Annotated in this window: 49 protein-coding genes (2 of these 49 only partly in view); 20 read left to right on the top strand and 29 right to left on the bottom strand. The window is 61.5% G+C overall.

The window, feature by feature from the left end; translation table 11 throughout:
• Positions 1-368: the 3' end of an MlaA family lipoprotein gene (locus tag ACR0AC_RS10175; RefSeq protein WP_170453590.1), read on the top strand. It extends 448 nt beyond the left edge of the window; 368 of the gene's 816 nt are visible here — the last part of the coding sequence; its start codon lies off the left edge, out of view; the stop codon is at positions 366-368.
• A complete protein-coding gene (locus tag ACR0AC_RS10170) occupies positions 358-966 on the top strand; it encodes an ABC transporter substrate-binding protein (protein WP_170453589.1) in 609 nt (202 codons plus the stop codon). The genes ACR0AC_RS10175 and ACR0AC_RS10170 overlap by 11 nt, the downstream gene beginning before the upstream one ends.
• A gap of 105 nt (positions 967-1,071) precedes the next feature.
• Here ACR0AC_RS10170 and fliP read toward each other — a convergent pair whose 3' ends face one another.
• Genes fliP through fliF form a run of 4 tightly spaced genes read right to left on the bottom strand, consistent with a single transcriptional unit; the run spans position 1,072 to position 4,262 of the window.
• Positions 1,072-1,800 carry a flagellar type III secretion system pore protein FliP gene (fliP, locus tag ACR0AC_RS10165; RefSeq protein WP_170453588.1) on the bottom strand — a complete coding sequence of 243 codons (729 nt, stop codon included), beginning with the start codon at positions 1,798-1,800 and terminating at the stop codon, positions 1,072-1,074.
• Positions 1,800-2,087, bottom strand: coding sequence for a FliM/FliN family flagellar motor C-terminal domain-containing protein (locus tag ACR0AC_RS10160; RefSeq protein WP_170453587.1), 288 nt, complete (start codon positions 2,085-2,087; stop codon positions 1,800-1,802). The genes fliP and ACR0AC_RS10160 overlap by 1 nt, the downstream gene beginning before the upstream one ends.
• Positions 2,080-2,676, bottom strand: coding sequence for an ABC transporter ATP-binding protein (locus tag ACR0AC_RS10155; protein WP_170453586.1), 597 nt, complete (start codon positions 2,674-2,676; stop codon positions 2,080-2,082). Before ACR0AC_RS10155 ends, ACR0AC_RS10160 begins: the two co-directional genes overlap by 8 nt.
• On the bottom strand, positions 2,676-4,262 hold the full coding sequence (gene fliF / locus ACR0AC_RS10150; RefSeq protein ID WP_480873142.1) for a flagellar basal-body MS-ring/collar protein FliF: 1,587 nt from the start codon (positions 4,260-4,262) through the stop codon (positions 2,676-2,678). Before fliF ends, ACR0AC_RS10155 begins: the two co-directional genes overlap by 1 nt.
• 86 nt (positions 4,263-4,348) lie before the next feature.
• On the opposite strand from fliF, the gene ACR0AC_RS10145 reads away from it, so the two are divergent.
• Genes ACR0AC_RS10145 through ACR0AC_RS10125 form a run of 5 tightly spaced genes read left to right on the top strand, consistent with a single transcriptional unit; the run spans position 4,349 to position 9,004 of the window.
• A complete protein-coding gene (locus tag ACR0AC_RS10145) occupies positions 4,349-4,879 on the top strand; it encodes a flagellar basal body-associated FliL family protein (RefSeq protein ID WP_480626561.1) in 531 nt (176 codons plus the stop codon).
• A gap of 9 nt (positions 4,880-4,888) precedes the next feature.
• Positions 4,889-5,374 carry a DUF6468 domain-containing protein gene (locus tag ACR0AC_RS10140; protein WP_170623278.1) on the top strand — a complete coding sequence of 162 codons (486 nt, stop codon included), beginning with the start codon at positions 4,889-4,891 and terminating at the stop codon, positions 5,372-5,374.
• Entirely contained in the window at positions 5,374-5,958 is a 585-nt protein-coding gene (locus tag ACR0AC_RS10135) for a MotE family protein (RefSeq protein ID WP_480626560.1), read from the top strand. Before ACR0AC_RS10140 ends, ACR0AC_RS10135 begins: the two co-directional genes overlap by 1 nt.
• 47 nt (positions 5,959-6,005) lie before the next feature.
• A complete protein-coding gene (motA, locus tag ACR0AC_RS10130) occupies positions 6,006-6,875 on the top strand; it encodes a flagellar motor stator protein MotA (RefSeq protein WP_170453583.1) in 870 nt (289 codons plus the stop codon).
• A complete protein-coding gene (locus ACR0AC_RS10125) occupies positions 6,872-9,004 on the top strand; it encodes a hypothetical protein (protein WP_480873140.1) in 2,133 nt (710 codons plus the stop codon). Before motA ends, ACR0AC_RS10125 begins: the two co-directional genes overlap by 4 nt.
• A 144-nt stretch (positions 9,005-9,148) precedes the next feature.
• On the opposite strand, the gene ACR0AC_RS10120 is transcribed toward ACR0AC_RS10125, so the two are convergent.
• The 3 genes from ACR0AC_RS10120 to betB form a co-directional block, all read right to left on the bottom strand.
• Positions 9,149-10,504, bottom strand: a complete 1,356-nt coding sequence (locus ACR0AC_RS10120; RefSeq protein WP_480873138.1) for an MmgE/PrpD family protein — start codon at positions 10,502-10,504, stop codon at positions 9,149-9,151.
• Positions 10,501-12,942 (bottom strand): GcvT family protein, encoded by a 2,442-nt coding sequence (locus tag ACR0AC_RS10115; RefSeq protein WP_480873136.1) that lies wholly within the window; start codon positions 12,940-12,942, stop codon positions 10,501-10,503. Before ACR0AC_RS10115 ends, ACR0AC_RS10120 begins: the two co-directional genes overlap by 4 nt.
• A 147-nt stretch (positions 12,943-13,089) precedes the next feature.
• Positions 13,090-14,544, bottom strand: coding sequence for a betaine-aldehyde dehydrogenase (gene betB, locus ACR0AC_RS10110; RefSeq protein WP_480873134.1), 1,455 nt, complete (start codon positions 14,542-14,544; stop codon positions 13,090-13,092).
• Between the two features lie 188 nt (positions 14,545-14,732).
• Between betB and ACR0AC_RS10105 the strand changes: the two genes are divergently transcribed.
• A complete protein-coding gene (locus ACR0AC_RS10105) occupies positions 14,733-15,062 on the top strand; it encodes a hypothetical protein (RefSeq protein WP_480873132.1) in 330 nt (109 codons plus the stop codon).
• 3 nt (positions 15,063-15,065) lie between these two features.
• On the opposite strand, the gene ACR0AC_RS10100 is transcribed toward ACR0AC_RS10105, so the two are convergent.
• On the bottom strand, positions 15,066-15,578 hold the full coding sequence (locus ACR0AC_RS10100; protein ID WP_170623288.1) for a potassium channel family protein: 513 nt from the start codon (positions 15,576-15,578) through the stop codon (positions 15,066-15,068).
• Positions 15,579-15,643: 65 nt separating this feature from the next.
• On the bottom strand, positions 15,644-16,549 hold the full coding sequence (trhO, locus tag ACR0AC_RS10095) for an oxygen-dependent tRNA uridine(34) hydroxylase TrhO (RefSeq protein WP_480873130.1): 906 nt from the start codon (positions 16,547-16,549) through the stop codon (positions 15,644-15,646).
• A gap of 92 nt (positions 16,550-16,641) precedes the next feature.
• Between trhO and pncA the strand changes: the two genes are divergently transcribed.
• Positions 16,642-17,235: a bifunctional nicotinamidase/pyrazinamidase gene (gene pncA, locus ACR0AC_RS10090; protein WP_480873128.1), complete on the top strand. Its 594-nt coding sequence runs from the start codon at positions 16,642-16,644 to the stop codon at positions 17,233-17,235.
• Here pncA and ACR0AC_RS10085 read toward each other — a convergent pair.
• A complete protein-coding gene (locus ACR0AC_RS10085) occupies positions 17,232-17,762 on the bottom strand; it encodes a hypothetical protein (protein ID WP_480873126.1) in 531 nt (176 codons plus the stop codon). The genes pncA and ACR0AC_RS10085 overlap by 4 nt on opposite strands.
• A 165-nt stretch (positions 17,763-17,927) precedes the next feature.
• On the opposite strand from ACR0AC_RS10085, the gene pncB reads away from it, so the two are divergent.
• On the top strand, positions 17,928-19,220 hold the full coding sequence (gene pncB, locus ACR0AC_RS10080) for a nicotinate phosphoribosyltransferase (protein ID WP_480873124.1): 1,293 nt from the start codon (positions 17,928-17,930) through the stop codon (positions 19,218-19,220).
• On the opposite strand, the gene ACR0AC_RS10075 is transcribed toward pncB, so the two are convergent.
• The 5 genes from ACR0AC_RS10075 to ACR0AC_RS10055 form a co-directional block, all read right to left on the bottom strand.
• Positions 19,217-20,668 (bottom strand): aldehyde dehydrogenase family protein, encoded by a 1,452-nt coding sequence (locus tag ACR0AC_RS10075; protein WP_480873122.1) that lies wholly within the window; start codon positions 20,666-20,668, stop codon positions 19,217-19,219. The two genes, pncB and ACR0AC_RS10075, sit on opposite strands and share 4 nt — an antisense overlap.
• Before the next feature lie 35 nt (positions 20,669-20,703).
• Complete coding sequence (locus ACR0AC_RS10070) at positions 20,704-22,302, bottom strand: dipeptide ABC transporter ATP-binding protein (RefSeq protein WP_170453571.1); 1,599 nt, start codon at positions 22,300-22,302, stop codon at positions 20,704-20,706.
• The gene (locus ACR0AC_RS10065; RefSeq protein WP_480780738.1) at positions 22,299-23,114 is read right to left on the bottom strand and encodes an ABC transporter permease; all 816 of its coding nucleotides are present in this window, start codon (positions 23,112-23,114) and stop codon (positions 22,299-22,301) included. Before ACR0AC_RS10065 ends, ACR0AC_RS10070 begins: the two co-directional genes overlap by 4 nt.
• The gene (locus ACR0AC_RS10060) at positions 23,111-24,058 is read right to left on the bottom strand and encodes an ABC transporter permease (RefSeq protein ID WP_480873120.1); all 948 of its coding nucleotides are present in this window, start codon (positions 24,056-24,058) and stop codon (positions 23,111-23,113) included. The genes ACR0AC_RS10065 and ACR0AC_RS10060 overlap by 4 nt, the downstream gene beginning before the upstream one ends.
• A 69-nt stretch (positions 24,059-24,127) precedes the next feature.
• The gene (locus tag ACR0AC_RS10055; RefSeq protein WP_480873118.1) at positions 24,128-25,615 is read right to left on the bottom strand and encodes an ABC transporter substrate-binding protein; all 1,488 of its coding nucleotides are present in this window, start codon (positions 25,613-25,615) and stop codon (positions 24,128-24,130) included.
• A 171-nt stretch (positions 25,616-25,786) separates the two neighbouring features.
• Here ACR0AC_RS10055 and panB point away from each other — a divergent pair, with 171 nt between their 5' ends.
• The 4 genes from panB to ACR0AC_RS10035 all read left to right on the top strand — a co-directional run bounded on the left by panB (position 25,787) and on the right by ACR0AC_RS10035 (position 29,887).
• On the top strand, positions 25,787-26,626 hold the full coding sequence (panB, locus tag ACR0AC_RS10050; RefSeq protein ID WP_170453567.1) for a 3-methyl-2-oxobutanoate hydroxymethyltransferase: 840 nt from the start codon (positions 25,787-25,789) through the stop codon (positions 26,624-26,626).
• Complete coding sequence (gene panC, locus ACR0AC_RS10045; protein WP_480873115.1) at positions 26,623-27,465, top strand: pantoate--beta-alanine ligase; 843 nt, start codon at positions 26,623-26,625, stop codon at positions 27,463-27,465. The genes panB and panC overlap by 4 nt, the downstream gene beginning before the upstream one ends.
• A gap of 68 nt (positions 27,466-27,533) precedes the next feature.
• Positions 27,534-29,012 (top strand): glycerol kinase GlpK, encoded by a 1,479-nt coding sequence (glpK, locus tag ACR0AC_RS10040; protein ID WP_480873113.1) that lies wholly within the window; start codon positions 27,534-27,536, stop codon positions 29,010-29,012.
• 110 nt (positions 29,013-29,122) lie between these two features.
• Positions 29,123-29,887, top strand: coding sequence for a caspase family protein (locus tag ACR0AC_RS10035; protein ID WP_480626547.1), 765 nt, complete (start codon positions 29,123-29,125; stop codon positions 29,885-29,887).
• 48 nt (positions 29,888-29,935) lie between these two features.
• Here the strand turns inward: ACR0AC_RS10035 and smpB are convergent, their stop codons facing one another.
• From smpB to ACR0AC_RS09985, 10 genes are all read right to left on the bottom strand, one after another.
• On the bottom strand, positions 29,936-30,412 hold the full coding sequence (gene smpB, locus ACR0AC_RS10030; protein WP_170453563.1) for an SsrA-binding protein SmpB: 477 nt from the start codon (positions 30,410-30,412) through the stop codon (positions 29,936-29,938).
• Between the two features lie 58 nt (positions 30,413-30,470).
• Complete coding sequence (gene idi / locus ACR0AC_RS10025) at positions 30,471-31,013, bottom strand: isopentenyl-diphosphate Delta-isomerase (RefSeq protein ID WP_170453562.1); 543 nt, start codon at positions 31,011-31,013, stop codon at positions 30,471-30,473.
• Positions 31,014-31,215: 202 nt separating this feature from the next.
• Entirely contained in the window at positions 31,216-31,629 is a 414-nt protein-coding gene (locus ACR0AC_RS10020; RefSeq protein ID WP_170453561.1) for a cytochrome c family protein, read from the bottom strand.
• Positions 31,630-31,743: 114 nt separating this feature from the next.
• On the bottom strand, positions 31,744-32,757 hold the full coding sequence (locus tag ACR0AC_RS10015; RefSeq protein WP_170453560.1) for a P1 family peptidase: 1,014 nt from the start codon (positions 32,755-32,757) through the stop codon (positions 31,744-31,746).
• A gap of 81 nt (positions 32,758-32,838) precedes the next feature.
• Entirely contained in the window at positions 32,839-33,585 is a 747-nt protein-coding gene (locus ACR0AC_RS10010) for an SDR family oxidoreductase (protein ID WP_170453559.1), read from the bottom strand.
• A 57-nt stretch (positions 33,586-33,642) separates the two neighbouring features.
• Positions 33,643-34,062 carry an alternative ribosome rescue aminoacyl-tRNA hydrolase ArfB gene (gene arfB, locus ACR0AC_RS10005; RefSeq protein ID WP_170453558.1) on the bottom strand — a complete coding sequence of 140 codons (420 nt, stop codon included), beginning with the start codon at positions 34,060-34,062 and terminating at the stop codon, positions 33,643-33,645.
• Positions 34,063-34,324: 262 nt separating this feature from the next.
• Positions 34,325-34,969, bottom strand: coding sequence for a queuosine precursor transporter (locus ACR0AC_RS10000; RefSeq protein ID WP_170453557.1), 645 nt, complete (start codon positions 34,967-34,969; stop codon positions 34,325-34,327).
• 91 nt (positions 34,970-35,060) lie between these two features.
• On the bottom strand, positions 35,061-35,945 hold the full coding sequence (locus ACR0AC_RS09995) for an esterase-like activity of phytase family protein (RefSeq protein ID WP_480873110.1): 885 nt from the start codon (positions 35,943-35,945) through the stop codon (positions 35,061-35,063).
• The gene (gene mepA, locus ACR0AC_RS09990) at positions 35,918-36,781 is read right to left on the bottom strand and encodes a penicillin-insensitive murein endopeptidase (RefSeq protein WP_170453555.1); all 864 of its coding nucleotides are present in this window, start codon (positions 36,779-36,781) and stop codon (positions 35,918-35,920) included. The genes ACR0AC_RS09995 and mepA overlap by 28 nt, the downstream gene beginning before the upstream one ends.
• Positions 36,778-38,145, bottom strand: coding sequence for an MFS transporter (locus ACR0AC_RS09985; RefSeq protein ID WP_480873107.1), 1,368 nt, complete (start codon positions 38,143-38,145; stop codon positions 36,778-36,780). Before ACR0AC_RS09985 ends, mepA begins: the two co-directional genes overlap by 4 nt.
• 130 nt (positions 38,146-38,275) lie before the next feature.
• Here ACR0AC_RS09985 and ACR0AC_RS09980 point away from each other — a divergent pair, with 130 nt between their 5' ends.
• The 3 genes from ACR0AC_RS09980 (at position 38,276) to yaaA (ending at position 41,485) form a co-directional block, all read left to right on the top strand.
• Complete coding sequence (locus ACR0AC_RS09980) at positions 38,276-38,563, top strand: YggT family protein (RefSeq protein WP_170521175.1); 288 nt, start codon at positions 38,276-38,278, stop codon at positions 38,561-38,563.
• Between the two features lie 78 nt (positions 38,564-38,641).
• A complete protein-coding gene (recQ, locus tag ACR0AC_RS09975) occupies positions 38,642-40,681 on the top strand; it encodes a DNA helicase RecQ (protein ID WP_480873105.1) in 2,040 nt (679 codons plus the stop codon).
• A gap of 33 nt (positions 40,682-40,714) precedes the next feature.
• Positions 40,715-41,485: a peroxide stress protein YaaA gene (yaaA, locus tag ACR0AC_RS09970; RefSeq protein WP_170735720.1), complete on the top strand. Its 771-nt coding sequence runs from the start codon at positions 40,715-40,717 to the stop codon at positions 41,483-41,485.
• A 146-nt stretch (positions 41,486-41,631) separates the two neighbouring features.
• On the opposite strand, the gene ACR0AC_RS09965 is transcribed toward yaaA, so the two are convergent.
• On the bottom strand, positions 41,632-43,836 hold the full coding sequence (locus ACR0AC_RS09965) for a response regulator (RefSeq protein ID WP_170623320.1): 2,205 nt from the start codon (positions 43,834-43,836) through the stop codon (positions 41,632-41,634).
• A 116-nt stretch (positions 43,837-43,952) separates the two neighbouring features.
• Between ACR0AC_RS09965 and ACR0AC_RS09960 the strand changes: the two genes are divergently transcribed.
• Genes ACR0AC_RS09960 through ACR0AC_RS09950 form a run of 3 tightly spaced genes read left to right on the top strand, consistent with a single transcriptional unit; the run spans position 43,953 to position 52,307 of the window.
• Complete coding sequence (locus ACR0AC_RS09960) at positions 43,953-49,376, top strand: alpha-2-macroglobulin family protein (protein WP_480873103.1); 5,424 nt, start codon at positions 43,953-43,955, stop codon at positions 49,374-49,376.
• Between the two features lie 36 nt (positions 49,377-49,412).
• Positions 49,413-51,449 carry a penicillin-binding protein 1C gene (gene pbpC / locus ACR0AC_RS09955; protein WP_480873102.1) on the top strand — a complete coding sequence of 679 codons (2,037 nt, stop codon included), beginning with the start codon at positions 49,413-49,415 and terminating at the stop codon, positions 51,447-51,449.
• Positions 51,450-51,461: 12 nt separating this feature from the next.
• Positions 51,462-52,307: a 2-keto-4-pentenoate hydratase gene (locus ACR0AC_RS09950; RefSeq protein ID WP_480873101.1), complete on the top strand. Its 846-nt coding sequence runs from the start codon at positions 51,462-51,464 to the stop codon at positions 52,305-52,307.
• Here the strand turns inward: ACR0AC_RS09950 and ACR0AC_RS09945 are convergent.
• The 3 genes in view from ACR0AC_RS09945 to ACR0AC_RS09935 are tightly spaced (each overlapping or abutting the next) and all read right to left on the bottom strand, a layout consistent with a single transcriptional unit that may run on beyond the window.
• Positions 52,304-54,346, bottom strand: coding sequence for a hypothetical protein (locus tag ACR0AC_RS09945; protein WP_480873099.1), 2,043 nt, complete (start codon positions 54,344-54,346; stop codon positions 52,304-52,306). The two genes, ACR0AC_RS09950 and ACR0AC_RS09945, sit on opposite strands and share 4 nt — an antisense overlap.
• Positions 54,343-57,105, bottom strand: coding sequence for a DUF4159 domain-containing protein (locus tag ACR0AC_RS09940; RefSeq protein ID WP_480873098.1), 2,763 nt, complete (start codon positions 57,103-57,105; stop codon positions 54,343-54,345). The genes ACR0AC_RS09945 and ACR0AC_RS09940 overlap by 4 nt, the downstream gene beginning before the upstream one ends.
• A protein-coding gene (locus ACR0AC_RS09935; RefSeq protein WP_170623331.1) for a DUF58 domain-containing protein crosses the window boundary here: on the bottom strand, positions 57,102-57,671 show its 3' portion. Its footprint extends 306 nt past the window's final position; the window shows 570 of its 876 coding nt (coding positions 307-876); its start codon lies off the right edge, out of view; the stop codon is at positions 57,102-57,104. Before ACR0AC_RS09935 ends, ACR0AC_RS09940 begins: the two co-directional genes overlap by 4 nt.

The following is a 57,671-nucleotide window of genomic DNA, read 5'->3' as shown; positions in this document are numbered from 1 at the left end:
ATGTCGAGCTGCCCTTCTACGGCCCCTCGACAACGCGCGATGCGGTCGGCGTTGTGGTCAACCTGTTCTCGAACCCGATCAATTTCACTCCGACCCGGCCCGCCGACAACCTTGGCGTCTATGCCGAGGTTGTGCGCCGCATGGGCGACCGGGGACGGTTTTCGGACACGGTTGACTCGATCCTCTATGAAAGCGCCGACAGCTATGCCCAAGCCCGCCTGATCTATCTGCAAAATCGCCGGTTCGAACTGGCGCGCGATGATGAGGACGCCTATCTGGACCTGTACTCCGATCCCTACGCCGAAATCGGAACCGACCCTGTCAGGGACCCCTACCTAGACCCTTACGAGGACCCCTATGCCGAGTAATTCTTTGAACCGTCGTCATTTTCTTTCTGCCGGTCTGGCCGGATTGGCACTGACCGCCCTGCCTTTGCCCGCTCTGGCCCAGACCGAAGCCAGCGCCAAAGCGCTTGTCAACAGCGTCGTGGCCGAGATCAACCGCGTGATCGCCTCGGGCAAGTCCGAGAACGCCATGCTGCGCGATTTCGAGAAGATCTTTGTGCAATACGCCGATGTGCCGATCATGGCGCGCTATGCGTTGGGGGCCGATGCCCGCTCGGCCAGCCCGGCACAGTTGAGGCAGTTTACCAAGGCCTTCCAACACTACATCTCGCGCAAATATGGCCGCCGCTTCCGCGAGTTTATCGGCGGTGAGGTCAATGTACGTAACGCCCGCAAAATCCGCGCCGGTTTTGAGGTCCGGACCATGGTCAAACTGCAGGGCTCATCCCCGTTCGAAGTGACGTTTCTGGTGTCTGACAAATCGGGGCGCGACAAGTTCTACAACATGTTCATCGAAGGCGTGAACCTGCTGTTGACCGAACGTACCGAGATCGGAGCGATGCTGGACGCCCGTGGCGGCGACCTGAACCGGTTGATCAAGGATCTGAACCGCACAGCCTGACCGGCTTTTCAGAAACATCTGGGCCGCGTTGTCGAACACAACGCGGCTTTTTTCGTTCAGGTAGGCGCTTTGAAGCCCTGCCTGACTATCTGAAAAGGGGCAGCGCTAAGGCATGTAACTGCGCACCAACGCACTGGCGATCAAGGCCCAGCCATCGGCGATGACGAAAAACGCCAGCTTGAAGGGCAAAGATACAATTGCAGGCGGCACCATCATCATGCCCATCGACATCAGCACCGCCGCGACCACCAGATCGATGATCAGAAACGGCAGGAAGATCAAAAACCCGATCTGAAACGCGCGCGCGATCTCGGACAACATGAAGGACGGCATCAGAACGGACAGCGGGGCATCTGGCGACAGTTCCATCGCCTCACCCCCCGGGCGCAGCGCAGCCATGGCCTGAAACGTATCGCCATCCAGCCGCGCAGCCATAAAGGCGCGAAACGGCTGCAGCGCGCGCTCCAGCGCTGGTTCCACCTCCATCGTTTCGTCGATCATCGGGCGGATTCCGGTCGTCCAGGCCTCTGTAAAGACCGGGTCCATGATGAAATAGGTCAGAAACAGTGCCAAGCTGACGATCAGCATATTCGGCGGCGATTGCTGCAGCCCGATCCCTTGACGCAGGATCGACAGAACCGTGATCAGGAACGGAAAACAGGTGATCATGATCGCCAGCCCCGGCGCGAGGCTGAGGACCGTGATCAGAAGGATCAACTGGATCGTACGCGCCGAGAGTGATCCACCCTCACCCAAAGACAGCGAGACCTCCTGCGCGGCCACAAGCGACGGCATCAGAACCGCCGCCAAGACCAGCCCGATCAGCAGGCGCATCAACCAATCCCGTTTTGCAGATCGGCAATTTCCGTCAGTCGGACCGCCAGTTGACCCGCCCGGTCGCCCTCCATCTCCTCCAGCAGGCCGCGGGCAACCAACTGATCCCCGACATACAGATCCACCGGGTCTTCGATCCTTTTGTCCAACGTCAGCACAGCGTTTTCGCCCATGTTCAGCAAATCCCGGATCAGGGGGCGCGCGCGACCGACGGATACGGTCACTTCGATGGGCACCGCGTCAAAAGGGTTCGGTTTTTCAGAGTTTTGGGTCTGGGGGTCACTCATTTGACAATGCCTCTTTTGCCTCAAAAACATATGCGTCGAAGGCCCGCGTGACCGAGTCCAGCAGCGCGCTGCAATCCACCTCGCTGCGGGCTATGCCGACCTGCAACCGGGCCTGTCCCTGCTCGAGCGCGGGGTCTTCGATCACTTTCGGCCTCGGTGACAGGGTCGCGGGGATCAGGGCGTCCACCTCGGCCATACATCCGACCGGCACGATGACCTGCATCGGCTGCCCGATCTGTTCACGCGCCATCTCGGACAGGTGTTCGACCAGTTGCGCGGCAAAGCCCCGGTCGATCATGTCCGGTAAGACCAGATTGGTCAGGCTCTGAAACATCGGCTCCAGCGACAGCGACATGCGGGTGATCGCCTCGGTATAGGTAAAGGACATATCCTCAAGCGATTTGCCCAACTCGGACGAGATTTGCCCCCGGCTTTGTTCCTGCGCCTGCAAGGCGTCTTCCCACCCCGCCCCATAGCCTTGCTCAAAGGCGGCCAGGCGCTGTTCCTCCAGGGCGTCTTCGTCCAGCAGGTGAACCTGCCCGCCGTTGGCCTGAACAGTGAAATCTTCAAGAAGATGAGCAATTGTCATCACACGCGCTCCTCACCTTCCTCCAGCCAACTGCGCAGGATTTCGACCGTCTCCTCCTGCTTGTCGCCAATCATCGCGCGCAAACGGTCGACCGGATCCTGTGACGGGGCCACACCAAGCGCGGGCACTTCGGCCTGCGCGGCCAGCGGCGTGAAGTCCGAACTGCCATCCGGTGCGATTTCGCCGGTCAGCACAGGTGCGCCTTCGGTGACATCCCCGGCGCTTGCGGGCAGCAAGGCCGGTGCTGTGGCGGGTTTCATCAGGATCGGGCGGATGACGAACATGGCCAGAACCAGCGAGACCGCCGCCAATACAGCCATCTGGATCAGCGACATCGCGTCCAGATGAATGGACTGCCACATCGATGCCGACACCAACGTCCCCTGCGGGTCAACCGGCGGCAAATCCAGCGATTTCAGGGTGATCACATCCCCGCGGTCCGCGTCAAATCCAACGGCCGAGGCAACCAGCTCCTCTAATGCATCCAATTCGGTCTGCGGCAAAGGCGCGAAACTTTCGGCCCCACTGGCGTCAACCGTGCGCGTTCCATTGACCAGAACTGCAACAGTCAGACGTTTGATGGCACCCGGTGCTGTGTGAACCTCCAACTCGGTCTCGGAGACTTCGTAATTTATCCGTTCGCGCGTCTGCGTTGCGGTCGAATTCGATTCGTCACCGCCTGCCCCATCGCCATCGGGCAGGTTCGAGGCGACCGTCACATCCGCAGATTGGTTGCGGGCGCTGTCCGAACGCTCTTCGACATCTGTACTGATCGCGACGCGCCCTTTGGGATCAAAGCGCCGCTCGCGGATCGATTCGGTTTTGGTCACCGTGTCCACGCTGACCTCGACCACAGCGTTGCCGGCCCCAACACGCGCCTCGACCAGACGCAGAACACGCTCGCGCAGCTGGCGGGATTTGTCATCCGCCGTCTCAGCCGCAACCGCAGTGTCCTGCGCGCCAATCACGGCCCCGTTCGAATCGACAACCGTTACATTTTCCGGCGCCAGGCCACTGACAGCCGAGGCGACCAGAAACCGGATCGCCTTGGCCTGATCGCCGGTCACATCCGCGCCGGACGGCACCAGATATACCGAGGCCGTGGGCGCCACGCTGCGCTGAAACGGATTGGCCGATCCATTTGCGATATGCACCCTCGCCTGACTGACATGAGGGCTGCCGACGATCGTCCGGGCAAGCTCGCCTTCTTTCGCGCGCCAATAGGCGGCATCGAACATCTGAGATGTGGTGCCAAACCCGCTGAGGGAATCCAGCAGCTCGTACCCGCGATTGCCGTTCGCGGGCAGGCCTTCGCTGGCCAGCGTCATCCGCAGCTCATCCCGCTGCCCGCCGGGCACATAAATCGATCCGCCCCTGATTTCGTAGGGCACACCGCGCTGATCCAGTGAACGGACGATGTCACCAGCGGCACCGCTTTCCAGCCCCGCATACAGCAAGGTCATCGACGGCGCGGTCGCCAGCCGCGACATGCCAAGGATCCCGAGAAACACCAGCACAACCGCACCGGCAACGATGATTTGTTTTCGCCTGTCCAAACTTGCCCAGACAGTTCCGATCTGCTGCACGCTCACCTCCGACTCGCCGACATTCTGCCCGGCGCATCCCCTGTTTGGACGATTGCCCTTAACAATCGGTTAGTCCTTGAGGGGATATGACGGATTCACAGCAGATGGATGAGGACGTCATGGCCGACGCAACAGCAGAACAGGCGGAAACCCCTGAGAAAAAAGGGAAAAAGGGTTTGATGGTCGGGTTGATTCTGGCCGTGGCCGGGGCGGCAGGCGGCTATTTTCTGACGACATCAGGTCTGTTGCCGATTGGCGGCGGGGCTGAAAAATCGGCAACAGATGACCAAACGAAAGAGAGCAAGGCCAAACCCCTTGCGGATGTTGGATTCGTCGATTTGCCGCCGGTGATCATTTCTCTGATCGAAGGCCAGTCGCGCCATCTGAAATTTCACGCACAGCTCGAAGTTAACGCTCCGTACATCGCTGATGTGGAAAAAATACAACCGCGAATCATGGATGTGCTGAACGGCTATCTGCGGGCGGTCGAGGTGTCAGATCTGGAAGACCCGCTGGCATTGACGCGGATCCGGGGACATCTGCTGCGGCGGATCGGGATTGTTACGGGCGAAGGCCGGGTGCGCGACGTGCTGGTCATGGAATTTGTACTGAATTAGGAGGCGGGATTGGAGCTTATTGCGGATATTTTGCTGGTTGCGGGCGCTTTGGGCGCGGGTCTGTATTGCTTTGTCCTGTCGCGCAGGTTGCGGCGATTCACCGACCTTGAAAAAGGTGTGGGCGGCGCGGTGGCTGTGTTGTCGTCACAAGCGGATGAGCTGAAAAAGTCCCTCGACAACGCGCGCGCTGCCTCGGATCAGTCGGGCGATGTGTTGAAAGAGCTGACGCAACGCGCAGAAAGCGTGGCACAGCGGTTGGAATTGATGATGGCGTCCATGCATGACGTGATTCCAGCCGAAGAAGAAAAGGTTGAAAAAGCGGGTCCTAAGGCACCAAAGGTCGAGGCTTCAGAATCACCTGAGGCCGCGGATGAGACCACGCCTGAAGAGCAGCCGAACCAAGACTCCGAAGATATGGCGGAGGAGACCACGGCCAAGGCCCCGGAAGGCCTGATGTTCTTTCGGCACGGCCGCAAGATGAATGAGGCCACCTGATGGGCATCCGACGGGCGACCAAAAGACGAGACCGCCCTCGCGCCGGGGTGCTGACGGTGATCTCACTTCTGATGATCGGGTCTGCGGCCATCCGCGTCGGGTTAGAGGCGGGGCCTGCCCTTGCCAAATCTGCCGAGCCTGAACAGGCCAAAGCCACCCAAACCCCAACCGATACGCGCGATGTTCAGGTCGTTCTGACGGAACTGCTGCGCCGCGAAAAGCGGGTGAAACAGCGTGAAGATGTGGTGTTGGACAAGGAAAAGGCGCTCCAGATCGCAAGCGAGGCCATCGAAACCCGCTTGGCGGCGTTGCAGGAGGCTGAAGAGTCTCTGCGTGCGACCCTGGCGGTTGCGGACAAGGCGGCAGAGACCGACCTGACGCAGCTGACGGATGTCTACCAGAACATGAAACCCAAAGACGCAGCCGCCTTGTTCGAAACCATGGACCCGACATTTGCATCCGGATTTCTGTCCCGCATGCCGCCGGAAGTCGCCGCGAACATCCTGGCCGGTCTCAGCCCCGATGCGGCCTATACGGTCAGCGTCGTCATGGCGGGCCGTAACGCCACCGCACCGCAAGAGTAGACGGCCATGCAAACCAAACCTGTCCTGAACACATCTGGGGATCGCAAATGATTGGAATTGTTGGAATTGTCGTCATTTTCGTGATGGTGTTCGGCGGCTATCTGGCCGCCGGGGGCAAGATGACCATCATCCTGAAATCGCTCCCGTTCGAGATGATGATGATCGGCGGTGCGGCGGTTGGGGCCTTTCTGATCAGCAACGATATCGGCGGTGTCAAACACACGATCAAAGACATGGGAAAGGTCTTCAAGGGACCGAAATGGAAGCCCGAAGACTATCGCGATCTTTTGTGCCTGCTGTTCTCGCTGATCCGCATCGCGCGGGCCAATCCGGTCGAGGTTGAACAACATATCGAAGACCCCGAAAACTCCAGCCTGTTTTCCGCCTATCCCAAGATTCAGTCCGACAAAGAAGCCGTCGATCTGATCTGCGACACGATGCGTTCAGCCGCAATGAACTATGACGACCCACATCAGGTCGAGGAGGTGTTGGAAAAACGGATGGAGGCGAATTTCCATCACGCCATGCACTCGAGCCACGCGTTGCAAACCGTCGCGGACGGGCTTCCGGCACTTGGGATTGTTGCTGCCGTTCTGGGTGTGATCAAAACCATGGGCTCGATCGACCAGCCGCCCGAGGTGTTGGGCAAGCTGATCGGCGGGGCGTTGGTGGGGACATTTCTGGGTGTTTTTCTGGCCTACGGGCTGGTCGGCCCCTTCGCGGGTAAGCTCAAGACCGTTGTGGAAGAGGACAACCATTTCTATCAACTCATAAAAGAGGTGCTGGTCGCCAACCTGCACAACCATAACGCGGCCATGTGCATCGAAGTCGGCCGCCAAAACACCCCTACGCATAACCGCCCCGGTTTTTCCGAACTTGAAGAGGCGTTGAAAGAGCTCAAGCAGGCGGCGGCATGACCCGACTTTTAAAGCTGATTGCTGCCCTGATCGCGCTTGCGTCACCTGCATTCGCGCAAGAGGTGACGGTTCGGTCGGGTGAACACGCGGGCTTCACACGACTGGTGTTCAACGTGCCGCCCGACACGGGTTGGGTTTTGACCCATCGCAAGAACGGGGCGCGATTGTCGGTCGATCTGGAGGCTGCGACCTTCCAAACCAACGCGGTCTTTGGACGGTTGACCACAAATCGTCTGGCCGCAGTGTCGCAAAAGAAACCCGGGGACGGGCTGGATCTGGAATTCGGCTGCGACTGTGTTGCCTCGGCTTTCCTGTATCGGAAGTCGATGATTGTTCTGGACATCGCGCCGGGTACAGCGTTGCCTTCTTTGTTGGCCGATATCCCCCCGCCCCGGCCTGAACCACAGAAAAAACGCGCACGTCAAGACCCCGTGACATCGTTCGAATTGCCTTTACTGTCGATGAGCGGTCAAGCGTTCAAAGATCAGTTGTCGACCAGACTATTGCAGGGCGCGGACCGAGAGGTGCTGGACCTGAACCTGGCCGGAATCCGCCCAAGGCGGTCCTCCGATTTACCGGCTTTGCCCATGATCGACGGCTTGCAGTCGAATGTGCAGCTGTCGACCGTTCTGGACGACCTGAATGCCATTCTTGGTGCTGAATTCCCGCAAATCGATGCAAAACCGGCGTGTTTCACGACGGTCGAGCTTGGGTTTGAAACATGGTCGGATTCGCGACCGTTTCAGGAGCAGGTCGCGCAGCTGCGCGCTGGCTTGTTCAAAGAGTTTGATGATCTGGATGAAAACCGGGCAATGGCTTTGGCCAGGCTGTATGCGCTCCATGGTTTCGGTGCAGAGGCGGTTCAAATGCTAAAAATGCTGGCGGATCAAAACTCTGACGCGGACCGTGTCCAGGCAATCGCCCATATCGTGGACAATCGACCGATGCCGACAACATCTCCGTTTCAAGGGTTGCAACGCTGCGACAGCGACGCGGCCCTGTGGGCAGCGTTGGCCGAGCAGCAACTGGCACCAGACGCAAGGGTTGAGGCGATCGAGCAGAGTTTTGCGCGGCTGCCTGATCACCTGAGACGCAGTCTCGGGCCTCGGTTGTCTTCGATTTTGGTCAACGCGGAAGAATTGGAAGCCGCCCGGCGGATCTTGCGGTCGGTGGACCGGGTTGAGGATGCAACCACCCCGGCACTCTCGCACGCCAGGGCCAAAGTCGCCGAAGCCGAAGGCGATATGACGGCTGAGGAGGAACATCTGTCCCAGGTCATCACCGCACCGGACGCGCCGGATGAGGCCGCATTGGCTCTGGCCCGGCTGGTCGAGAAGCGATGGACCGACCGGGGGGCCGTTTCCCCGCGGGAACTGGAACTGGCGGCGGCTTATGCGACGGAACTCCGCCAGTCAGAGATGGGGCCGATGATGACCAGAACGCATGCGGTTGCTTTGGCACTGACCCAGGAATTCGACGCTGCGTTTGACCTGATCGATACGCTGCCGGACGGTTCTGACGCGCCTGCGGTTTTGGACCGGCATCTGCAATTACTGGCTGAGCGTGCAGATGACGTCACCTTTTTGCGGCAGGTTTTGACTTTGTCGGGTGATCAAACCAACAGTGTATCAACGCCGACGGCGATAGCTCTGTCTGAACGGTTGATGGGGCTTGGCTTTGGGTCCCGGGCTTTTGCATTTGCCAACCGGGACCAAGACCGCGCACGACGATCCGAACGGGCGCGGTTGCGGGCGCGGGCAGTGTTACAGAATAACCGCCCACATCAGGCGATGCTGGAGCTTGCGGATGACTCCTCGGACGAGGCCAGTGCTTTGAGGGCCCGCGCGCTGGAGGCCAGCCAAGAATTCGCAAAGGCCGCAGAAGTGTTGAGCGAACTGGGTGATCTACAAGCGGCCAACAGGTATTTCTGGCTCGCAGACCTGCTGGAAAAGACAGACGCGAATGCGGCAGGTAAATACGCAAAGCTGAGCGAAACCACGCAAGCCTTGAGAAACCCGCCCGAGAGGTTGGCGGATAAACCCCTTGCGGATGCGGCCAACCTGTTGAACGACAGCATCGAAGCGCGGCAGCGGATCAGCACGTTGTTAAACGCCGTTGAGTCCGAGTGATCCAGTGCCGATCCACGCATCCTTGATCTGAGGGTCGCAGCCTATCGCTTTTTGGGCCTGATCCGTTCGCGACAAGGAACTGGTTCGAACATCACGGGGTCAGTTTTCAGTGAACATACTGTGCCCCTAACAGGCCAACCTGTCTTATCCTCCGACCGGTGGCTGATACAGCAACTCAGCCAGATCCGCGTAGCGAGACTGTGGATTGGTCCAGCCCAGTATCGCCGTGCGGATTTGCTCGGCGCGGGTTGGGCCGATGACCGGAGCGGCAAATTGCGTGTACTTCTCGATCACCTCTTGCCGCGAGATTGGCGATTCCGGCCCGCCTCGGGCATGGGTGTCTCCGGAGTGCAGAACGCGCCCGTCGGTGGTTTCGATCTCGACATCCGCCCAGCGCCCTTCGGGAAAACGGGCAGAATGCCGATTACGTTCCGTGACCTTTATGCGCGACATGAACCGAGCGACGACCGGGTCAGACAGTCCGGTGCCCGAGATATGTTCGACGCCGATACGGCCATAAATCGCGTGAACAGCGGCCGCAAATGGCAGAGAGTATTGGGCTTGCGACGTTGTTTGCGGGACACCTGCAAACAGGCAGGCCGCCTGATGGAAACTGTTGATCTGCACCGATTTGATCTGATCATGGGTCAAATCGTGGTCGATCATGACAGCCCTAAGCGCGTCGATAGCAGCATGCGCCCACCGACAAATCGGATAGGGTTTCACATATTGATGCTCGACCTGCCAGAACCTGCCCAAATCGTCCCAATGCGGGGCCGCACTGTCCGCCTCAATCGTGATCGCGGGGGCCCCGGTAAATCCACGCTCGGCCAGAACAGCGGCTGAAACACCGACCATTGCCCCCCAGCCCGAGCCGTCATGCAGCATGGTTGGGTTTGCGATTTCGCGCATCATCTGGCTGCGGGGCCCGTGGTATTCCGCGATGCCCATGGCCTGCCGCAGTTGTTCGGGACTTTGCCCTCGCAGGCGCGCTGCCATGGCCGCAACGCCCAAAGCATTCCACGCGCCTGACGTGTGATAGTCAGTGACGCTGTCATGAAGCGATATCCCGGCCCGACCGGCAATTTCATAGCCTGTGATCACCGCTGCCAAAGCCTCGGGGCCTGACAGATCGGGGCGATGTTCGGCCAAAGCCGCCAGAGTGGGCAAAACGACCACGCCAATATGACCCTTGGTCGGGTTATAGCCATCGTGGCCGTCCAGATTATCGGTCTGGGTCGCGGCCGCATAGGCCGCGCCTGCCAGACTGACCGTGCGGCCATCGAACATCATGCGCGCGCTGAACGCTGGATCAGAGCTGGCATACAGCAGCGCCGCAGTGTCGCGCGCGATCACGCCCGCCTCCATCGGACCTGCGGCGATCAGGATACCCATTGTGTCCAGCATCATCAGCGCCGCAGCCTCTTGCGCGCTGTTCGGCATGTCGGCAGCCGCCCGCGCCAGCGCAAAATCGGCAATGCGGGCGAAGCTGTTGGTCACGCCGCGCCCTCCATCACCGGTTGTACATCGCGAAGTCGGTGGCCTGCCGGATCAAACGGGGGCTCTGACAGGATCTTCGCTTTGTGCGGTTTGCCGAGGATGAAAACCTCAACCGTATCGCCTGGCTTGGCCACTTTCGGATCCGCATAGCCGATGGCCAACGATTTCCCGACCGAATAACCATAAGCGCCCGAGGTCACACGGCCCACCGGCGTACCATCCGGGGCAAAGATCGGCTCGCCCCCGCTGGCATCGGCATCTGCAGCGTCAACCTCGAAGACCGACAGAACCTCGCGCGCTGCATTGTCCTTGATGGACAGATAGGCGTCTTTGTGCAGGAAGTCCTTGTCCAGCTTGATCAGGCCGGCAAGACCAACCTCTTGCGGCCAGTATTCCTGAGAATACTCGCGCCCCCAGGAACCATAGCCCTTTTCGATCCGCAGCGACCCCAGCGCGCGTCCGCCAACCGGGCCGCCGCCATAGTCCTTCGCGGCCTCTAACAGTGCTGAATAGAGCCTGATTTGGTCGGATTCGGCGCAGTGAAGCTCCCATCCCAGATCGCCGGTAAAGCTGACGCGGATCGCCAGACAGGTAACGCCTGCGACTTCGATGGTCTGCGAGCGCATGAAGCGGAACGCCTCGTTCGACAGGTCCGCGTTGGTCAGGCGTTGCAGGACATCGCGAGATTTCGGACCGGCCACGTTGAATCCGGCGATCCGGTCGGTCGCGACGTCCAGCGTGGTGCCTTCGGGCAGGTCGATCATGTTGAAGAAACGCTGATGATAGCGCTCGGCCATGCCCGAGCCGATCATCATGTATTCGTCGTCGGCAACCTTGGTAATCGTGAAATCCCCAGCCACGCCACCGCGCACTGAGATCAGAGGTGTCAGGCAAGATCGCCCTATCTCAGTCGGGATGCGGTTTGCGACCAGACGATCCAGCCAGTCATGGGCACCGGGGCCCTTGATCACATAGTTGGCAAAGTTCGAGATATCGATCACGCCGACCGCGTCCCGCAACATCTGAACCTCGCGCCCCACCGGCTCCCACCAATTCTGGCGGGTAAAGCCGTTGGTTTCGACCGTTCCAGGCTGATCGGCGAACCAAAGCGGGTGTTCCCAGCCGCAGTTCAGGCCAAAAACACACCCCATCGCCTTTTGCATCTCATAGGCCGGGCGCACGCGGGCGGGGCGACCAGCGCTGCGTTCCTCGTTTGGGAAGTGGATGGCGAAACGGTGCGAATACTGATCCTCGACCCGTGCTTTGGTGAACTTCTTATCGGCCCAATCGCCAAAGCGGGCCAGATCCCAGGCGAACATGTCGTATTGCGGCTCACCCTCGATCATCCACTGCGCCGCCAACAGGCCCAGCCCGCCGGATTGCGAGAAGCCCGGGATGATACCGGTGCAGCAGAAATAGTTTTGTAGCTCGGGCACCGGACCCCAGATCGCGTTTGAATCCGGCGACCAGATCATCGGGCCGTTGATGACGCGTTTGACGCCCGCGGTGGCGGCAACCGGAACACGTTCGGTGGCGCGGATCACGTTCTCCATGATCCGATCCAGATCGTCCGGGAACAGGTCATGGGCGAAATCCAGCGGCGTGCCGTTTTCGGCCCAGAACCGCATGTCTTTCTCGTAAGCCCCGATCAGCAGACCGTTGCCTTCCTGCCGGAAGTAGTACTCGCCATCCCGGTCGGCGATTGAGGGCAGACGGCGGCCCATATTGGCCACTTCGTCGATGGCTTCGGTCACGAAATACTGATGCTCGGTCGGTTGCAGCGGCAATTCGATCCCGGCCAGCGCCGCAACCTCACGCCCCCAGAGACCCCCGGCATTGACCACCCATTGCGCGTGGATGTCGCCCTTTCCGGTCCGCACAATCCAAGAGCCGTTTGGCTGCTGTTCCGTCCCTATTACAGGGCAAAACCGCTCAATCGTGGCTCCCATAGCCCGCGCACCGGCGGCATAAGCCATGGTTACACCGGACGGATCGACGTTGCCGCCATCGGGTTCGTACATGATGCAGCGGATATCATCGAACTGCGCCAGCGGGTGCAGTTCCTTGGCTTGCTCGCGGCTGATCTCATAGAAGTTCAGGCCGTAAAACCGGGCTTTGGCCTCTTGCAGGCGCAACTGATGCTCGCGGTCTTCGGTTTGAGCCAGATAAAGCGAGCCCGGCTGGAACACACCGCAGCCCTGACCGGTTTCCTTTTCCAGCTCTTTATACAGGTTCATCGTATAGTGCTGGATCCGCGTGACATTGTTGTTGTCATGCAGCCCGTGGATGTTGGCCGCCGCGTGCCAGGTCGAGCCTGACGTCAGCTCATCCCGTTCCAGCAGAACAACGTCAGTCCAGCCGAGCTTGGCCAGATGGTAAAGGATTGAACAACCGACAAGGCCCCCTCCGATTACGACGGCCTGTGCGTGGGTTTTCATGGGGTCTCTCCTGTAAAGCGGTCGCGGTCAGAGCGGCACGGTTACAGGTAAGTCAGCCACAGGTTGGAAAGGGCATGTGTTCTGTTCCCGACGCGAAATGTCGGGAACAGATTTTATTGGCATGAGCTTATCTCATGCGAAGCTCACTTAGTACGGCGCCTCAACGTCGTTCATGGACACGTAGACCGTCTTCATTTCGCTGAAATGGTTGATCGCCAGCTTTGAATTCTCGCGCCCGACACCTGACATTTTCGACCCACCAAAGGGCGCTTCGACCGGGGCCAGGTTATATGTATTAATGTAGCAGGTCCCCGCCTCGAACCCAGCGACGATGCGATGGGCGCGGGTCAGGTCATTGGTAAAGACACCGGCGGCCAGACCAAACTTAGTGTCATTGGCGCGGGCCAGAACCTCGGCCTCGGAGTCGAAATCCAAAACCGACATGACCGGGCCAAAGATCTCCTCGCGCGCGATGGTCATGTCGTCGGTGACGTCGGCAAAAACGGTGGGCTGCATGTAGAACCCGTCGCCCTCGATCCGCTTGCCGCCGTAGACCAGCCGTGCGCCTTCGGCCTTGCCCTTTTCGACATAGCCTAGCGCGATGTTCATTTGGTTCTCGCTGACCATCGGGCCGAAATTGACCTCTTCATCCAGCGGGTCGCCGATTTTGGCAGTGGCCAGACGTTCGGACAGGCGGGTCAGGAACGCCTCTTTGATGCCCTTTTGCACAAACACACGCGTGCCGTTGGAACAGACCTGCCCCGAGGAATAGAAGTTGCCCAGAATCGCGCCCGAGACAGCGTTTTCGATATCGGCGTCGTCGAACACGATCATCGGGGATTTGCCGCCCAACTCCATGGTCACGTGCTTCATCCCATCCGCTGCAGCGGCATAGACCTTACGGCCCGTTGGCACCGACCCGGTCAGAGAGACTTTAGCGACACGCGGATCGGTCACCAGCGAGGCACCCACATCGCCATAGCCCTGCACCACGTTGTAGACCCCCTTGGGCGCCCCTGCTTCGATCAGAATCTCGGCCACTTGCAGCGCCGACAGGGGCGTGGTTTCCGAAGGTTTGAAGATCATCGTATTGCCGCAAGCCAGCGCCGGGGCCCCTTTCCAGCAGGCGATCTGGGTCGGGTAGTTCCATGCTCCGATACCGACACAGACGCCCAGCGCCTCGCGGATGGTATAGACGAAATCGCCGCCGCCCAGCGGGATATGTTCGCCGGTCAGCGAGGCCGTCAGCCCCCCGAAATACTCCAGCGCATCGGCTCCGCTGGTTGCATCGGCCACCAGTGTTTCCTGCAGGGGCTTGCCGGTGTCATGCGTTTCCAGAATCGACAATTCGCGGTTCCGCTTGCGCATGATGTCAGCGGCGCGGCGCAGAATGCGGCCCCGCTCGGTTCCGGACATCGCGGCCCAAGACGCCTGAGCGGCTTTTGCGCTGGTCAGAGCCTGTTCAACGATCTCGGGCGTGGCCGAGTGCAGGCGTGCGATGACCTCTCCGGTCGCCGGGTAGATGACGTCAATCGGCGCGCCGTTGGTGTCTTCGACATAGGCACCGTTGATGAAATGACTGGCCTTGGGTTGAAACTTCATACCGGGTTCCTCTTGGTCTGATGCGCCAATGCACGGCGCGAGGGGCAGTTTACCCCGGCCTATCGGCTGTTGATTGACCAGTCAATAAAAACCAACCGACGGCAGGATGACGCCTGCGTGCCCGGGGCTCCCCTTGAATTTTTTGGTTAATGTTCTATTTATGTTCTACATAGTCAGAGGACGAACCGATGGCCCAACAGATGCGCAATTCTGCCCTTGGCGGCCCGAACAACGATTATCACCTGCTTCCGGTCACGGACCGGCAAATGCGCTATGCCCGCGCAATTGCGGAACAGTCGGCATTGGAAATCCCGGTCGAGGCTCAGCGCGACCGCAGGATGCTGTCAGACTGGATATCGGCGCACAAACCCCGTGCGACCTCGCAATTCGACAACTACCCGACCGGCAAACAGGTCGCCTTTGCCGAGCGTATTTCGCGCAGCAAGCGACGCCCGATCCCGTCTGAGTGCTTTCGTGACAAGCGAATGATGTCGCGTTGGATTGATCAGAACAAATAGGCTCTAATTCGGGTCATTTTGACCGTGATTGCGCGCGTAAAGCGCAACCGCAGCAGCAACGAACATTCCCAGCAGAATGTATCCGGTCACCGCTTCGGCCACGGCAAGACCACGGCACAACCCCGTCGGGGACATGTCACCGTATCCGACGGTGGTGAAGGTCACGTAGGAGAAATACAGAATATCCGCCGGACCCTGCGCGCCAATCACGCAGTTGTCGTTGTATCCAAACGCACCATACACAGCGGCGAACAAGAACGGCACGACCTGAATGAACGAAACGCCCATCAGGAACAGCAGCCGACGCGGCGATTTCACCTGTGTCATGTAGTACCAGGATTGCGAAACGATCCAGAGCAGCAGACCGACCGAGGCAATCGAGCCGATGGTATCCCCGGCTGTTGCTTCACTCAGGCGCGACAACCCGAACCAGGCCAGAAAGCTAGCCAGCACCAGCCCCAGCGCGGCCAGAAGGGTGGATTTCCATTCAGCAAGGGTTGTGGGTTCGCGGTGCATGGACACTCCGTCAGGCTGGTCTGCCTGCGATCATCCGGTCTAAGCCGCGGGCCTGCAAGCCGAATTTAATCGGAACCCAAGTGTTCAACACCACGTTTGCGCGCCAGCAGGATCTGCTTTTGCCGTTCGCGAAAGCGCGCCTTGTCGGCCTCAGACGTCTCATCGACACAGCGGTGACAGGTCACGCCGTGTTCGTATTCGGGTCGCTTCATATCTTCGGGCAGGATCGGGCGGCGGCAGCCATGGCACAGCTTATGAGGGCCTTCGACCAGCCCATGCCCCACCGAGACGCGATTGTCGAACACAAAGCATTCACCCTGCCAGGTGCTGTCCTGCTTTGGCATCTCTTCCAAATAGCGCAGGATGCCGCCTTTCAGGTGATAGACATCCTCGACCCCCTGCCCCAGCAGGTAGTTGGTCGATTTCTCGCAGCGGATACCGCCGGTGCAGAACATGGCAACGCGCTTGTTGTGGAAGCGGTCCTTGTTTTCTTCCCACCAGGCGGGAAATTCGCGGAAACTGGCGGTTTCAGGGTCTATTGCGCCCTCAAACGTGCCAATCGCCACCTCGTAATCGTTACGCGTGTCGATCACCACCACATCGTCGGACCGGATCAGGTCGTTCCAGTCCTCCGGCTCGACATAGTTGCCGACGCGCGCGCGCGGGTCGACATCGGGCTGGCCCATGGTCACGATCTCTTTCTTCAGGCGCACTTTCATCTTGCCGAATGGCGGATGGTCTGCAGTCGCCTCTTTCCACTCAAGGTCCGCGCAGCCGGGCAGCGCCTTGATATGCGCCAGCACCGCATCGATCCCGGCGCGCGGGCCTGCGATGGTGCCGTTGATCCCCTCTTGCGCCAGCAGCAAGGTGCCTTTGACCGACTGGGCGCGGCAAAGCTCCAGCAGCGGGTCGCGCAGGGCGGCATGATCCGAAAAGCGGGTGAAGTGATAGAGGGCAGCGATCGTATACATGCGCGCGATCTAAACCCGCGCGCGCAGAGTCGCAAGGGACCGGATTGACGCCCCCCGCACCACGCCGTACCGATAGATCAAAGGAGACCGCGATGACCCACGCCCTGATCGTAATCGACGTCCAGAACGATTTCTGCCCCGGTGGCGCGCTGGCCGTCGCAGGCGGGGATGAGGTCGTGGCCCCGATCAACGCCATGATGGGTGATTTCGACGCCGTGATCCTGACGCAGGACTGGCATCCGGCGGGTCATTCCAGCTTTGCCAGCTCACACACCGGCAAATCCCCGTTCGAGGTGATCGAAATGCCCTATGGCCCGCAGGTCCTGTGGCCCGATCACTGTGTTCAGGGCAGTCAGGGCGCCGCGTTTCACCCCGACCTGCGCACCGATGCGGACCTGATCATCCGCAAAGGGTTTCGCAGTGCCATCGACAGCTATTCAGCCTTTTTTGAAAACAATCAGACAACGCCGACGGGCCTGAAAGGGTATCTGGAAACGCGGGGCCTGTCGCGCGTGACTCTGGTTGGGTTGGCCACGGATTTCTGCGTGCATTACTCGGCCGTGGATGCGGCGCGACTGGGTCTGGATGTCACCGTCCGGCTGGATGCCTGCCGGGGCATCGATATGGACGGGTCGATGGCGGCAGCCGAACAGGCGATGCGTCAGGCCGGGGTCAAACTGGTTTAACTCCCGGCACCCGCCGCTTCGAGGAATTTGAACAGAACAAACAGGATCACGGCCAAACCAAGGGCGAAGCCGATCCGCCCCGGAATCGCGCGCCGTTTGGACCGGCTGACCGGGGTTGGCGTCGGGGGCTGAGCAATAGGCTCGGTTCGCACAACGCCCTGCACCGGGCGCGCCCGCTGGACGTGATCCAGAAACTGCATGAAATCGAACTCGCCGCTGTATTCGCCCTGAACGCCCTGACTTTTGATACTGGCGAACAATGCCGACAGGATGCGTTCACGCTCGGGCTGGTCCGCAGGTGGGTACACGTCAGGCGCAATTCCACTGTCATGCGCCGCCAGCCCGAAGCCCGCATCCTGAAACATCTTGCGGATCTTGGGCGACGCCCCGCGCAACGCATCAGACGTCTTAACGTCCCGAAACAGCGCAATCACCTGACCCCCGTCCGGACCAGAGGTCGGCGGCGCGTCAGGCGTTTGTTCGTCCAGTGCTTTCCTTACAATATCAAAGTCGTACCGAAGACTCATACACCACTAACAGCCTTATTCTTCCATCCCACACCCTCACTAATCGGTGATAAGACCAAACAATATGCCCGCTTTGTGACGTCAAGCGGGCATTGTCACCAGATCAGCGACTCTTGCCATTCCCCGTGCTGATTGATCTAACAACGGAAATCGCAGGAGTTCCCCATGGTCGATATCGCGACCCGTGTCTACAACCACAAATGGAAGATCGACCCGATTGTTCGGTCTTTGATCGACACAGATTTCTACAAACTGCTGATGTGCCAGTCAGTGTTTCGAAATAAGCCTCAAACAAATGTGGAATTTTCACTGATCAACCGGTCGAATCACGTGCCTTTGGCCAATTTGATCGACGAAGGAGAGTTGCGGGAACAACTGGATCACATCCGTTCGCTCAGCCTCAGCCGTGGGGAAAGTACCTGGCTGCGGGGCAATATGTTCTACGGCAAACGGCAGATGTTCCGGTCAGATTTCATGGAGTGGTTCGAGAACACACGCCTGCCGCCCTATCATCTTGAGCGGAAGGGTGATCAGTATGAGCTGACGTTTGAGGGCAAATGGCACGAGGTCATGTTGTGGGAAATCCCCGCTTTGGCCGTATTGATGGAACTGCGCTCGCGCGCCGTGCTGAACCAGATGCGCCGGTTTGAATTGCAGGTGCTCTACGCTCAGGCCATGACGCGGTTGTGGGAGAAGATCGCGCAGCTTGGCTCGATCGAAGGGCTGGGGATTGCGGATTTCGGGACAAGGCGGCGGCATTCCTTCCTGTGGCAGGATTGGTGCGTTCAGGCGATGATCGAAGGCCTGGGGTCATCCTTCACCGGCACTTCGAATTGCCTGATCGCCATGCGGCGCGAGGTTGAGGCCATTGGCACCAACGCCCACGAACTGCCCATGGTTTATTCCGCGCTGGCCGGCACGGATGAGGAATTGGCGCAGGCCCCCTACGATGTCCTCAGCGACTGGCATGATGAGCATGACGGCAATCTGAGGATTATCCTGCCCGACACCTACGGCACCAAAGGGTTTCTGGATCGCGCACCCGATTGGCTGGCCGGCTGGACCGGGATCCGGGTCGACAGCGGCGATCCCGCTGCCGGGGCCGAAGTGGCCATCGACTGGTGGAAATCCCGCGGTGAGGATCCGACGCAAAAGCGGATCATCTTTTCGGACGGATTGGACGTGGACAAGATCAAGGAATTGCACGGCCAGTTTGCGGACCGCGCCAATATCTCCTTCGGTTGGGGCACTCTGCTGACAAATGACTTTCGCGGTCTGGTACCGGGCGACGCGCTTGCGCCGTTTTCACTGGTGTGCAAGGCGATCTCGGCCAACGGGCGACCGACGGTCAAATTGTCGGACAACCCGGAAAAGGCGATGGGACCGGCGGATCAGATCGACCGTTACAAACGGGTGTTTGGGGTTGGCGCGCAGAAGGCAATCGAGGTGATCGTCTAGCCGTGATAGGCCGCAACGGTCTTGAGTTGCGAAAAGCCATAGAGCGCCTCGAACCCTTTTTCGCGACCGTGACCGGATTTACCGACCCCACCAAATGGCAATTCGACGCCGCCCCCGGCACCATAGTTGTTGATAAACACCTGACCCGAGCGCAGACGTTTTGCCAACCGCATCTGCCGCGCGCCATCGCGTGTCCAGATACTGGCGACAAGGCCGTAGTCGGTGCTGTTGGCAATGGTTAGAGCCTCATCTTCCGTGTCGAACGGGATCAGAACCTGAACCGGGCCGAATATCTCATCCTGCGCCAAAACGTGATCGGGGGGCACGTCCGCGAACAGGGTTGGTCGGACATAGGCCCCGGCCGCTGGCGCGTTGGCGGTGATCTGCCCCTGCGCGACGATGGTCAGATCCCCGCCTTTCGCCAGAAACCCCGAGACGATGGTCTTTTGCCGGTCCGAGATCAGCGGGCCGACCCGAAGGTCATCCATAGCGCGACCGACATTCAATTGATCATAGGCCTCGGCCATACGCGCCCTGACCTGATCATAGACGCCACGCTGCACCAGAATGCGGGACGAGGCCGAACAGGTCTGCCCGGCGTTCTGAATGCCTGCATTGACCAGAAACGGCAGGGCCGCGTCCAGATCGGCATCATCAAAGACCAGTTGCGGTGATTTCCCGCCCAGTTCCAGCGTCACGGGGATCACATTTCGCCCCGCCGCCTGCTGCACCAAAGCACCCGTCGCAACCGAGCCCGTGAACGAGATATGGTCAACGCCCGGATGCCCGGATAGCGCGGCCCCAGCCTCGGCCCCCAATCCGGGCACAACATTCAGCGCCCCGGCAGGCAGCCCGGCCTCGGTCGCCAGATGGGCAAAGGCCAGTGCGGTCAGGCAGGCCTCTTCCGCCGGTTTCAGGACACAGGCATTGCCCATGGCCAGCGCCGCCCCGACCGAGCGGCCTATGATTTGCATCGGATAGTTCCAGGGCACGATATGACCCGTCACGCCATGCGGTTCGCGCAGAGTGTAAACCGTGTAGCCGTCCAGATACGGGATCGTCTCGCCCATCACCTTATCCGCTGCACCGCCATAAAACTCGCAATAGCGCGCCAGGGCGACAGCATCCGCCCGCGCCTGAGTCAGCGGTTTACCAACATCCATCGCCTCCAAGGCAGCCAGATCCTCGACCCGTTCCTGAACCAACCGCCCCAGGCGGCTCAGGATGCGCCCCCGCTCGAACGCGGGCATTTGGCCCCAGTCGCCGTCCAATGCAGATCGGGCCGCCGTGACTGCCGCATCCATATCTGCGGCACCGCCCCGCGCGATGCGGCAAATCTCCGATCCATCGGACGGGTTGACCAAGGGCAGCGATTGTCCCCCGTCCGGCGACTGCCATATACCTCCGATCAGACAGAGGCTGGGATCAAACCAAATCGGGTCGGTCATCGAAAGCTCCTATTTCGGCTCTAATACGGGAAAACTCATGCGGCACCCTTCCCGATCTCAGGCAATTGCGGCGCGGCCGAGATCAGTTTTTGGGTGTAGGGATGGCGCGGGTGGGTGAAGACCTGCTCGGTCTCGCCCTGTTCAACGATCTTCCCGGCCTGCATGACCATCACCCTGTCCGTAATTGTGCGCACGACGCTCAGGTCGTGACTGATGAACAGGTAGGTCAAATCATAGGCCGAGCAAAGTTCGGCCAGCAGGTCCAGAATCTGCGCCCGGACCGAAACGTCCAAGGCCGAAACCGCCTCATCAAACAGGATCAGTTCTGGGCGGATGATCAGTGCACGGGCGATGGCAACCCGCTGCCGCTGCCCACCCGAGAATTCGTGGATGTACTTGTCGGCGTCCTCAGGACGCAGCCCCACGGCGGTCAGCATTTCGGCAATCCGATCCTGCCGCTCTGCCCCTTTGGGAGGGGTTTCGAGCAGGTGAAAAGGTTCCGTAATCAGCCGCGCAACGCGGTGGCGCGGGTTGAAACTGCCATAGGGGTCCTGAAACACCACCTGCATCTTGCGGCGCACCGCCGGGTTGGGTTTGTGGCCTGAAAAAACCGGCTGACCGTCCAGCCGGATGTCACCGGATTGAACCTCTTCCAACCCCAAAATAGCCCGTGTTAGGGTCGATTTCCCGCATCCGGACTCTCCGACCAGCCCCAGCCGCTCGCCCCGGTTGAGGGTGAAGCTGACGCCATCCACAGCGCGGGTATGGCCCGGCGCGTCGAACAGGCCTTTGCGGGGCAGGCGATAGTCGCGGATCACCTGCGTGACCTCCAGCAGCGGCTGCGGCTGCTGGGCGTCGGGCAGTGTCACCTGATGGTTCGACGCCTCGAACAGCATCCGCGTATACGGGTGCTGCATATTGCGCAGCAGATGATCCGTCGCACCGCTTTCGACCACCGCGCCATGGCGCATGACCACGATCTGATCCGCCATATCGGCGACAACGGCCAGATCATGGGTGATCATCAGCAGGCCCATACCGTATTCGGTCACCAACCCCTTGAGCAGCTCCAGAATTTGGGCCTGAGTGGTCACATCCAGCGCCGTTGTCGGCTCATCCGCGATCAGCAGTTTGGGACGCAGGGCTATGGCCATGGCGATCACCACACGCTGACGCTGCCCGCCCGACAACTCGTGCGGGTAGCGGGACAAGGGGAAGCGATCCGGCGGCAGGCCGACGCGCGTCAGCACTTCCTCCGCCCGCTCCCGCGCTTGCGCGGGGGGCATCGCTTTGTGGATCAGAATGGTCTCCATCACCTGATCACCAATGGTCTTGACCGGGTTCAGCGCGGTCATCGGTTCCTGAAACACCATCCCGATCGAGGCGCCGCGCAAGGCACACATCTCGGCCTCGGGCCGGTTCAGGATTTCCTGCCCGTCCAGTAGGATAGAACCGTCACCGTCCGCCCCGTTTGGCAACAACTGCATCACGGCCAGCGCCGTCATCGACTTGCCCGAGCCGCTTTCCCCAGTCACCGCCACAATCTGACCGGGCGCAATCATCAGGCCGACCTGTTTCAGAATCTCGACCCCGTGGATACCAAGGGACAGGTTTTCGATCCGTAACAAACTCATGCCCGCGCCACCCGGATTCTGGGGTCCAGCCAGTCCCGCAGCCCGTCCCCCAGCAGGTTCAGCCCCAGCACGGTGACGATGATCGCGAGGCCCGGAATCAGAGCCAAATGCGGGGCGAAACTGACCATTGTCTGCGCGTCGGCCAGCATCCGACCCCAGCTTGGCGTCGGTGGTTGAGCGCCCAGACCGACGTAACTCAGCCCAGCTTCGGCCAGAATGCCAAGGCTGAACTGAATCGTGCCCTGCACGATCAGCAGATTGGCGACGTTAGGCAGGATATGCTCCACCGATATCCGCGCCGCGCCCTTGCCCGAGACACGGGCGGCGAGGATGAACTCGCGCTCCCACAGCGACAGCGCGGCCCCTCGGGTGATGCGCGCGAAAACCGGGATGTTGAAGATGCCGATGGCGATGATCGCGTTGATGGCTCCGGCCCCGAAAACGGCCGTGATCAGGATTGCTATGACGAGCGAGGGGAAGGCAAAGACCAGATCATTGCTGCGCATAATGACCTCATCCAGCCACGACCCTTTGCGTGCCGCCGCTGTCAGACCCAGCGGCACGCCCAAGCCGATGCCAATCCCAACTGCGACCAGTGCCACCGCAATCGACGTCCGCGCGCCGACCATGATCATCGAGAACATGTCGCGCCCGAAATGATCGGTGCCGAACCAGTGCTGCGCGCTGGGCGGCTGCAATTTCTGCGGAATGTTCAGAGCCGCAAAATCATACGGCGTCCAGACAAAAGACACCAACGCCGCCAGCAGGACCAGCAAGGACAGCGCCGCGCCAAGGATCAGGTTGCGGCTCATGTCCGGCTCCTTAGCCTTGGGTCAACGGCGGCATAGGCCAGATCGACCAGAAAGTTCACGGTGATGACGGCGAAGACCAGCAGCATGACCACCGATTCCACCACGATCAGGTCACGGGCCGAGATTGCCTGGAACACCAGCCGCCCGAGGCCGGGCAGGTAGAAGACCTGTTCGATGATGATCGACCCGGCCAGCAGGAACGAGAACTGAAGGCCAATAATGGTCAGCACCGGGATCAGCGCATTTCGAACCCCATGACGCCACAGCGCCTGACGGCGGGACAGACCTTTGGCGCGGGCGGTGCGCATGAAATCCTCGCCCAGAATGTCCAGCAAGGACGACCGCATCACACGCGCCAGAATGGCCGCCTGCGGCAGGGCCAGGGCAATCGCGGGCAGGGTCAGGGAATGCATACCGGTCCAGAACCCTTTGTCCCAGCCTGCAAACCCGCCCGCATTGAACCAGCGCAGGTTGATGGCAAAGATCAGGACCAGCATCATCGCGAACCAGAAGTTCGGCACGGCGATGCCCAGTTGCGTGGCTCCCATCACCGTCAGATCGCCGGGTTTGCCCCGGCGCGCGGCAGCGTAGATGCCTGCCGGAAAGGCGATCAGGGTCGACAGGGTCAGCGCATACAAAGCCAGTGGCAAGGAGACCCAAAGCCGATCCGCAATCATCTGCGAGACCGGCGTGCGGTAGGTGTAAGAGGTGCCGAAATCCCCCACCAGCATTCCACCGACCCAGTTGAAATACCGCTGTACTTTGGACCCGTCCAAGCCCAACTCGGCCCGCAGCGCAGCCAACGTATCCTCTTGCGCGTTCACACCCAGCATGAACGAGGCCGGATCGCCCGGCGCGATCTCGATCACCGCAAAGATCACCACTGAGGCGACAGCAAGGCTGATCAACAAAGAGATCAGTCGTTTTAGAGCGTATCGGAGCATTTCCGGCCTGTATTAAGGTCATAAGTCTGGCAGGCCGATACGATGAGCCTGCCAGTCAGAAACACCGGTTTACTCGGACCAACTGATCGCCGTCAGATCAATCGCCGCAGTGGGCGCGTTCTGCCACAGCCCCTGCACGCCAGCCTTGGCCACGCCCAGCTTGGCCAGTTGGAACAGGTATCCGTTGACATAGTCGCTGGCGATCAGGCGTTGTGCTTCGCCCATCAACCGGGTGCGTTCGTCCGGGTCCGTTGTGGTGTTCAGCAGATCCATCAGCGCCTGAAAATCGGTGCTGTCATACTGGAAATAATAGTCAGGCCGCGCATAGATACCGATATCCATCGGCTCGGTATGGCTGACGATGGTCAGGCCGAAATCCTTGCCTTTGAACACCGATTCCAGCCATTGCGCCCATTCGACATTGATGATCTCGGCAGTGATCCCAACCTCGGCCAGTTGTGCTGCGATGATTTCGCCACCCCGGCGCGCGTATGAAGGCGGCGGCAGGTGCAAAGTGGTCTCGAACCCCTCCGCATATCCGGCCTCGGCCAGCAAGGATTTGGCCTTTTCCGGGTCATAGGCCGACTGGCCCGTCAGATCGACATAGGCCGGGTGATGTGGCGCGAAATGAGTGCCGATGGGCGTGCCATAGCCAAACATCGCCCCGTCGATGATCGCCTGACGGTCAATTGCATGGGCCAGCGCCTGCCGGACAAGAATATCGTCAAACGGGGCCTGCTTGTTGTTGGTGGACAGGATCGTTTCCCCCTCGGTCGAGCCGACAAGGACCTGAAAGCGCGGATCAGCCTCGAACTGAGGCAGATTCTCGGGCGCGGGGAAATTGTCGAACACATCCACATCCTCGGCCATCATGGCGGCAAAGGCAGCGGTCGGGTCCGAGATGAACTTGAAGGTAGCAGTCTCCAACGCGGGCTGATCGCCCCAATAATCGGGATTGCGGTTCAGTGTGATACTGTCGCCCTGCACCCATTCGCCAAAGGTAAAGGCTCCGGTGCCGACGGGGTTGGTCTTGATGTCCTCGATGCTTTCGGATGCGACGATCACCGCATCGCCCCAGGCCATGTTGAACAGGAAATTGCCGTTTGGCTCGGACAGGGTGACCTTGACGGTGAGCGGGTCCACGGCTTCGACGCTTTCGATCCCGGCAAATAGGGCTTTCTGCGCGTTGGCGCTGTCATCGGCATTGGCGCGGTCCAGACTGAACTTGACGTCTTCGGCATCCATCGTGCTGCCGTCATGGAAGGTCACACCCTCACGCAGCTTGAACGTATAGACCGTACCGTCATCCGAGATTTCCCAGCTTTCCGCCAGCCCCGGCACGACCGAGCCGTCACCCATGAACCGGGTCAGCCCTTCGAAGATATTGGTGTAAACCACCGAATCGATTGCCTGCGCAGCAGCACTGGTTGGATCCAGATGCGGCGGTTCCAACTGCATCGCAATCGTAATGTCGGACTTGGCCATCGCGCCCGTTGCCAGCAATCCGGCGCTCAGCGCAAGCACCGAGCCAAAGGTTCGAAACACCTGCTTTGTCATGAAAATCTCTCCCCGTTGAAGTCAACGTAACCGCGTTTGTGCGGGTTATTCCTGGGCCAGTGTTCCTTTAAACCTTGGGTCATTCAAGGAAATGTTCGCGCAACCGGGGTTTCTATGGCCCTGCCTGATCTGTTATGCCGCGCTGCAACATGAACCCCGCGAGGAGCGAGCATGAGCGCCACCGCCCGCAAGAAAGCCCCGAACGCCCAGGATATTCGCGCCCGAAAAGGCGGCGAGCCCCTGGTCAGCCTGACCGCCTATACCACGCCAATGGCCCGGCTGATGGACGCTCATTGCGACTTTGTTCTGGTCGGTGACAGCGTCGGCATGGTGCTGCACGGGTTGGAATCGACCCTTGGCGTGACGATGGAGATGATGATCCTGCACGGTCAGGCCGTCGCGCGCGGCTTGAACAGCGCGATGATGGTCATCGACATGCCCTTTGGCAGCTACGAGGAAAGCCCGGCGCAGGCGTTCCGCAACGCCGCCCGCCTGATGGCGGAAACCGGCGCGGGTGCGGTCAAGCTGGAAGGCGGCGTTGAAATGGCCGAAACCATCCGCTTTCTTGTCAAGCGCGGTATCCCGGTGATGGCGCATATCGGCCTGACGCCGCAGTCGATCAATACGCTGGGCGGCTACAAGGTGCAGGGCCGGGATGAGCAGGCACAGGCGGTTTTGGCCGATGCCCATGCGGTGACCAACGCGGGCGCATTTTCCGTCGTGTTAGAGAAGGTGCCGCAAGGTCTGGCCGATCAGATCACGGCCGAGGTCGCGATCCCGACCATCGGCATCGGTGCATCCGCCGGGTGTGACGGGCAGATTCTGGTGGTGGATGACATGGTGGGCTTTTTCACAGCGTTCAAACCGAAATTCGTCAAACGCTATGCCGAGCTTGGTCCACTGGCCGAGGCTGCAATCTCCGAATACGCCGCCGAGGTCCGCGCGCGCAGCTTTCCGGCAGCCGAGCATGTCTTTGCCGATCAGGCCCCCGCCAAAGGCCCCAAATCATGACCGCACCGATCCTGCGCCGTCTGGCCGACCTGCGTGCGCTGACCACCGAATGGCACCGCAAGGGCGAAACCATCGGCGTTGTGCCCACCATGGGTGCGCTGCATCAGGGCCACCTGTCACTGGCCGAGGCCGCGCGGGCGGGCACCGACCGGGTGATCGTCACCATCTTTGTGAACCCCAAACAGTTCAACAACCCCGAGGATCTGGCCAATTACCCGCGCACCGAACTTGAGGACGCGGAAAAGCTGGCCCCCTACGGCGTCGATGCAATCTATGTGCCCGAACCCGACGAGATCTATCCGCAAGGCTTTGCCACCAATGTCTCGGTCACCGACCTGACCGACGTGCTTGAGGGTGAATTCCGCCCCGGCCATTTTGACGGGGTGGCCACCGTGGTCGCCAAGCTGTTCCTGCAAACGCAGGCAGACCGGGCGTATTTCGGGGAAAAAGACTATCAGCAATTGCTGGTCGTACGCCGCATGGCGCGCGATCTGGACATCCCCGTCGAAGTGATCGGCTGCCCTACGGTGCGCGAGCCTTCGGGGCTGGCCATGTCCTCGCGTAACCTGCGCCTGTCGCCCGAGGCGCTTGGGGTGGCCGCACATCTGAACAGGGTGATGCAGGACATCGCTGACGCATTGAAAACCGGCGCAGAGTTTGATCCGCTGGTGAAACAGGCGCAGGCCGATCTGCTGGCCGCGGGGTTTTCGCAGGTCGAGTACCTCAAGCTGCATTGCGCCGAAACGCTTGAGCCTTTGCCCCATCCGGATCGCCCCGCCCGGCTGCTGGCTGCCGCCTGGCTGAACGGAATCCGCCTGATCGACAATATTCCCGTCTGAACGCTCTGGCCCGAGCGTCATTGTTTGCGCTAAAGTCCCGCAAAACAGTTTGGGAGAGGCGCGCAGGCATGACCTATATTCTGGCAATCGATCAGGGCACCACGTCCTCACGCGCGATATTGTTCGATGCGCAGATGAACCGTGTCGGAACGGCGCAGCGTGAATTTCCACAGCATTTCCCGCAGGAAGGCTGGGTTGAGCATGATGTCGAGGATATTTGGGACAGCGTCCTGACCGTCTGCCGCGAGGTGATGGAGACCAGCAAGGTCTCAGCCGACCAGATCGCCGGGATCGGCATCACCAACCAGCGCGAAACCACCGTGGTCTGGGACAAGACCACCGGCAAGGCGATCCACAACGCCATCGTCTGGCAAGACCGTCGCACCGCCGAGATCTGCGCCCGCTACAAACAGGCCGGGTGCGAAGATGACGTGACCGCCCAGACCGGGCTGCTGCTGGATCCCTATTTCTCGGGCACCAAGGTCAAATGGCTGCTGGACACCGTCGATGGCGCGCGCGACCGGGCCGAGGCCGGAGAGCTGCTGTTCGGCACCATCGACAGCTTTCTGATCTGGCGTCTGACCGAAGGGCGCAGCCACGTGACCGACGCCACAAACGCCGCCCGCACCCTTTTGTTCGACATCCACAAGGGCGCGTGGAGTGCAGAGATTTGCGAGCTTCTGGATGTGCCGTTGGCGATGCTGCCGCAAGTGCTGGATTGCGCGGCGGATTTCGGCAGCACGTCGCTGCTGGGCGGCAATATCCCAATCCTGGGCGTCGCGGGGGATCAGCAGGCCGCCACCATCGGGCAGGCCTGTTTCCAACCCGGCATGATGAAATCGACCTATGGAACGGGATGTTTCGCGCTGCTGAATACCGGCACGCAGCCTGTCGCCTCGAAGAACCGCCTGCTGACCACCATTGGCTATCAATTGGACGGGCAGAGGACCTATGCGCTGGAAGGGTCAATCTTCATCGCGGGGGCTGCGGTGCAGTGGTTGCGGGACGCGCTGAAAATCATAGATGCCGCCCCACAAAGCGGCGATCTGGCAGCGCAGGCCGATCCGACCCAGCATGTAGTGCTGGTACCTGCCTTCACCGGGCTGGGCGCGCCCTATTGGAAACCCGACTGCCGGGGCGCGATGTTCGGACTGACCCGCAACTCGGGCCGTGCCGAAATTGCCCGCGCCACACTGGACAGCATCGCCTTTCAAACTCGCGATCTGTGGCACGCCATGCAAGGCGACTGGGGCGCCGAGGCCGATGTGATCCTGCGCGTTGATGGCGGGATGAGCGCATCGGACTGGACCATGCAAGGGCTGTCAAACTGTCTGGGCGCGCCGGTGGATCGCCCGGTGATGCAGGAAACAACCGCTCTGGGCGCGGCGTGGCTGGCCGGGATGAGAGCAGGCGTTTACCCCGATCAAGCCGGATTTGCCGAGACATGGCAACTGGACAAACGCTTTGAACCGGAGATGGCGCAAGAAGCCCGCGACGCCGCCTATGCCCGCTGGCAACGCGCGGTACAGGCAGCGATGGCATTTTAATGGGATGAGCAAGGGTGGCGGTTGGTTTCTGCGGCTCTATCCTTGTGCTTCGGGCGATACCGGTGAAGCAAAACCTGAATGACGTTTACCCATAAAACCTGGAGGCCGAATTGACGCGTATTTTTGCAGCATTTTATATCGTGACCGCCCTGTTAGCAGGGCCGTCAGCGGCGCATGAACGGTTTGCTTTGGTGATTGGGAATGCCGGATACACAAATGTCCCGGCGCTCGACAACCCCGTGAACGACGCGCAATTGATGAGCGATGAACTGCGCGACGCCGGTTTCTCGGTCACAACGCTGACAGATGCGAACCGCGCAGAGATGATGCGCGAAGTCGAAACCTTTTCCAGCAAAGTACGCGCGGCGGGGTCCGAGGCGTTGGCCGTATTCTATTTCGCGGGACACGGGGTGCGCAGTGATGGTTTCAACTATCTTCTTCCGCTGGGTGTGAACATTCAGTCCGAGGCTGACATAGCGGGCGAAGCTGTCCCGGCAGAATGGGTTTTGGATCGCTTTCACTCGCCACAGGCTGTAAGCGTTATGATCCTTGACGCCTGCCGCGACAATCCGTTCAGCAGCCAATCGGATGTGGTTCTGGATGTGGGCGACGGGCTGGCGCGTATGACCGCACGCACGAACAACCTGATCGCCTATGCCACAGGCCCCGGTGACGTTGCACTTGATGGGACCGGAACCAACAGCCCTTATACAGCAGCGATTGCGCGCGGGATCAGGACCTCGGGCCTGTCGCTTGATCAGATGTTTGATCAGGTGCGCTCGGATGTTATCAGCGAAACGGATGGCGTCCAGTCCCCCTGGGCGCGGTCGTCGCTGAACCTTAGGATCGGTATGAGAGACCCGACGTCCAACTGATTTAGGCTTTCAGACCAAGGCTTTGCAGTGGTCGGGGTGTCACCCACCCTAGCTGTGATCTTTCATCAAACGCTGCTTTTGCCGTGACCAGTCGCGCTTGGCCTGCGTTTCTCGCTTGTCGTGCAGCTTTTTACCCTTGGCGATGCCGATCTTCAGCTTGGCCCGGCCCTTATGGTTAAAATACAGAACCAGCGGCACCAGCGTCATACCCTTGCGCTGGGTCGCATTCCACAGGTTGGACAACTCCTTGCGTGAGACCAGCAGTTTGCGGCGGCGGCGTTCTTCGTGTTTGAACACCTTGGCCTGCTCATACGGTGCAATGTAGCTGTTGATCAGCCACAGCTCTCCGTCATCGACCGAGGCGTAGCTTTCGGCAATGTTCGAACCACCGGCCCGCAGGGATTTGACCTCGGAGCCTTCCAGCACGATGCCGCACTCGATATCCTCTTCGATTGCGTAATCGAAGCGGGCGCGCCGGTTTTCGGCGATCACTTTGTAATTCGGGTCGGTCTTCTGCTTGGCCATGACGCGTTGATTTAGGCCGCTTGCAGCGGCCATGCAAGGCAAGGATATGCCCTGCGCCTCAGGATTTTGCGGAAATGATCAGGTCGGGGCCAAAAATCGTGTCGGCGTGGTTGTGCAGATAGATCTTCAGCCAGGGCGTGAACCGGTCCGGATGGCGCTGCACCTCGGCCAGCAGGTCGTGATAGTCGATCCAGCGGATCTCCATCACCTCGTCCGGGTTCGGCTCGATCTTCAGCGGGCCGCGCACATGGGCCAGAAAGACATCCACCACCTCATGTTCGACCATGTCGTTACCGACATCGGCGTGATATTCCAGCCGGTGGCGGTATTCCGGGTAAAGACCGGTGATCCCAAGCTCTTCCCGCAAGCGGCGCACGGCACACGTCGAGGCGTTTTCGCCCCAGTCGGGATGGGTGCAGCAGGTATTCGCCCACAGGCCAGGCGTGTGATATTTGCCCAGCGCGCGCCGCTGCAGCAAAATCTCGGTCCCGCGAATAACGAAAACCGACACCGCCTTGTGCCTGAGGCCTTTCTGATGTGCCTCCAGCTTGTCTACTGGGGTCAGTTCGCCATCAACCCAGGCCGGGATCATGATTCCCATCGGTCGTCTCCTGCTGCCGATCCGTAGGACGGGGGAAGTAAAAAGAAAAGCTAAGGCCGGATCGGCTTGGCGTCGCGGCCCCGTCGGAGTGTTGTTTCGCCACGTGAGGTCAAATTGGCAACGTTAAGGCCAGTTATCAAGCGCACGAAAGGCCGCAGGGGCTGCGGCCTTTCGTCATGTCACCCGTTATGAACGTGTGAATTTATTCGCCAGAGACGCTGACGATATAGGCAAAAACGTCCTCGGCCCCGGATTTCAGCTTGAAGGTCATTTTCGACTTGGCCGCGGTGTCATCCAGATAGTCTTTCAGGAACGCCTTGGGGTCCTGCGAATAGGCGACAAAGGTTTCCTCGTCCCAGACCAGCCCGTTTTCACCGGCGGCGACGATGCTGTCGCCATATTTGAACCCTTCATAGGTGCCAGCGGTCCGGCCTGCGACGCCGTAGAGGTTGGGTCCGGTCTTGCCGCCTTTCACGATCACTTCGCCGGCAGGGTCAGCGATCAGGTGGCAGGATTTACACTTGTTGAAGGCTTTCTTGCCGGCCTCGGCATCACCTTCTGCATACGCTGGCAGGGCCAGCAGGCCGACAATTGCGGTAGCGAGGATACGATTCATTGTCTTAGCTCCGATACGAAATTGGCTGCACCGAATGGACCGTCGGTACAAAAAAGAGTCAACCGGCAGATTGCCGCGTGACGACACTCTGCCACTGCGACATAGAGGCTGTCCTTAACTTAAGTCATGTAACACGGACCAACAGGGCAACAGATCGCCTTGTGCCGGGGTCGCCAGATAAACCGCGCGCGCAATGGCACGTGCAAGGCAGATCGAAGCCGCGTGGCCGATCATCCCAAGCTCGGCGTCAGAGGACAGTGTCCTTGCCCCGGTGCCGACCCCAAAGACCAGATCCCCGTCGCCCGGCGTATGCGCCGGCAGCACAGCGCGGGCGATGCCGTCATGGGCCGCCACGGCAACGCGCTGGCACTGAGGTTTCGACAAAGCGGCATCGGTGGCGACAATCGCGATCGTGGTGTTTGTTTTCTCGGGATCGCCGCGCATCGCCTGTGCCTTGCGACTGGGGGGCGGACGGCCCAGACCGGCATTGGGATCAGGGCCTAAACCGCCGTATTCATCCCCGATTTCAAACGGCGCCGCCCAGAAATGACGCTCACCCGGTGTGGTGACGCTGCCCAGCGGGTTGGCCGCAACCAGCGCGCCAACGGTGATACCGCTTTCCAGCACCAGCGAGGCGGAGCCCAGCCCGCCCTTGTGCATCGCCGCCAGAGCACCCGTGCCTGCGCCCGCCGTACCCAGCGCGAAGTCTTCGCTGGCGTTTTCGAACGCGCTGCGCCCCAATGCGCGATAGGGGTTTTCCTCCCACTCCTTGTCGCCGCCATTCAGCAGATCGAACAGGATCGCGCCCGGCACGATCGGAACCACAGTGTCCCCGACCGGAAACCCCCGGCCCTGCGCCCGCAGCGCATCGGAGACGCCCGAACACGCATCCAGCCCGAAGGCCGAACCACCGGACAGCGCAATCGCATCAACCCGTGTAACCGATTTGTCCGGCGCAAGCAGATCGGTTTCGCGCGTTCCCGGCGCGCCGCCCATCACATGGACCGAAGCTGTGAAGGCCGCATCCGCCGTCAGGACGGTTGTGCCGGATTTCAGCGTGCCATCCTGCGCGTTGCCGACCCGCAGGCCAGGGACATCGGTGATCAGGTTTCTGGGTCCAGGGGTCATTGATTTTGTCGAGGTTGGGGCCGGGAAGCGCGCAGGCGCGCTGCCTCCGGCGGGGATATTTTTAGCCAGATGAAGAGCGGATCAGATGCAACGGCCACCGTCGACCTCCAATGCGGTTCCGGTGATCATGCTGGCTTCGTCCGAGCACAAGAACAGGGCGGCGTTGGCCATGTCCTCGGGGGTCGAGAAGCGGCCGAGCGGGATTGTTGAGAGAAACTTGGCGCGAATCTCGGGCGTGTCTTCGCCCATGAAGGATTTCAATAGCGGGGTTTCACCCGCCACCGGGCAGATCGCGTTCACCCGCACACCAGAGGGGGCGAGTTCAACGGCCATGGTCTTGGTTGCGGTGATCATCCAGCCCTTGGAGGCGTTATACCAGTTCAGGTTAGGGCGCGGCGACAGGCCTGCTGTGGAGGCGACGTTGAGGATAGCCCCCGCGCCGCGGGCCTTCATCGCGGGGACAAAGGCGCGGGCGGTCAGGTAGACGGATTTCATGTTCACATTGAAGACGCGTTCAAAGTCATCCTCGCTGACATCTTCCAGCGGTGTGGGCAGATGCGTGACGCCCGCATTGTTGACCAGAATGTCGAGATGTTCGTATGTGGCATAGGCTGCATCGGCCATGGCCTGGACCGAGACACGGTCACCCACATCCACCTGCTGCGCCAAGGCGTTTGGTCCAAGTTGCGCGGCCATGTCCTGCGCTGCGTCGCCGTTTATATCGGCGATCATCACACGGGCCCCTTCGGCCAGAAACTTCTGTGCGATCCCTGCCCCGAACCCGGACGCCGCGCCGGTCACGATTGCGGTTTTTCCGTCCAGCCTCATGATGTTGCCCTCCTGCCTGTCAGGGGCAGAGTAGCAACGCATCGCAAAGATGCCAGATCATTCTTCCGACACTTTGCCACGCAGCGCCTTGACGTCACCACGCGCCTTTTTCGCTGCCAACCGCCGTTTGACCGACCCATAGGTCGGTTTCGTCGCGACCCGCCGTTTGGGTTTGACCAGCGCGCGGGCGATCAGTTCGGCCAGTCGGGCGCGGGCAAGTTCGCGGTTGCGGGCCTGAGATCGGGTTTCTTCGCATTGGATGATGATCGCGCCATCCTTGGTCCAGCGCCGCCCGGCCAGCCGTTTCAGCCTGTTCTTCACCGGGTCGGGCAGTGAAGGCGAGCGCGCGGCTTCGAACCGCAACTCGACGGCGGTGGACACCTTGTTGACGTTCTGCCCGCCGGGGCCAGAGGACCGCACGAAGCTTTCCGTCATTTCCCAGTCCTGCAGGGTGATCTCGTCGGTGATGCGCAACATGAGGCGGACCTTACAGGGACCGCACAGAAACAGAAAGGGCCGCCCCGGCGGGACGGCCCTTCGAAAGTTCAGGAGGTCGGGTCGGTTAGATCAATCGACCAGCCGGAGCGAGCGCTCCGCCAAGGGCTGCCCTAGCAGGCGATCCCCCCGGTTGTTCCGACACCTCTCTCCAATCTCTTTCTCGACACTGGATCACCTCCTTTTCTATCTGTTGCGGTTGAAAAGGATGGTGGCACAAGTTGTGCCATTCTCCAAACGTTTTTTACGCGGGCTGCGCAGTCAGGCGGGAAACAATCACCTTGAACGGAATCAGCGCGATCAGCGCCAGGGACAGTTTCACCAGCCAATCGGCAAAGGCCAGTGTGACCCACAGGGGGGCCATCGGGCCGGACAGCATGAAGGGCACAGGCTCCCACGCCCAGCTGATGGCTGCGTCTGCGCCAGCACCGAAGACCGTAACCGAGGCCGAGAAGGCGAGGGTAAAGAAGATCGCAGTGTCCAAAGCCGAGCCCACAAGGGTTGAGACTAGCGGCGCGCGCCACCAGCGACCGCCGCGCATCGCATTGAAGATGGTCACATCGGTCAGCTGTGCGATCAGGAAGGCGGTACCCGACGCGACTGCGATCCGCAGCGGTACGGCGGTATAGGTGAAGCCGTCCCCTTGCAGCACGATCTGGCTGCCGATCAGCGAGCAGATGATACCGGTGACAAACCCGGCAAACACGACCTTGCGGGCCGGGCCCACGCCATAGACGCGGTTCATGATGTCAGTGACCAGAAAGGCCAGCGGATAGGTGAAGGCACCCCAGGTCAACAGCCCGTCAAGGATCAGGAACTGGACCAGGATGTTCGAGGCCACGACAATGGCGGCCATGGCAAGAATGCCGGGAATAAAGCTGCGTTGCATATTTTGATGCCCGTTTTGACAAGGTAGCGGCGACTTGGCCAAGGGCTCATCCCAAGGCAAGCCGTGCGTTTAGACCTTTGCCTGCGGCCTGTCAATCGGGCAGCAGGTATTCCACCAACTCGGTCCGTTGCAGCGCCAGAAAGTTGTCATCCGAGATCATGGTGGCGCGCAATCGGCCCTGTTCATCGCGCCAGACCGACAGCCCTTCGAGGTTGTCATGCGCGCCTTTGCCTGTCTCAATCAGGGTTTCTTCGGCCTTTGGCGTGTCATCAGAGACATCCCACCGCCGCAGGCGCGACCGAAAGCCGGTTATGGAAGCGGTGCGTTCCAACACATAAAACCGCCCATCCGGGCCGAAATCGCCAGCCACAGGCCGGAAATCCCCGCGTTGCAGCAGGACAAAGGGCGTAGACCACGCGCGCCCATTCCAGCGATAGACAGGGATGTCCCCCTGCGCCGTGCGGCTTTTCTCGGTCAGGGTATAAAGGCGACCCTGATCGTCGATTGCCAGCCCTTCGAACGAGCCGTTGCGATCCAGACCGTCAAACGCCTTGGGCCGGGGCAAGACCTGGGCCCTTGTTCCCGGCGCCGGGTAATAGGCCACGCGATGCACGCCTTCGAACGAAATATAGAACCCGCCATCCGGCGCCATTGCGATGCCTTCGGAATCCCCCGCATAGCCCAGCATGATGCGGCCCGCGCTGGACAGAACAGGCCATTGGCCCAGAATTCGGATGTCGGTGATCTGATCCCTGTCACGGGCGATGCGGGCCGTGACCAGCGTTGCCCGGTCGCTGAGCACCGTGATGTGAGTGCCGTTTTCCGACATATGGATGGCCGAAAACCCGCCGAACCATTCGGCGTTATGCCTCCAGACATAGCTGCCAAGTTGCGTGGCGGTTTTGACCTCGACGGCCCCGACCGATCCCGCAATAGCCGCCGCTGCTATCAGTTGGACGACAAAACGGCGGCGCATTGCTGGGGTAAATCAGCCAGAACATACTCCCGGCGTTTCTTGGGGGCTGGGGCGTTCGGGTCGGGTGGCGGAGGGTTGAGGATGTTGTTCACCCATTCCTGCGCCTGAGCGCACCCGTCGCCCCGGGGCGGCGGATCCTGATTGACGCAACCACGCGATCCGCGCGGGCATTTCAGACGGACGTGGAAGTGATAGTGATGCCCCCACCACGGCCTGATCTTGCGCAGATAGGCGCGGTTGCCTGTCTCGTTGTTGCACATCTGAACCTTGGCACCGGGAAAGACAAAGATCCGCGCCACGCGTTTGTCTTTGGCAGCTTCACGCAGGATCGCGTGGTGCTGAGGGGTCCAGTTGCCGTTCACAAAGGCCCCGCCAGAGCGGCGTAGGGAGATGGAAGAAAGGTTCTCGCGCGCAGTGCGGCTAAGGCGCATATCACCGCCGGGCAGCATCCAGATATCGATGTCCAACCCAAGTTGATGCGAGCGATGGCCCGAGGTCATCGGCCCGCCCCTCGGCTGGCTGATATCCCCGATATAAAGGCCGTTCCACCCCGGTTGTTTGGCGGCAAAACGGCTGAGGTCCTGCACGTAGTCGATTGCCTCTGGATGGCCCCAGTTTCGGTTCCGCGACAGCCGCATCGCCTGCCATGTGGGCCCGGTTTCCGGCAACTGCACTGAACCGGCAGCGCAGCCGCGCGAATAACTGCCGAAAGCGGCCGGTTTTTGCTGTGAACTGGCCCTCTGCGCGCCAAATAACTGTTTGGCCAAAGGCTCGGCCGTTGCTGTACTTGCCAGGGTAAGCGCGGCCAAAACTATCAAAAAACGTCGTAAAATCATCTGCTCTGATCCCCTTCCGGTTTCACCCAGCGCATTAGGAACAGCCCCAGAATAAACAACAGGACGATGGGTGACACCCCCAGTCGCGCGCTGCCAGTCACGGTTGTGGCAATCCCGATCAGCAGCGGCGCGGCAAAGGCTGTGGCGCGACCCGACAGACCATAAAGCCCAAAGCTTTCAACCGGGGTGGCGGGATCCGTGTGGCGCACCATCATCGAGCGGCTGGCCGATTGCAGAATCCCCCCCATGCCGCCGATCAGAACGCCGCAGCCAAAGAACACCAGATCCGGCAGGTTGGACCCTTCGGGCAGGCTGATGCCATAAATCTGCGTCCGGTCCATCATCACCACGGTGGCGCAGACAAAGATCAGCACCCAGATCGCGGTCAAAATCACCGGTTTAGGGCCGTATTTCCGATCCATCTTGCCGCCGATCCAAGCAAAGATGGCCGAGGCCAGAACGCTGACGATCCCGAACACGCCGATCTTGATCAGGTCCCATTCCAGCACCAGCCGCGCGTAAACGCCGCCAAAGCTGTAAAGCCCGTTCAGCGCGTCGCGGTAGAACATGGACGAACCCAGATAAGCCGCCAGACTGCCCCGATGACGCAAGGCGGCGATCGACTTGCCTAAAAGGCGCAACGCCTCTCCGACGCTGCCCTTCTTTTCGGTTTGCGGATCATCGCGCACCCACAGGAAATAGGGCACCATGAACAGAACGAACCACCCGGCGGTGAACGGACCGACAAAACGCGTGCCCTCGCGCGCGGCGGCGCCCAGCCCGAACAATGGCTCCATTCCGATCAGGGTCTTGCCATTGGGCTGTTCCACAAACAGCGCCAGCATGATCGCGAGCGAGATCAGACCGCCGAAATAGCCGAACGCAAAGCCCGAGCCGGAAATCTCGCCCACCTCATCGTCATTCCCCAGATCGGGCAACTGCGAGTTGATGAAGATCAGCGCATATTCCGCCCCTACAAAGCCCAGACCAAAAGCCGACAGCATCAGCCACATATTCGAGCCATCGGGCAGCGTGTACCACAGCGCAGCCGAGCCCACCGCATACATCACCGAAAAGGCAAATATCCAGGGGATGCGCCGCCCCGACACATCCGCCATTGCGCCCAGCAAGGGCGCCCCGAACGCGATGATCAGACCGGTGATGGTCAGGCAGTTTGCCCAGACCGTCTGCGCCTGCGCGGCGGCGGCCTCGGCACCAAGCCCGGTATTGGCGTAATACCCGGCGGCGACCCCTGCGAAATAGGGGCCGAACACAAATGTCACCAGCAAGGTGTGATAGGGCTGACTGGCCCAGTCGAAAAACCACCATCCCCAGATGCGCTTGCGCTTGGAAATCTCTGCCATGACTGCCCCTGTTCTTCTTTGTCTTCATAAGACGGGGCTTTGTCCCAATTCGCAAGCTTTCAGTTGGGCCGGACTTGCTCTTTACGACAGGGGCGCTTAGGTCTCTGTTCGGTGAAAGAACGGAGTGCCCATGCTGTCGCTGATCCAAATCCTGCTGCTGATCCTGGACATTGTCTGGTTCATCATCCTTGCCCATGTGATCATGAGCTGGCTGATCAACTTTCAGGTGCTCAACCTGCATCAACAACTGGTCGCGCAAATCTGGTACGGCCTGAACCGTTTGTTAGAGCCGATATATGGCCCGATCCGCCGTGTTCTGCCCAATATGGGCGGGCTGGACCTGACACCTTTGGTGGTGCTGATCGGGGTCTATGCGCTGCGGATCATCCTGATCAACAATATGGGCTATTTTGTCTGAGGCCTTGTTCACCGAATCTTAGTATGTGATTGTCCTGTCTTAAGAGCAGATAAACCTTAAAACAGGGCACCCCCGCAGATGTTCGACTCCGCGCCTTTGCTGCGAGATGTCTTTGGATTCGACGCCTTCCGCCCCGGGCAGGAAGAAATTGTCGATGCCGTGACCGCTGGCGAAAACGTGTTGGCGATCATGCCCACGGGGGGCGGAAAATCCCTTTGTTTCCAACTGCCTGCCTTGCTGCGCGACGGGGTCACGGTGGTGATCTCTCCGCTGATCGCCCTGATGCGCGATCAGGTGCGTGGGCTGCAAGAGGCCGGGGTTGAGGCCGGAGCGCTGACCTCCGGCAATACACCCGAAGAAACCGATGCGGTGTGGGAGGCGCTGGAAGCCGGGCGGCTGAAGCTGCTTTACATGGCCCCCGAACGTCTGGCCGCTGGGTCAGCTTTGGGGATGCTGCGCCGGATCAATGTCAGCCTGATCGCGGTGGACGAGGCGCATTGCGTCAGCCAGTGGGGCCACGATTTCCGCCCTGATTACCTGCGGATCGGAGAGCTGCGGCGCGCGCTGGACGTGCCTTTGGCCGCGTTCACCGCCACGGCGGACGCGGAAACGCAGGATGAAATTGTCGAAAAACTGTTCAACGGCACCGCGCCGCGTAAATTTCTGCGCGGGTTCGACCGGCCCAATATCCATCTGACTTTTGCCGCGAAGGACGGGCCGCGCAAACAGATCTTGGACTTTGCCGAGGCACGCAAAGGTCAATCCGGCATCGTCTATTGCGGTACCCGCAACAAGACCGAAGTGTTGGCCCAAGCCCTGCGCGCCGAGGGCCACACCGCCTGCCACTATCACGGCGGGATGGAGGCCGAGGACCGCCGCATCGTCGAAACCCGTTTCGCGCGCGAGGATGGTCTGATCGTGGTCGCCACCGTTGCGTTCGGCATGGGCATCGACAAACCCGATATCCGCTGGGTTGCACACGCAGACCTGCCGAAGTCCATCGAGGCCTATTATCAAGAGATCGGCCGCGCGGGCCGTGATGGCGGGCCTGCCGAGACGCTGACCTTGTTCGGCCCCGACGACATTCGCCTGCGCCGCTCGCAGATTGACGAAGGGCTCGCACCACCAGAACGACGCATGGCCGACCACGCGCGGCTGAATGCCCTGCTGGGGCTGGCCGAGGCGCTGGTCTGCCGCCGTCAGACTCTGCTGGGCTATTTCGGCGAGCAGATTGAACCTTGCGACAAATGCGACCTCTGCGATACTCCGCCCGAGGTCTTCGACGGCACAACCCCTGTCCGCATGGCCCTGTCCGCGATCCTGCGGACCGAGGAATGGTTCGGCGCGGGCCATCTGATCGACATTCTGCTGGGCAATGAGACCGACAAGATCCGCGACCGCCGTCACGACGCCCTGCCCACCTATGGCATCGGCAAGGATTGGTCGCGGCCCCAATGGCAGGCGATTTTTCGGCAGATGATGGGCCACGATCTGGTCCGCCCCGACCCGGACCGCCACGGCGCGCTGCGCATGACCGAGGCCGCCAAACCGATCCTGAAAGGCGAGGCGCAGATCAACCTGCGCAAGGACACGATCCGCAAGGCCACCCGGCGGCCAGCGGTCAAGGCGATGGTGTCCGAGGAAGACGCGCCGCTGCTATCGGCGCTCAAGGCCAAGCGCCGCGCCTTGGCCGAATCCGCGCGGGTTCCGGCCTATGTCATCTTCCCCGATCGCACCCTGATCGAAATGGCCGAGACCCGCCCCGCAACGCTGGACGACATGGCCCGGATCGGCGGGGTCGGCGCGAAGAAACTGGAACGCTACGGCGATACGTTTCTGGAGGTGATTGCGGGCGAGGTTGAAGCCGTTCACCCCGCGCGCCGCAAACTGGCAGGCCGCGATCAGGGCGAGATTTATGACCGTTTGCTCGAGGTGCAGTCTCAGCTATCGCGTGGCCCCGACGGGATCGACAAACCGCTGACCTGTTCCGCCTCGCAATTGGCCAAGGTGGCACAACTGCGCCCCGACGACCCACGCGGGATCGAGATGGTGCTGGGTGACCGCCGTCACGAAAGGTTTGGCGCGGCCTTTCTGGACGTGCTGCGGGATGCGGGCTAAATACCCGGCATCAGGCAAGGAACGAGGGCGGATATGCTGGTAGTGATTTCCCCGGCCAAACGGCTGGACTGGGCAGAGCGGGATATTGAGGTCACAGCACCCGACTTTCAGGACGACGCGATCCGTCTGTCAAAAACCGCCCGCAATCTGACGCTGGGCGATCTGAAAAAGCTGATGGATCTGAGCGACGATCTGGCCCGCCTGAACCGCGACCGCTATCGCGCCTTTGCCGACGCGCCTGAGGCTGACACCACCCGCCCCGCCGCGCTGGCCTTTGCCGGGGATACCTATCAGGGGCTCGAGGCAGCCTCGCTGGACGCGGATGAGATGGCCTGGGCGCAGGATCATCTGCGCATTCTGTCGGGTCTTTACGGCGTGCTGCGCCCGCTGGACGCGATTCAGCCCTATCGGTTGGAGATGGGCAGCAAACTGAAAACCCGCCGCGGCAAGAACCTGTATGAATACTGGCGCGACCAGTTGAGCAAATCTCTGAACGCGCAGGCCGAAGAGATTGGTGGCGATGTTCTGGTGAACTGCGCAAGTCAGGAATATTTCGGTGCGGTCGACCTGAAGGCGCTGAAACTGCGGGTGATCACGCCCGTGTTCATGGAAGACAAAGGCGGCACACCCAAGATCGTCAGCTTCTTTGCCAAGAAAGCGCGCGGCGCGATGGCGCGCTATATCATTCAGCATCGGTTGACCGATCCCAAAGGGCTGCTCGATTTCGACAGCGGAGGTTACGAATACCGCCCGGAACTGTCTGAGGAAAACAAGCCGGTTTTCCTGCGCCCTTATCAGGCTTGAACCTTACGCATGAAACCGGCCTGTGGTCCTGGTTGTTGATGGCGGAGCGAGGGGCGCTGCCCCTCGCGCTCCCCGAGATATTTTTGGCCAGATGAAGGGGATCCGGTTGCGCGGTTTGAAGCGTGGCGTGTGTGGGGCGAGCGGCGCTAGCCTGTCGGTGCCGGGCTGTCCGAGACCGGTTGGGCTTCATCCGGGCGGTGATCCAGAATCATCTGGTGGATCAGCTTCTTGTGCAGCGGTTTGGTCAGGTAGTGATCAAGCCCGGCGGACAGGATGCCCTGATCGTCACCCGCCATGGCATGCGCGGTCAGGGCAACAATGGGGACATGGCCGCCCGTTTCAATCTCATGCCGCCGGATTTCGGCGGTCGCCTGCTTGCCGTCCATTTTAGGCATGGAAATGTCCATGAAAATCAGGTCAGGGGCGAATTCCTGATAGGTTTCAACCGCCTCTAGCCCATTGCCTGCAAACTGAAGATCGATGTTCAGGTCTTTCACCATCTTCTTCAGGATCAGTTGGTTGGTGCGATTGTCCTCGGCCGCAAGGACGCGCATCCGCCTTTGGCGTTCTGGTTTCTGCGCAGAGCCAGCTTCGGCCACTTCCGGGGGGTCGGGTTTCAACGCGGCGTTGCCCAGCGCCATGAGGCGGCTGTAAAGCTCGGATCGCGGGATTGGCTTTTGCAGAACGCCTTCGATCAGGTGCCGGGCGGGATCGGCGTAGATGACGCCCGGATTTGCCGACATGATCACCACCGGCAGCTCTGACCAGCCGCGATCTTTCACAGTTGTCGCAAGTTCCAGCCCGTCCATATCCGGCAGGTCGTGGTCACACAGGACCAGATCGACGGTTGCATCCAGCTTTGCCAAAGCCTCACCCCCCGAGGCGCACATCGTGACGTCTGCGCCAAGGCGGCCGAGTTGCTTGGCAAGGATGGCGCGGTTCACGGCCATATCTTCGACCACCATCACATGTTTCAGGCGACCATCCAGATCAGGCGGCGCGGGCTGAGGACCTTCGGCGGTGGGCAGCGACACCCGGAACCCAAAGCAAGAGCCCTGCCCCACCTCGCTTTCGACCCAGACTGTGCCGCCCATCATGGTGATCAGGCGCTTGGTGATCGCAAGACCCAGCCCGGTGCCTTCGAATTGGCGATTACGCTCATCCTCGACCTGATTGAACTCGCCAAAGATGTGACTGATCTTGTCCGGCGCGATCCCGATGCCGGTGTCTTCGATAGCGATATGGATGTCGCATTCCTGCGTGTCCGGATGCGGCACACCAGTGACCCGGATCAGGACGTGACCGTCACTGGTGAATTTGACGGCGTTGCCCACCAAGTTGGTCAGCACCTGCCGCACCCGACCCGGATCGCCCACAAACAGCGTCGGCAGGAACAGGTCGTAATCCACCAGCAGCGTCAGCCCCTTGTCCCGCACGCTGGGCTGCAACAGCATCGCCACTTCCAGAATGCAGCGTTCCAGATCGAACTGTTCGGGATGCAGGATCAGCTTGTCGGCTTCGATCTTCGAATAATCCAGCACGTCATTGATGATAACCAGCAGCGCCTCGCCCGAGTTACGGATGGTGTTGACGTAAAGGCGTTGTTCCTCGTCCATCGGGGTTTCGGACAGCAACTCGGTCATGCCGACGATGCCGTTCATCGGTGTGCGAATTTCGTGGCTCATATTCGCGAGGAAAGCCGACTTGGCGCGGTTGGCGGCCTCGGCCCGGTCGCGGGCGGCCTGCAATTCAGCCTCGTGCCGGACCGAGGCGGTAATGTTCAGCGCCAGGCTGACCACATCGCCGCCATTGCCGCGTTGATCGATCAGACGGATGTATTCGCCGTTCCACAATTGAATTACCTCGGACGGCGGATTTGCCAATGCCCATCGATCCTGCATCCGGGCGCGCCATGCGGCGGCTTTCTCATCGCCGATATCCACGATCCCCTCGGTCGTCAGCAGGTCGAGAATCCGGGTGTATGAGATACCCGGCGCGACCTCATCCAACCCCTCAAACACGCTCAGATAAGCGGTGTTGGCGCTGATCAGGCGGCTTTCACCGTCAAAAAATGCGAACCCGTCCTGAATCGTCTGGATCGAATGCCACAGGCGGCGTTCTGCAACCTCGACCTTGGCATGCGCCACTGTCAGATCGGATTTGACCTTTTCGTTTTCATCCCGGACCGTCTCAACCTCGGCCTGAGTCTCACCGATGCGCTTGGTCAGGGCCATGGCGTGGCGACCCAGCTTGCGATTGGCCGCGTAAAGCTCGGCCTGTTTCATTTCCAGCATCCGCTCGGCCGCGAGACGCGCGCGCCGTTCCTGTGCCAGTTTCTGTGCAAGGCTCATGATGTTCAATTCCGGTCTGATCCGCACCCAGCATCCGGCCAACCGATGAAAAAGTGTTTAAGCCGTTGCGTGACCCGCGGGCCGCATGCGAGATTGATGGGGAATAGGAGGTCCCGATGCACCGCTTTGTTTTTATTTCAATTGCTTACATCTTTTCTTTTCTGATCCTGCCCATGGCGTCAGTGGCACAGACAGCGGTGCCGGAATTCCGCTATATCACCACGCGGGATGCGGATTTTTATGGCTCGGATCTGGACGCGCTGTTCGACACGGATCTGCAATCCTGCATTCGGGCGTGCTCGGCCAATCAGCAATGCACAGCGTTCACCTACAACACCCGATCCGATGCCTGTTTTCCCAAAAGCGGCGTGAACCGGCAGGAGCCCTATCAGGGCGCAGTGTCGGCGCAGAAGGTGGCGACGCCGGAACAGACCCTAACACTGGCGAAAACGCGCGCGGAGGCAATGACCTTTATCCGTCAGAAAGACCTCAACGCGGCCGCACGGCAAGCGCGCGACCTTGGGTTTTTGCACAATGCCGGGGATCGTGATCTGCAGACTTTGCTGGAGGCGGCGCGGAACGCGGATACCGACAGGTTGGCAATGCTCTGGACCGGGGCGGCTGTGACCCTGAGCGACGCGCCAGAATTGTGGGCGGAATATGCAAGGCTGTTGCTGGGCCTGGACCCCAATGGCTATCGCGAAGGGCGTGAGTTGCGCGAACGTGCCCTGAACGCAGCCGTCAACGGGTATCTACGTTCGGATGCGCCGGGGACTCAGATCGCGGCTTTGATGATCCTGGCGGACGCGCTGGAAGCGGCGGATCGCGGGCGGGACATGGTGCCTGCCCTGCGTCTGGCGGAACAGGTTCAGCCGCGTGCGGATGTGCTGGCCGCGTTGGATGAGGCAATCGGGAAATATGGCTTCCGCGTCATCGACAGCACCGTTGAAAGCAACGCCGCCGCGCCGCGTATCTGTGTTGAGTTCTCGGAACCGCTGGTCAAGGCCGGGGTCGATTATGACCCCTATGTGCAGCGCAGCACCGAGGGGTTGGTGGTGCAGGTTGAAGGCAAAAACCTCTGCGTTGATGGCGTGGCGCACGGCCAACGCTATCGTCTGAGCTTGCGTGAGGGGCTTCCAGCCGCATCGGGCGAGGCTTTGAACCGCACGGTGGAATTGACGCATTACGTGCGGGATCGCGCGCCGTCGGTCCGCTTTCCCGGACGCAGCTATGTGCTGCCGAAATCGGCGGATGCCGCCCTGCCGGTCGAAACGGTAAATACCGCATCTCTGGACCTGACCCTGCGGCGTGTCAGTGACCGCAACCTGATCCGCGCGGTGCAGCAGGATTTCTTTGGCCGCCCGCTAAGCGATTGGCAGGAAGAGACGTTCTCGGAAGAGATCGCCGAGGATATCTGGACCGGCACAGCTGATATTTCGAACGAGTTGAACCAAACCATGACCGCCCGTCTGCCGATGGCCGAGGCGATTGCCGAGCAGCCCGCAGGCATCTACGCGCTGACGGCGCGTGTTCCGGGCGTCGATCCCTATGACGATCCGGGTGCGACGCAATGGTTTGTCCTGACCGATCTGGGGATCAGCACGGCTTTGGGCACTGACGGTCTGCATGTGACCGTGCGTGGGCTTCATGATGCCGCGCCTCGGGCGGGGATCGACGTCTCGCTGGTGTCCAACGCCAATGCCGTGATTGCCCAGGCGCAGACCGATGACAGTGGCTACGTGCGGTTTGAACCCGGTTTGACTCGCGGCACGGGCGCAAGCGCGCCTGCTTTGGTGATGGTATCCGACGGGGATACAGATTTCAGCTTTCTGTCTCTGACCGACCCGGCCTTTGACCTTTCGGATCGCGGGGTCGAAGGGCGCGCGCCTGCCGGGCCGGTGGATGTGTTCCTGACCACCGACCGGGGGGCCTATCGCGCGGGCGAGGTGATCCATGTCACCGCGTTGACGCGCGATAGCACAGCGCAGGCGATTGACGGCCTGCCGCTGACGGCCATTCTTTCGCGCCCGGATGGGGTGGAGTACCGCCGCGCAATCTCGGATGGTGGGGTCGCCGGGGGGCATGTCTTTGCTTTGCCCGTCGCGGCCGATGTGCCGCGCGGGGCGTGGAAGATCGAAATCAAGTCCGATCCCAAGGGCGCGGCGCTGGCCCGCCAAACCGTTCTGATCGAGGATTTCCTGCCCGAACGCATCGACTTTGACCTGACCCTGCCGGACGCCCCGCTGCGCCCCGGCGACACGCCGCCCTTGCAGATCGACACGCGTTATCTGTTCGGCGCGCCGGGGTCGGATCTGGGCATCGACGGTCAGGTCATCGCCCGCCCTGCGGACACCGTTCCCGGCTATGAAACCTATCGCTTTGGCCGGTACGACGCCGAAACCTCGACCAAAAGCACTTATTTCGGTGACGCCCGCACGGATGCCGCCGGGCAAGCCACAATTGCCGTGGAAATCCCTGTGTTAGAGACCGATGGCGCTCCGGTCGAAGCGGTTGTCATCGCCCGTCTGTCCGATGGATCAGGTCGTCCGGTGGAGCGTCGGCTGACAGCCCCAGTCAGATCTGCGCAAGCGATGATCGGTGTCCGGCCCTTGTTCGACGATGTGATCCCCGAGGGGACCGAGGCCGCCTTTCAGATCGTCGGCCTGTCGCCCGACCTGACCCCGGAACCCATGCGCCTGCGCTGGACGCTGAACAAGGTGGAAACCCGCTATCAGTGGTACCAGCTATACGGCGACTGGAATTGGGAGCCGACCACCCGCCGCACCCGCATTGCCACGGGTGAGGTCGAAACGACCACAGACCCGCTGACCCTGACGCAGCCCGTAGATTGGGGGCAGTATGAACTGGTCGTTCAACGCCTTGATGGCGCTTACGCCGAGACGGCGGTTGAGTTCTCGGCAGGTTGGTATCAGGCGGCAGATGCATCCACCTCGCCCGACCGGTTGGAGATGTCGCTGGACCGCGACAGCTATCGCCCCGGCGACACCGCGCAATTGCGGATCGTCCCACGTATGGCCGGTATGGCACAGATCGAAGTGCTATCGAACCGCCTGATCCACCGCCAGATGGTCGAGGTGCCCGAAGGCGAATCCGTGATCCCCATCGAAATCACCGAAGACTGGGGCGCGGGCGCCTATGTCACCGCCACGGTGATCCGCCCGATGGACGTCGCCGCAGGTCAGAACCCGGCGCGGGCCATGGGTGTGGCCCATGCGACGGTCGAACCGGTGGGGCGCATGCTGGATGTGGCCATCGACGTGCCCCAGGTGACCGCGCCGCGGCAAACACAAAAAGCCCGTATCAGGGTCGAAAATGCGCGCGAAGGCGACCCGGTCTGGCTGACCTTGGCGGCTGTGGATGTGGGCATCCTCAACCTGACCGGATTCGAAACCCCGGACCCGCAGGGATATTTCTTTGGCCAGCGTCGTCTGGGCGTGGACCTGCGCGATGTCTATGGGCGTCTGATCGATGGCATGAACGGTGCGATGGGAACGATCCGCTCGGGCGGTGACAACGCTGGCACACGCCGACAATCTCCGCCACCAACGCAGGACCTGATGGCCGTTTTCAGCGGACCGGTTCAGGTCGATGCAAATGGCGAGGTCGAGATTGACATCCCCCTGCCCGCCTTCAACGGAACCGTGCGCCTGATGGCTGTGGCGTGGTCAAACGCTGCCGTCGGTCAGGCCGAGGCCGAAATGATCGTCCGCGACCCGGTGGTCGTCACCGCCAGCCTGCCACGCTTTCTAGCCCCCGGCGATCAAAGCCGAATGCTGTTGGAAATCGTCCATGCCGACGGGCCAAGCGGGGAAATGGCACTGGGGCTGACATCCTCATCCACGCTGCAACTGGGCTCAGCGCCCAGCAGTTTCGTGCTGGAAGACGGCGGCAAAACCACGTTCGAGATCCCGGTCAGCGCTCTTGCGGTTGGCGATCCTGAAATCAGCGTTGCGATCACCACTCCGGATGGCCGCGATCTATCGCAGACCCTGAGATTGCCTATCCGTGCAAATGACCCTGCTGTGGCTCAAACACGGCGGTTTTCGCTGGGCGAAGGCGATAGTTTCCTGCTTACACAGGATGTGTTTGACGGGTTCCAGCCCGGTTCGGCCAAGGCCATCCTGTCCGCCGGAGCGCTGGCGAAATTCGACACGCCCGGCTTGCTGGACCAACTGAACCGCTACCCCTATGGCTGCACCGAACAGATCACCAGCAAGGCGCTGCCCCTGCTCTATCTGTCATCGGTCGCGCAAGCCTCGGGGCTGGGGGATGGCCCGGCGGTGGATCAGCGCATCACCGACTCGATCCGCAGCATCCTGACCCGGCAGGCCCCGAACGGCGCCTTTGGCCTGTGGCGCGCGGGCAGCGGGGATTTCTGGCTGGACGCATATGTCACCGACTTCCTGTCGCGCGCCCGTGCGCAGGGGCACCCGGTGTCCGACCGCGCCTTTGCCCAAGCCATGGACAACCTGCGCAACCGCATCAACTATGCGCCCGACTTCGACAAGGGGGGTCAGGACATTGCCTATGCCCTGATGGTGCTGGCGCGCGAAGGGGCGGCCTCGATGGGCGATCTGCGATACTACGCAGACGCCAAGGGCGACGCGTTCGACACTCCGCTGGCTGCGGCTCAATTGGGGGCGGCGCTGGCCTCTTATGGGGATCAGACCCGCGCTGACGCCATGTTCGCCCGTGCCGCCCAAATGCTGCAACGCCGCCCCGCGCAAGAGAAATACCTGTGGCGTGCAGATTACGGCACCGATCTGCGCGACGCCGCCGGTCTGCTGACACTGGCCGTGGGTGCGGGCAGTCAGGCCGTGGACCGCGACGCCCTGATCCAGCGCGTCAGCGCCGGTCGCGGGTATCTGTCGACGCAAGAGGCCTCGTGGTCCCTGCTGGCAGCTCACGCGCTGGTGTCGGACCCGTCCGGGTCGGGGCTGATGGTGAACGGCGCACCGGTCTCTGGGCCCTTCGTTCAGGTGCTGGAAAGCGGATTGACGGATGAGTTAAACATCACCACCACAGACGCAAACCCAACCGACATCACGCTGACCGTCACCGGCATCCCGACCACACCGCCCGAGGCAGGCGGCACCGGCTATGCAATCGAGCGCAGCTATTACTCGATGGATGGTGAGCCGCTGGACCCGACCAACTTCGCCACCGGCGACCGGTTTGTCACGGTCCTGACGGTCACACCCTTTGAGCGCGGGGGCGCGCGGCTGATGGTGGATGATCCTCTGGCAGCGGGGATCGAGATCGACAATCCGAACCTGCTGCGCTCGGGCGATGTGCGCGCGCTGGACTGGCTGGACCTGTCCGAGGCGACGCATACCGAGTTCCGCTCGGACCGGTTTCTGGCCGCGGTTGATCTGTCCGGCGGTGAGACCGTGACGCTGGCCTATGTGGCCCGCGCGGTCACGCCGGGCACGTTCCACCACCCGGCGGCCTCGGTCGAGGATATGTACCGCCCGCAAAACCGCGCCCGGACCGGAACCGGGCAGATCGAGGTTCGGTGATCGGTCGCCCGACATATCAACTGGCAGAGCGTCGGGATGCCTAGAAGCTCCGCGATATTGATGGCGCTGGCCGGTGTGCTCTATCTGACCGCCTTTGCGCGGGACCGGGCGGCGGAGTGGGTGGATGCAACCGTCCTGCCCCCGGTTCTGGCGGAAACCTCGGTCGAGATGCGGGACCGGAACGGCACGTTGTTGCGCACCTTCCCGGTCGAAGACGGGATCTGGCGACTGCGCCCCGGCGCGGTCGATCCCGCCTTTACCGACATGCTGATCCGCTACGAGGATAAACGGTTCTGGTCCCATTCCGGCGTTGATCCAATGGCGATGATCCGAGCGGCCGGGCAGGCGCTGTGGAACGGGCGCACCGTTTCGGGCGGATCGACCCTGACCATGCAGGTCGCGCGGCTGATCGAGGACGGCCCCACCGGGCGCTGGAGCGGCAAGATCCGCCAAGTTAGGGTCGCTTTGGCGCTGGAACGACGCCTGAGCAAACATCAGATTCTGGGCCTGTATCTGACCCATGCACCCTATGGCGGCAATCTGGAAGGCATCCGGGCGGGCACCCGCGCCTGGTTCGGCAAAGACCCGGTTCGCCTGACGCCTGCACAGGCTGCGTTGCTGGTCGCCCTGCCCCAATCCCCCGAAACGCGGCGACCCGACCGCGCCGCCGAGGTCGCCCGGATTTCGCGCGACCGGGTTCTGCGACGGATGCAGCGGCATGGGGTGCTGTCTGACGCCCAGATGCTCAGCGCGCTGACCGAAACGGTTCCCACGCAGATGAAGGCCTTCCCGCGCCTCGCACCTCATCTGACCGACCGGGCCCAGCGCGCAAACCCCGAGACCGAGGCGCTGGATTTGACATTGGACGCCGGGTTGCAGGCCCGGCTGGAATCGCTGGTGGCTCAGGCCGCCGATCAGGCGGGGCCGCGCATCTCCGGTGCCCTGATCGTGGCGGATCACCGTAGTGGTGAGATTCTAGCTTCGGTCGGATCGGCGGGCTATCAGGACGACCGGCAGGGCTTTGTCGACATGACCCGCGCATTGCGGTCGCCGGGGTCTACGCTGAAGCCCATGATCTATGGGCTGGCCTTCGATCAGGGGCTGGCCCATCCCGAAACCCTGATCAGCGACAGCCCGGTGATGTTCGGGCGCTATGCGCCGCGCAATTTCGATGGTGTCTTTCGGGGGGACATCCGGGTGCGTGACGCGCTGCAATTGTCACTGAACATCCCGGTGGTGCGCCTGACCGACGCGCTTGGTCCCGCGCGGGTGATGGCCGCGCTGCAACAGGCCGGAAGTGATCCGCAACTTGGCGGCGGGACACCGGGCCTTGCCATCTCGCTGGGTGGTGTGGGGCTTAGCCTGCACGATCTGGTGCAACTCTACGCCACGCTTGCGGCAGGCGGGCAAGGGCCGGTTCTGCATCATGACGCACTGGCCGAGCGGACCGAAACCGCCCGCGCCCTGTCGGACGTCGCCGCGTGGCAGGTGAGCGACGTACTGGCTGGACTCGCCCCGCCACCGGGGACCGCCGCGCAGGGGTTGGCCTACAAGACCGGCACATCCTACGGGCATCGGGATGCCTGGGCCATTGGCTTTGACGGCCAGCATGTGATCGGTGTCTGGCTGGGCCGTGCCGACGGAACGCCGGTGCCCGGCGCGTTTGGCGGCGAACTGGCTGCGCCCCTGCTGTTCGAGGCGTTTGGGCATCTGAAACCCATCCCCGTTCCGCTGCGCCCGCCTCCCCCATCCACCCTGATTGTCGGAGCCGCCGAATTGCCGCAACCCCTGCAACGGTTTCAGCCGCGCGGGGCTGCGTTTGAAGATGACCCAAGCGCCCCTGACGTGATCTTCCCGCCAAACAATGCCGTGTTAGAGACCGACGGAGCCCCTTTGACCGTCAAGCTGCGCGGCGGGGTCGGGCCGTTTTCCCTGCTGGCCGACGGGGTTCCGGTTTTGACCGGACAGCGGCACCGTGAGTTCGAAATACCCAACCCGGGGCCGGGGTTTTCCGCGCTGGTGGTGGTTGACGCCCATGGCGCGTCTGACCGGGTCTCGGTCCGGATCGACTGAAAGGAGATTGATATGCGGTTTTGGCTTGCACTGGCTGTTGTGATGACGGCCTCTTCGGCGTCTGCCGAATGTGCCTCGGACGAGCAGATCGAGGTCTTTGTGCGCGACTACCTCTCCAATACCCCAACAACCGCCCTGTCGCCGGATGGAACGATGGAGGATGCGCTGTGTACCCAGGCCAAGCTGGCCGAGGCCATGGAACCGCATCTGGGCCCGGTCATCGGCTACAAGGCGGGCCTGACCAGCGCACCGGCGCAAGAACGGTTCGGGGCATCCGAACCGGTTCAGGGCCTTTTGTACCGGGACATGATGCTGGACGATGGGGCCACGGTTCCGGTGAATTGGGGGGCCCGGCCCGTATTCGAGGCCGACCTGATCCTTGTCGTCGGCGACCCCGCAATCAATCAGGCCACAACCCCCGAGGAGGTCATCCGCAACGTCTCGGCCATTCGTCCGTTCATCGAACTGCCCGATCTGACACTGGCCGAGGGGCAACCCATCACGCCTGTGACCCTTACGGCCATCGGTGTGGGGCCGAAACTGGGCGTGTTAGGCTCGGAAATCGCCGTAACGGACCCATTGGCCATGACAACGGCGCTGGGTGACATGACGGTCACGCTCAGCGCAGCAGATGGCGAAATACTGGCGCAAGCGCCGGGGCGGGCAGTTCTGGGGCATCCGGCCAATGCCGTGATTTGGCTGACCTCCAAAGGCATCACCTTTAAGCCCGGCGACATGGTTTCAGTCGGTTCTTTTGGTCCGCTGTTTCCGCCGGCCAAAGGCAAAGGCGGCGCGTCCGTCAGCTATGAGGGTCTGCCGGGGAACCCATCGGTCAGCGTTATTTTCAGCGAAGACTAACGACGGCCTTCGCGCAGCCAACCACCCAGCAGGAACCCACCCGCCAGCAACAGAACCAGCCAAGGCGGCAGCAACCCGGCCTGCGTGACATCGCGAGTCTCATAAGCCTCGCGCGGGGTCAGCCCGATCCAGCCGCGTCCCGCCGCAGGACGCCCGGCCCGGACATTGCGGATCGAGGGCAAGCCATCTTCCAGCCGGATCACCCCGCCACGCATCTGCGCGATTACAGGATCAAGCACATCGCCGGTGGCGATGGTGCGTTCAAATTCCTTGGGTGCAGCGGGGCCAAGGCCGATCACCGCCATCAACTCGCCTTCCTGCAAGCGGTAGAGGCCGATCTCAGGCCCGAAATACTGCGCTTCGAACCGGCCCGGAGTGACCTCGTCCAGCGTGATCTCAAGCGTCTCGCCATTGGGGCGGGTGATTGTGACCGGCCCGACCTCATCCTCAAGCGTCTGGCGGATGATGCGCATGGATTGACCATTGGCCTCGGCCCATAGCGCTTCTTCCTCAAGCTCGGGCTCTTTCATCATCCAATGGGCCAGTCGGCGCAGCAGTTCTAGCTGCGGGCCGCCACCCTCGTAACCCCGGCTCCACAGCCAGGCATGGTCCGAGGCCAGCATCGCAACGCGCCCCTCACCCACGCGGTCCAGTACCAGCAGCGGGCGTTCGTCCAGACCGGTCATCAGAACCTGACCCGAGCGCTGGTTCACATCGATCTGACGCAACCAAGCGCCCCAATCCTCGGAATCGCCCAGATTGGTGGTCACCGGATGCCGATGTCCCAGATCGCTGACCATGGGCACATAGCGTTCCTCGATCACCCGCGCCGTGGGTTGCGCAGGCAGGATGGGCGCAAGCGGTGAGCGGAAGATACTGTCTGCACTGGCGAAATCGGGACCCGCCGCGATCAGCACAGCACCGCCGCCGTTGATGTAATCGGTCACGTTATCCAGATAGATCGCGGGCAGGATACCGCGACGTTTGTACCGATCAAAAATGATCAGGTCGAAATCGTTGATCTTTTCCAGAAACAGCTCGCGCGTCGGGAAGGCGATCAGTGACAGCTCATCGACCGGGACGCCATCCTGCTTTTCCGGCGGGCGCAGAATGGTGAAATGCACCAGATCAACGGAACTGTCTGATTTCAAAAGGTTCCGCCAGGTGCGGCCCCCCGGATGCGGCTCGCCCGAAACCAGCAGAACGCGCAGCCGGTCGCGCACGCCGTTCATCTGGATCAGCGCAGTGTTGTTGCGGTCGGTCAATTCGCCTTCGGCCTGCGGGACCGAGAACTGGATCACGTTGCGCCCACCATGGGGCAGCGTGATCGGCAGTTCTACATCCACACCGATCGGAATGCGAAACTCTTCCGCCTCGCCACCGTCGACCGAGATCTGAAGCGGCGCGCTGGACGCCCCGCCCGGCGCGGCACCGCTGTCTTCGACGCGCAGGGTCAGGGTCACAGGCTCGCCGATAATGGCAAAGGCGGGCGCGTTGCGGACGATCAGCCTGCGGTCCCAATCACTTTCGCGCCCGGTTTGAAGCAGATGCAGGGGCGCAGGCAGGTCCGGGGCCTGATCGACATCGTGCACGATCCCGTCCGAGACGACCAGAACGCCCGCAATCCGTGCGCGCGGTTCCTCGGCCAAAGCGGCGTTGACGGCGGCCATGACCTGCGTGCCCTCATCACCGTCCCCGTCGCGAACGCGAATGCGGCGCAGTTCGGTGTTGTCGCGGGATTCGATCTCGGCGGCCAGCGCCTCGGCGGCCTCGGCAGTTTGATCCGCGCGGTCGGAAAGCGACTGACTGGCGCTTTCATCCTCGATCATCAGGACAATGTCGGTCAGCGGCGCGCGGTCTTCGATCTGGTATACGGGACCGGCCAACGCGGCGATCAACACCAAAGCCGCCAGGCCCCGCAGCGCCCAGCCGGACAGGCCGCGCCAGACAGCCAAAATTACCCCGCCAACCGCAAGCGCGGCGACAATGGCCAGAATGGGCCATGGGATCAGCGGATCGAAAATAACGGTTCCGGTCATTGTCCCAACCTGTCCAGCAGAGCAGGCACATGCACCTGATCGGATTTGTAATTCCCGGTCAGCACATGCATCACCAGGTTGACGCCAAAGCGGCTGGCCAGCTCGCGCTGCCGCTCACCGGCATAGCCGCGACCCACCGGCAGCAGGGCCTGCCCGTTGCGATCCACGGCCCAGGCCCCGGCCCAGTCATTGCCGCCGATCACCACCGGCGTCACATTGTCGTTGAGGTTGCGGAAAGGCATCCCCTCGATCTGTTCGGCATCCAACGGCGCGGCTTCGACCCAGACCTCGGTGCCTGAATAACGGCCCGGGAAGTCCTGCAGCAGATAGAAGGTCCGCGTCAGGACATGGTCGCGGGGAATCGGCTCTAACGCGGGAATATTCAGCGGCCCGGCCAGTTGTTGCAGCTTGCGCCCATTGGGGCTTGAGGCCCCGAACCCTGCGATATCGGCGTCCCGCGTATCGAACAGGATCATCCCGCCCGAACGCAGATAGGCGTTCAGCTTGGCATAAGCCTCGGCTGAGGGTTGCGACTGATCGGGCGTGATCGGCCAATAGAGCAGCGGGAAAAAGGCCAGTTCATCGCGTTCCAGATCCACTCCGATGGGTTCCGCCGGTTCCACGGATGTGCGGTAGAACAGCGTTTGCGCCAGCCCGCGCAGGCCCGCCTGCGCGATATCGTCCACCTGAGGATCCCCGGTCAGGACGTGGGCCAGAACCAATTCATGGGTGGCGGCCAGGGCGAAATCTGTCTCATCCGGCGTTTGCGCCTGTGCCTCGGGCACCAGCAGCATGGCCGCAAGGGCCGCTGCGGTCGCCTTGGCCAGACCCAACCGACCCGACAGCGCGAGTGAGGCGATCACGTCGATGGTCAACAGGATCAGCGCAAGGCTGAGCAGCAGGCCGCCCAACGGCGTCTCGGTCGTGACCTCCTGCCCCCGGATCGGCACGTCCGAGGGCCAGACCACCGGGCTCAGCACCGACTCCTCGGACAGAACGTTGCGCGCCAGCTTCTGCTTGCCGCTTTCATATAGGCCCGGGCGAATGTCGGGGCCGATCTGACCCGAGACAAGTTCCACCCCGTCCACACCGGCCAATGTGCCCGCGTCGGACAGCACGCCAAAGCCGTCCATGATCTGAACCGGCTCCCACGTGGTGCCTTGCAACTGTTCCACTTGCCGGGATTTGGCCGCCGAGGCGACAGCCAGACGGTCCAGCATTTCCACGAACAGGCCCGACAACGGCAGGCTGGACCATTCCGCATCCGCCGTCACGTGGAACAGCACGACCTGCCCCAAACCCAGCGCCTTGCGCGTAACCAGTGGTGTTCCGTCCGACAGCGACGCAATCACCCGATCCGCCAGATTAGGGTCTGGTTGCGCCATAACCTGTGTTGAAACCACCACGTCATCCGGGATTTGCAGCCCATAGAAGGGCGAGTCTTCGGGGAACGGGGCCAGCGTCTTGGCCTCACCCCAACTCATCGCGCCGCCAACGGTGCGACCGCCGCTGCGCAGCCTTACGGGCAACAGCGTATCTTCGGCGTCGCGACCCAGGTCGCTGGCCGCCATACGCGGCCCGGCAAAGCGCAGCAGCAGCCCGCCCTGTTCGACCCATGCGGTAAGATCAGCCTCTTCCATGGCCGACATCTGGGCGACATCCGACAGAACGATGACATCCGGATTCGCAGGCAAAACCTCAAGCAACCCGCCTTCGACAAAATCCGCTGTGGGGACCAGCACCTGAGTCAGGTAGTGCAAGGGTGATAGCAACTCCAACCCTTCGCGGTTGATCGATCCGGCAATCAGCGCGACCTCGCGCCGACGCAGGCTGTCATCGGTCAGGGTGACGGCCCCGGCGGAACGCTGGCCCTGAAGCTCGAACCGGGTGATCCGGGCGCGTAGTTCAGAAGGCAAAGCCAGTTCGATCCGCGCGTCGGTTGCGCCATTCTCAAAGGTCATTTCTGCGGATTGCAGAACGCGCGCTGTCCCCGCCGGGTCGCGACCCTGTGCCAGAACGGTGACGCGCTGTTCCGATCCGGGTTCGGCCCGCAGCGCGGTCAGTTGGATCACCCCGTCCTGATAGGCCGCGGGCAACAAAGCAACTGCGCCAAAATTGGGCTGATACACCGTGACCTCGCCACGGGATTGCAGATCAGACACTAAATCGGCGTGACCCTCATAGCTCAGCCGGTCGCTGAACCAATGGGTGTCAAAACCGCCTTCGACCTGCTCTAGCGCCGCAAAGACCTGTGCGATCTGCGTTGCGGTCGGTTGCCACGGGTTCGGTGCCAGCCCCGGCAAACGGTTCCGCCATGCCTCAGCCGCCTGAAACACCGGCGTTTCCGGCTCGGTCAGGCGCAGGATCGAGACAGGACGCCCTGCACGCCCGGCCTCGGTCAGTTGCGCATCGATCTGGTCCAGCGTCGCCGACCAGCGCGTCGCCCCGGCCCAGCTTGCATCCAGCACCAGCAGCAACGGCCCGGTGCCCGTCTGATCGCGTGAAGGGTTCAGGACCGGCCCCGCCAGCCCAATGATGATCGCCGCCGCCGCCAGCATGCGCAGCATGAGCAGCCACCACGGGGTGCGATCCGAGACGCTTTCGTCATCCTTCAACCCCAGCAGCAAAGTTACCGCCGGGAACAAGCGCCGGATCGGCGCGGGCGGCACGGCGCGCAGGATCAGCCACAGGATTGGCAGGGTCAGCAGACCCAACAGCACCCATGGGGCGGTAAAGCCGATGCCCGCCAGAACCGTCATCGCATGCCCCCGTCCAGCGCCCGGTAGAGCCATAACAGAGCCGCTTGTGCGCTGTCTCCGGTGTGGTGCAGGCCCAGTTGCCAGCCAGTTGCGCGGCACAGTTGGGTCAGCGCGTCCTTACGCTGTGCCAACCGGTCCAGATATCGATCACGCAGGTCTCCGGCCTTCAGCGTCTCGTGCCGGGTCGTGCCGCCGACACTTTCAAAGATGGTGCGGCCGCGATAGGGGAAGCTCTCTTCGCTTGGGTCCAACACCTGCAGGATCACACCCCGCACGCCCCGGTCGGCGGCCTTGGTCAAGGCCAGTTCGACCTCATCCATCGGGCCGAGGAAATCGGAGATGAAAACAGCCCGCGCATGCGGGATCATCGCCCGGTGTTCGGGCGGGGCATAGTCAGGTTCGGCATCCTCGGACCACGCCTGCGCCAGCCGGATGATCTGCGCATTGCCGCGCCGGGGCGGCAGGGTGGTTCCGGTCAGGCCCACACGCTCGCCCCCGCGCACCAATAGGATCGAGGTTGCCAATCCCAGCAAACGCGCCCGGTCGGCCTTGGTCGGCAACTCTTT

The organism is Ruegeria sp. H7, assembly GCF_056532945.1.
Note: the sequence above shows the minus strand (reverse complement) of the source record. Positions and strands in the feature narration are given on the sequence as shown.

What these genes read in the sequence shown, in the direction of transcription:
- ACR0AC_RS10170 (WP_170453589.1), top strand. Translation starts at nt 358, where the DNA reads ATGCCGAGTAATTCTTTGAACCGTCGTCATTTTCTTTCTGCCGGTCTG.
- fliP (WP_170453588.1), bottom strand. Translation starts at nt 1,800, where the DNA reads ATGCGCCTGCTGATCGGGCTGGTCTTGGCGGCGGTTCTGATGCCGTCG.
- ACR0AC_RS10160 (WP_170453587.1), bottom strand. Translation starts at nt 2,087, where the DNA reads ATGAGTGACCCCCAGACCCAAAACTCTGAAAAACCGAACCCTTTTGAC.
- ACR0AC_RS10155 (WP_170453586.1), bottom strand. Translation starts at nt 2,676, where the DNA reads ATGACAATTGCTCATCTTCTTGAAGATTTCACTGTTCAGGCCAACGGC.
- ACR0AC_RS10145 (WP_480626561.1), top strand. Translation starts at nt 4,349, where the DNA reads ATGACGGATTCACAGCAGATGGATGAGGACGTCATGGCCGACGCAACA.
- ACR0AC_RS10135 (WP_480626560.1), top strand. Translation starts at nt 5,374, where the DNA reads ATGGGCATCCGACGGGCGACCAAAAGACGAGACCGCCCTCGCGCCGGG.
- motA (WP_170453583.1), top strand. Translation starts at nt 6,006, where the DNA reads ATGATTGGAATTGTTGGAATTGTCGTCATTTTCGTGATGGTGTTCGGC.
- ACR0AC_RS10125 (WP_480873140.1), top strand. Translation starts at nt 6,872, where the DNA reads ATGACCCGACTTTTAAAGCTGATTGCTGCCCTGATCGCGCTTGCGTCA.
- ACR0AC_RS10115 (WP_480873136.1), bottom strand. Translation starts at nt 12,942, where the DNA reads ATGAAAACCCACGCACAGGCCGTCGTAATCGGAGGGGGCCTTGTCGGT.
- betB (WP_480873134.1), bottom strand. Translation starts at nt 14,544, where the DNA reads ATGAAGTTTCAACCCAAGGCCAGTCATTTCATCAACGGTGCCTATGTC.
- ACR0AC_RS10105 (WP_480873132.1), top strand. Translation starts at nt 14,733, where the DNA reads ATGGCCCAACAGATGCGCAATTCTGCCCTTGGCGGCCCGAACAACGAT.
- ACR0AC_RS10100 (WP_170623288.1), bottom strand. Translation starts at nt 15,578, where the DNA reads ATGCACCGCGAACCCACAACCCTTGCTGAATGGAAATCCACCCTTCTG.
- trhO (WP_480873130.1), bottom strand. Translation starts at nt 16,549, where the DNA reads ATGTATACGATCGCTGCCCTCTATCACTTCACCCGCTTTTCGGATCAT.
- pncA (WP_480873128.1), top strand. Translation starts at nt 16,642, where the DNA reads ATGACCCACGCCCTGATCGTAATCGACGTCCAGAACGATTTCTGCCCC.
- ACR0AC_RS10085 (WP_480873126.1), bottom strand. Translation starts at nt 17,762, where the DNA reads ATGAGTCTTCGGTACGACTTTGATATTGTAAGGAAAGCACTGGACGAA.
- pncB (WP_480873124.1), top strand. Translation starts at nt 17,928, where the DNA reads ATGGTCGATATCGCGACCCGTGTCTACAACCACAAATGGAAGATCGAC.
- ACR0AC_RS10075 (WP_480873122.1), bottom strand. Translation starts at nt 20,668, where the DNA reads ATGACCGACCCGATTTGGTTTGATCCCAGCCTCTGTCTGATCGGAGGT.
- ACR0AC_RS10070 (WP_170453571.1), bottom strand. Translation starts at nt 22,302, where the DNA reads ATGAGTTTGTTACGGATCGAAAACCTGTCCCTTGGTATCCACGGGGTC.
- ACR0AC_RS10065 (WP_480780738.1), bottom strand. Translation starts at nt 23,114, where the DNA reads ATGAGCCGCAACCTGATCCTTGGCGCGGCGCTGTCCTTGCTGGTCCTG.
- ACR0AC_RS10060 (WP_480873120.1), bottom strand. Translation starts at nt 24,058, where the DNA reads ATGCTCCGATACGCTCTAAAACGACTGATCTCTTTGTTGATCAGCCTT.
- ACR0AC_RS10055 (WP_480873118.1), bottom strand. Translation starts at nt 25,615, where the DNA reads ATGACAAAGCAGGTGTTTCGAACCTTTGGCTCGGTGCTTGCGCTGAGC.
- panB (WP_170453567.1), top strand. Translation starts at nt 25,787, where the DNA reads ATGAGCGCCACCGCCCGCAAGAAAGCCCCGAACGCCCAGGATATTCGC.
- panC (WP_480873115.1), top strand. Translation starts at nt 26,623, where the DNA reads ATGACCGCACCGATCCTGCGCCGTCTGGCCGACCTGCGTGCGCTGACC.
- glpK (WP_480873113.1), top strand. Translation starts at nt 27,534, where the DNA reads ATGACCTATATTCTGGCAATCGATCAGGGCACCACGTCCTCACGCGCG.
- smpB (WP_170453563.1), bottom strand. Translation starts at nt 30,412, where the DNA reads ATGGCCAAGCAGAAGACCGACCCGAATTACAAAGTGATCGCCGAAAAC.
- idi (WP_170453562.1), bottom strand. Translation starts at nt 31,013, where the DNA reads ATGGGAATCATGATCCCGGCCTGGGTTGATGGCGAACTGACCCCAGTA.
- ACR0AC_RS10020 (WP_170453561.1), bottom strand. Translation starts at nt 31,629, where the DNA reads ATGAATCGTATCCTCGCTACCGCAATTGTCGGCCTGCTGGCCCTGCCA.
- ACR0AC_RS10015 (WP_170453560.1), bottom strand. Translation starts at nt 32,757, where the DNA reads ATGACCCCTGGACCCAGAAACCTGATCACCGATGTCCCTGGCCTGCGG.
- ACR0AC_RS10010 (WP_170453559.1), bottom strand. Translation starts at nt 33,585, where the DNA reads ATGAGGCTGGACGGAAAAACCGCAATCGTGACCGGCGCGGCGTCCGGG.
- arfB (WP_170453558.1), bottom strand. Translation starts at nt 34,062, where the DNA reads ATGTTGCGCATCACCGACGAGATCACCCTGCAGGACTGGGAAATGACG.
- ACR0AC_RS10000 (WP_170453557.1), bottom strand. Translation starts at nt 34,969, where the DNA reads ATGCAACGCAGCTTTATTCCCGGCATTCTTGCCATGGCCGCCATTGTC.
- ACR0AC_RS09995 (WP_480873110.1), bottom strand. Translation starts at nt 35,945, where the DNA reads ATGCGCCGCCGTTTTGTCGTCCAACTGATAGCAGCGGCGGCTATTGCG.
- mepA (WP_170453555.1), bottom strand. Translation starts at nt 36,781, where the DNA reads ATGATTTTACGACGTTTTTTGATAGTTTTGGCCGCGCTTACCCTGGCA.
- ACR0AC_RS09985 (WP_480873107.1), bottom strand. Translation starts at nt 38,145, where the DNA reads ATGGCAGAGATTTCCAAGCGCAAGCGCATCTGGGGATGGTGGTTTTTC.
- ACR0AC_RS09980 (WP_170521175.1), top strand. Translation starts at nt 38,276, where the DNA reads ATGCTGTCGCTGATCCAAATCCTGCTGCTGATCCTGGACATTGTCTGG.
- recQ (WP_480873105.1), top strand. Translation starts at nt 38,642, where the DNA reads ATGTTCGACTCCGCGCCTTTGCTGCGAGATGTCTTTGGATTCGACGCC.
- yaaA (WP_170735720.1), top strand. Translation starts at nt 40,715, where the DNA reads ATGCTGGTAGTGATTTCCCCGGCCAAACGGCTGGACTGGGCAGAGCGG.
- ACR0AC_RS09965 (WP_170623320.1), bottom strand. Translation starts at nt 43,836, where the DNA reads ATGAGCCTTGCACAGAAACTGGCACAGGAACGGCGCGCGCGTCTCGCG.
- ACR0AC_RS09960 (WP_480873103.1), top strand. Translation starts at nt 43,953, where the DNA reads ATGCACCGCTTTGTTTTTATTTCAATTGCTTACATCTTTTCTTTTCTG.
- pbpC (WP_480873102.1), top strand. Translation starts at nt 49,413, where the DNA reads ATGCCTAGAAGCTCCGCGATATTGATGGCGCTGGCCGGTGTGCTCTAT.
- ACR0AC_RS09950 (WP_480873101.1), top strand. Translation starts at nt 51,462, where the DNA reads ATGCGGTTTTGGCTTGCACTGGCTGTTGTGATGACGGCCTCTTCGGCG.
- ACR0AC_RS09945 (WP_480873099.1), bottom strand. Translation starts at nt 54,346, where the DNA reads ATGACCGGAACCGTTATTTTCGATCCGCTGATCCCATGGCCCATTCTG.
- ACR0AC_RS09940 (WP_480873098.1), bottom strand. Translation starts at nt 57,105, where the DNA reads ATGACGGTTCTGGCGGGCATCGGCTTTACCGCCCCATGGGTGCTGTTG.